This window comes from Streptococcus ictaluri 707-05, assembly GCF_000188015.2.
Taxonomy (GTDB): domain Bacteria; phylum Bacillota; class Bacilli; order Lactobacillales; family Streptococcaceae; genus Streptococcus; species Streptococcus ictaluri.
This window is the reverse complement of the sequence record NZ_AEUX02000003.1, coordinates 1-57,671: the sequence shown is the minus strand read 5'-3', so window position 1 is coordinate 57,671 and position 57,671 is coordinate 1. Positions and strand designations below refer to the sequence as shown.

Annotated in this window: 50 protein-coding genes, 3 tRNA genes, 2 pseudogenes and 1 other annotated feature (1 of these 56 running past the window's edge); of the genes and pseudogenes, 30 read left to right on the top strand and 25 right to left on the bottom strand. The window is 35.1% G+C overall.

Annotated features, from left to right (window positions below; translation table 11 throughout):
• A protein-coding gene (locus STRIC_RS02280) for an FAD-dependent oxidoreductase (RefSeq protein ID WP_008087690.1) crosses the window boundary here: on the bottom strand, window positions 1–1,366 show its 5' portion. Its footprint begins 29 nt before the window's first position; the window shows 1,366 of its 1,395 coding nt (coding positions 1–1,366); its start codon is at window positions 1,364–1,366; its stop codon lies beyond the left edge, outside the window.
• Window positions 1,367–1,653: 287 nt separating this feature from the next.
• On the opposite strand from STRIC_RS02280, the gene STRIC_RS02275 reads away from it, so the two are divergent.
• Window positions 1,654–2,046, top strand: coding sequence for a hypothetical protein (locus STRIC_RS02275; RefSeq protein WP_008087567.1), 393 nt, complete (start codon window positions 1,654–1,656; stop codon window positions 2,044–2,046).
• Window positions 2,047–2,436: 390 nt separating this feature from the next.
• On the opposite strand, the gene rpsD is transcribed toward STRIC_RS02275, so the two are convergent.
• From rpsD to STRIC_RS02240, 7 genes are all read right to left on the bottom strand, one after another.
• A complete protein-coding gene (gene rpsD, locus STRIC_RS02270) occupies window positions 2,437–3,048 on the bottom strand; it encodes a 30S ribosomal protein S4 (protein WP_008087755.1) in 612 nt (203 codons plus the stop codon).
• A 305-nt stretch (window positions 3,049–3,353) separates the two neighbouring features.
• Window positions 3,354–3,632 (bottom strand): Veg family protein, encoded by a 279-nt coding sequence (locus STRIC_RS02265; protein WP_008087623.1) that lies wholly within the window; start codon window positions 3,630–3,632, stop codon window positions 3,354–3,356.
• 17 nt (window positions 3,633–3,649) lie between these two features.
• Window positions 3,650–5,011 (bottom strand): replicative DNA helicase, encoded by a 1,362-nt coding sequence (gene dnaB / locus STRIC_RS02260; RefSeq protein WP_008087702.1) that lies wholly within the window; start codon window positions 5,009–5,011, stop codon window positions 3,650–3,652.
• A gap of 37 nt (window positions 5,012–5,048) precedes the next feature.
• Window positions 5,049–5,501 carry a 50S ribosomal protein L9 gene (rplI, locus tag STRIC_RS02255; protein WP_008087590.1) on the bottom strand — a complete coding sequence of 151 codons (453 nt, stop codon included), beginning with the start codon at window positions 5,499–5,501 and terminating at the stop codon, window positions 5,049–5,051.
• On the bottom strand, window positions 5,498–7,474 hold the full coding sequence (locus tag STRIC_RS02250) for a DHH family phosphoesterase (protein WP_008087775.1): 1,977 nt from the start codon (window positions 7,472–7,474) through the stop codon (window positions 5,498–5,500). The genes rplI and STRIC_RS02250 overlap by 4 nt, the downstream gene beginning before the upstream one ends.
• A gap of 89 nt (window positions 7,475–7,563) precedes the next feature.
• Window positions 7,564–9,462, bottom strand: a complete 1,899-nt coding sequence (gene mnmG, locus STRIC_RS02245) for a tRNA uridine-5-carboxymethylaminomethyl(34) synthesis enzyme MnmG (RefSeq protein WP_008087725.1) — start codon at window positions 9,460–9,462, stop codon at window positions 7,564–7,566.
• Window positions 9,463–9,505: 43 nt separating this feature from the next.
• Window positions 9,506–9,973: an NUDIX hydrolase gene (locus STRIC_RS02240; protein WP_008087550.1), complete on the bottom strand. Its 468-nt coding sequence runs from the start codon at window positions 9,971–9,973 to the stop codon at window positions 9,506–9,508.
• Between the two features lie 344 nt (window positions 9,974–10,317).
• Between STRIC_RS02240 and STRIC_RS02235 the strand changes: the two genes are divergently transcribed.
• Window positions 10,318–11,181, top strand: coding sequence for an IS982 family transposase (locus STRIC_RS02235; protein WP_008087694.1), 864 nt, complete (start codon window positions 10,318–10,320; stop codon window positions 11,179–11,181).
• Between the two features lie 70 nt (window positions 11,182–11,251).
• Here the strand turns inward: STRIC_RS02235 and mnmA are convergent, their stop codons facing one another.
• The gene (mnmA, locus tag STRIC_RS02230; RefSeq protein WP_008087770.1) at window positions 11,252–12,373 is read right to left on the bottom strand and encodes a tRNA 2-thiouridine(34) synthase MnmA; all 1,122 of its coding nucleotides are present in this window, start codon (window positions 12,371–12,373) and stop codon (window positions 11,252–11,254) included.
• Window positions 12,374–12,582: 209 nt separating this feature from the next.
• Here mnmA and sdaAB point away from each other — a divergent pair, with 209 nt between their 5' ends.
• From sdaAB to STRIC_RS02215, 3 genes and pseudogenes are all read left to right on the top strand, one after another.
• Window positions 12,583–13,254, top strand: a complete 672-nt coding sequence (sdaAB, locus tag STRIC_RS02225; RefSeq protein WP_008087698.1) for an L-serine ammonia-lyase, iron-sulfur-dependent subunit beta — start codon at window positions 12,583–12,585, stop codon at window positions 13,252–13,254.
• A gap of 10 nt (window positions 13,255–13,264) precedes the next feature.
• A pseudogene (gene sdaAA / locus STRIC_RS02220) lies at window positions 13,265–14,139 on the top strand (L-serine ammonia-lyase, iron-sulfur-dependent, subunit alpha).
• Window positions 14,140–14,164: 25 nt separating this feature from the next.
• Window positions 14,165–14,803, top strand: coding sequence for an HAD hydrolase-like protein (locus tag STRIC_RS02215; RefSeq protein ID WP_008087748.1), 639 nt, complete (start codon window positions 14,165–14,167; stop codon window positions 14,801–14,803).
• Between the two features lie 68 nt (window positions 14,804–14,871).
• Here the strand turns inward: STRIC_RS02215 and STRIC_RS02210 are convergent, their stop codons facing one another.
• From STRIC_RS02210 to yfmF, 8 genes are all read right to left on the bottom strand, one after another.
• Entirely contained in the window at window positions 14,872–15,486 is a 615-nt protein-coding gene (locus STRIC_RS02210; protein ID WP_008087686.1) for a transglycosylase SLT domain-containing protein, read from the bottom strand.
• A 222-nt stretch (window positions 15,487–15,708) separates the two neighbouring features.
• Complete coding sequence (locus tag STRIC_RS02205) at window positions 15,709–16,518, bottom strand: energy-coupling factor transporter transmembrane component T family protein (RefSeq protein WP_008087596.1); 810 nt, start codon at window positions 16,516–16,518, stop codon at window positions 15,709–15,711.
• Window positions 16,511–17,353: an energy-coupling factor transporter ATPase gene (locus STRIC_RS02200; RefSeq protein ID WP_008087612.1), complete on the bottom strand. Its 843-nt coding sequence runs from the start codon at window positions 17,351–17,353 to the stop codon at window positions 16,511–16,513. Before STRIC_RS02200 ends, STRIC_RS02205 begins: the two co-directional genes overlap by 8 nt.
• On the bottom strand, window positions 17,329–18,171 hold the full coding sequence (locus STRIC_RS02195) for an energy-coupling factor ABC transporter ATP-binding protein (RefSeq protein WP_008087568.1): 843 nt from the start codon (window positions 18,169–18,171) through the stop codon (window positions 17,329–17,331). The genes STRIC_RS02200 and STRIC_RS02195 overlap by 25 nt, the downstream gene beginning before the upstream one ends.
• Complete coding sequence (pgsA, locus tag STRIC_RS02190) at window positions 18,171–18,713, bottom strand: CDP-diacylglycerol--glycerol-3-phosphate 3-phosphatidyltransferase (protein ID WP_008087606.1); 543 nt, start codon at window positions 18,711–18,713, stop codon at window positions 18,171–18,173. The genes STRIC_RS02195 and pgsA overlap by 1 nt, the downstream gene beginning before the upstream one ends.
• A gap of 12 nt (window positions 18,714–18,725) precedes the next feature.
• Window positions 18,726–19,733, bottom strand: a complete 1,008-nt coding sequence (locus STRIC_RS02185) for a helix-turn-helix domain-containing protein (RefSeq protein WP_008087594.1) — start codon at window positions 19,731–19,733, stop codon at window positions 18,726–18,728.
• Between the two features lie 49 nt (window positions 19,734–19,782).
• Window positions 19,783–21,066 (bottom strand): EF-P 5-aminopentanol modification-associated protein YfmH, encoded by a 1,284-nt coding sequence (gene yfmH / locus STRIC_RS02180; protein WP_008087684.1) that lies wholly within the window; start codon window positions 21,064–21,066, stop codon window positions 19,783–19,785.
• Entirely contained in the window at window positions 21,067–22,311 is a 1,245-nt protein-coding gene (gene yfmF / locus STRIC_RS02175) for an EF-P 5-aminopentanol modification-associated protein YfmF (protein WP_008087583.1), read from the bottom strand.
• 170 nt (window positions 22,312–22,481) lie between these two features.
• Between yfmF and yaaA the strand changes: the two genes are divergently transcribed.
• Window positions 22,482–22,871 carry a S4 domain-containing protein YaaA gene (gene yaaA / locus STRIC_RS02170; RefSeq protein ID WP_008087765.1) on the top strand — a complete coding sequence of 130 codons (390 nt, stop codon included), beginning with the start codon at window positions 22,482–22,484 and terminating at the stop codon, window positions 22,869–22,871.
• 1 nt (window position 22,872) lies between these two features.
• Complete coding sequence (gene recF / locus STRIC_RS02165; RefSeq protein WP_008087691.1) at window positions 22,873–23,967, top strand: DNA replication/repair protein RecF; 1,095 nt, start codon at window positions 22,873–22,875, stop codon at window positions 23,965–23,967.
• 49 nt (window positions 23,968–24,016) lie between these two features.
• On the opposite strand, the gene STRIC_RS02160 is transcribed toward recF, so the two are convergent.
• The 4 genes from STRIC_RS02160 to trpS form a co-directional block, all read right to left on the bottom strand.
• Complete coding sequence (locus STRIC_RS02160; RefSeq protein WP_040831848.1) at window positions 24,017–24,880, bottom strand: GRP family sugar transporter; 864 nt, start codon at window positions 24,878–24,880, stop codon at window positions 24,017–24,019.
• Between the two features lie 189 nt (window positions 24,881–25,069).
• On the bottom strand, window positions 25,070–26,551 hold the full coding sequence (gene guaB, locus STRIC_RS02155) for an IMP dehydrogenase (RefSeq protein WP_008087729.1): 1,482 nt from the start codon (window positions 26,549–26,551) through the stop codon (window positions 25,070–25,072).
• Between the two features lie 184 nt (window positions 26,552–26,735).
• The gene (locus STRIC_RS02150) at window positions 26,736–27,188 is read right to left on the bottom strand and encodes a helix-turn-helix transcriptional regulator (RefSeq protein WP_008087582.1); all 453 of its coding nucleotides are present in this window, start codon (window positions 27,186–27,188) and stop codon (window positions 26,736–26,738) included.
• Between the two features lie 119 nt (window positions 27,189–27,307).
• Window positions 27,308–28,330 (bottom strand): tryptophan--tRNA ligase, encoded by a 1,023-nt coding sequence (trpS, locus tag STRIC_RS02145; RefSeq protein ID WP_008087735.1) that lies wholly within the window; start codon window positions 28,328–28,330, stop codon window positions 27,308–27,310.
• Between the two features lie 52 nt (window positions 28,331–28,382).
• Window positions 28,383–28,623: a binding site (T-box leader), on the bottom strand.
• Window positions 28,624–28,746: 123 nt separating this feature from the next.
• Here trpS and STRIC_RS02140 point away from each other — a divergent pair.
• The 3 genes from STRIC_RS02140 (at window position 28,747) to STRIC_RS02130 (ending at window position 33,978) form a co-directional block, all read left to right on the top strand.
• Window positions 28,747–29,619 (top strand): YitT family protein, encoded by an 873-nt coding sequence (locus tag STRIC_RS02140; RefSeq protein WP_040831873.1) that lies wholly within the window; start codon window positions 28,747–28,749, stop codon window positions 29,617–29,619.
• Window positions 29,620–29,698: 79 nt separating this feature from the next.
• Window positions 29,699–31,318 (top strand): ATP-binding cassette domain-containing protein, encoded by a 1,620-nt coding sequence (locus tag STRIC_RS02135; RefSeq protein WP_008087618.1) that lies wholly within the window; start codon window positions 29,699–29,701, stop codon window positions 31,316–31,318.
• Between the two features lie 59 nt (window positions 31,319–31,377).
• Window positions 31,378–33,978, top strand: coding sequence for a YfhO family protein (locus tag STRIC_RS02130; RefSeq protein WP_008087718.1), 2,601 nt, complete (start codon window positions 31,378–31,380; stop codon window positions 33,976–33,978).
• Window positions 33,979–34,092: 114 nt separating this feature from the next.
• On the opposite strand, the gene STRIC_RS02125 is transcribed toward STRIC_RS02130, so the two are convergent.
• The 3 genes and pseudogenes from STRIC_RS02125 to STRIC_RS02115 form a co-directional block, all read right to left on the bottom strand.
• Window positions 34,093–34,165: transfer RNA gene (locus STRIC_RS02125), tRNA-Asn, on the bottom strand.
• A gap of 34 nt (window positions 34,166–34,199) precedes the next feature.
• Window positions 34,200–34,271 (bottom strand) — tRNA-Glu (locus tag STRIC_RS02120).
• Window positions 34,272–34,434: 163 nt separating this feature from the next.
• Window positions 34,435–35,456, bottom strand: a pseudogene (locus STRIC_RS02115) (IS30 family transposase).
• Window positions 35,457–35,737: 281 nt separating this feature from the next.
• Here STRIC_RS02115 and STRIC_RS02110 point away from each other — a divergent pair.
• Window positions 35,738–35,811: transfer RNA gene (locus STRIC_RS02110), tRNA-Arg, on the top strand.
• Between the two features lie 67 nt (window positions 35,812–35,878).
• Here STRIC_RS02110 and rlmH read toward each other — a convergent pair.
• Window positions 35,879–36,358, bottom strand: coding sequence for a 23S rRNA (pseudouridine(1915)-N(3))-methyltransferase RlmH (rlmH, locus tag STRIC_RS02105; RefSeq protein ID WP_008087630.1), 480 nt, complete (start codon window positions 36,356–36,358; stop codon window positions 35,879–35,881).
• Window positions 36,359–36,567: 209 nt separating this feature from the next.
• On the opposite strand from rlmH, the gene STRIC_RS02100 reads away from it, so the two are divergent.
• From STRIC_RS02100 to STRIC_RS02015, 19 genes are all read left to right on the top strand, one after another.
• On the top strand, window positions 36,568–37,785 hold the full coding sequence (locus tag STRIC_RS02100; protein ID WP_008087549.1) for a S1C family serine protease: 1,218 nt from the start codon (window positions 36,568–36,570) through the stop codon (window positions 37,783–37,785).
• Between the two features lie 74 nt (window positions 37,786–37,859).
• Window positions 37,860–38,633, top strand: coding sequence for a ParB/RepB/Spo0J family partition protein (locus tag STRIC_RS02095; protein ID WP_008087705.1), 774 nt, complete (start codon window positions 37,860–37,862; stop codon window positions 38,631–38,633).
• Window positions 38,634–38,866: 233 nt separating this feature from the next.
• The gene (gene dnaA, locus STRIC_RS02090; protein WP_008087544.1) at window positions 38,867–40,222 is read left to right on the top strand and encodes a chromosomal replication initiator protein DnaA; all 1,356 of its coding nucleotides are present in this window, start codon (window positions 38,867–38,869) and stop codon (window positions 40,220–40,222) included.
• 155 nt (window positions 40,223–40,377) lie between these two features.
• Window positions 40,378–41,514 (top strand): DNA polymerase III subunit beta, encoded by a 1,137-nt coding sequence (gene dnaN / locus STRIC_RS02085; protein WP_008087746.1) that lies wholly within the window; start codon window positions 40,378–40,380, stop codon window positions 41,512–41,514.
• Window positions 41,515–41,584: 70 nt separating this feature from the next.
• A complete protein-coding gene (locus STRIC_RS02080; RefSeq protein ID WP_008087800.1) occupies window positions 41,585–41,782 on the top strand; it encodes a DUF951 domain-containing protein in 198 nt (65 codons plus the stop codon).
• Between the two features lie 119 nt (window positions 41,783–41,901).
• Window positions 41,902–42,282 carry a helix-turn-helix domain-containing protein gene (locus tag STRIC_RS02075; protein WP_008087633.1) on the top strand — a complete coding sequence of 127 codons (381 nt, stop codon included), beginning with the start codon at window positions 41,902–41,904 and terminating at the stop codon, window positions 42,280–42,282.
• A gap of 92 nt (window positions 42,283–42,374) precedes the next feature.
• A complete protein-coding gene (gene ychF / locus STRIC_RS02070) occupies window positions 42,375–43,490 on the top strand; it encodes a redox-regulated ATPase YchF (protein WP_008087794.1) in 1,116 nt (371 codons plus the stop codon).
• Between the two features lie 75 nt (window positions 43,491–43,565).
• Window positions 43,566–44,135, top strand: coding sequence for an aminoacyl-tRNA hydrolase (gene pth / locus STRIC_RS02065; protein ID WP_008087708.1), 570 nt, complete (start codon window positions 43,566–43,568; stop codon window positions 44,133–44,135).
• Window positions 44,136–44,138: 3 nt separating this feature from the next.
• Window positions 44,139–47,639 carry a transcription-repair coupling factor gene (gene mfd, locus STRIC_RS02060; protein ID WP_008087713.1) on the top strand — a complete coding sequence of 1,167 codons (3,501 nt, stop codon included), beginning with the start codon at window positions 44,139–44,141 and terminating at the stop codon, window positions 47,637–47,639.
• Complete coding sequence (locus tag STRIC_RS02055; RefSeq protein WP_008087723.1) at window positions 47,602–49,113, top strand: oligosaccharide flippase family protein; 1,512 nt, start codon at window positions 47,602–47,604, stop codon at window positions 49,111–49,113. Before mfd ends, STRIC_RS02055 begins: the two co-directional genes overlap by 38 nt.
• A gap of 25 nt (window positions 49,114–49,138) precedes the next feature.
• The gene (locus STRIC_RS02050) at window positions 49,139–49,411 is read left to right on the top strand and encodes an RNA-binding S4 domain-containing protein (RefSeq protein ID WP_008087592.1); all 273 of its coding nucleotides are present in this window, start codon (window positions 49,139–49,141) and stop codon (window positions 49,409–49,411) included.
• Window positions 49,398–49,769, top strand: a complete 372-nt coding sequence (locus tag STRIC_RS02045) for an FtsB family cell division protein (RefSeq protein WP_008087696.1) — start codon at window positions 49,398–49,400, stop codon at window positions 49,767–49,769. Before STRIC_RS02050 ends, STRIC_RS02045 begins: the two co-directional genes overlap by 14 nt.
• 2 nt (window positions 49,770–49,771) lie before the next feature.
• Complete coding sequence (locus STRIC_RS12855; RefSeq protein WP_008087752.1) at window positions 49,772–49,906, top strand: SP_0009 family protein; 135 nt, start codon at window positions 49,772–49,774, stop codon at window positions 49,904–49,906.
• A complete protein-coding gene (locus tag STRIC_RS02040) occupies window positions 49,903–51,189 on the top strand; it encodes a serine hydrolase (protein WP_008087600.1) in 1,287 nt (428 codons plus the stop codon). Before STRIC_RS12855 ends, STRIC_RS02040 begins: the two co-directional genes overlap by 4 nt.
• A complete protein-coding gene (gene tilS / locus STRIC_RS02035) occupies window positions 51,186–52,469 on the top strand; it encodes a tRNA lysidine(34) synthetase TilS (RefSeq protein WP_008087751.1) in 1,284 nt (427 codons plus the stop codon). Before STRIC_RS02040 ends, tilS begins: the two co-directional genes overlap by 4 nt.
• A 4-nt stretch (window positions 52,470–52,473) precedes the next feature.
• A complete protein-coding gene (gene hpt / locus STRIC_RS02030) occupies window positions 52,474–53,016 on the top strand; it encodes a hypoxanthine phosphoribosyltransferase (protein ID WP_008087572.1) in 543 nt (180 codons plus the stop codon).
• Between the two features lie 21 nt (window positions 53,017–53,037).
• Window positions 53,038–55,023 (top strand): ATP-dependent zinc metalloprotease FtsH, encoded by a 1,986-nt coding sequence (gene ftsH, locus STRIC_RS02025; protein ID WP_040831842.1) that lies wholly within the window; start codon window positions 53,038–53,040, stop codon window positions 55,021–55,023.
• A gap of 107 nt (window positions 55,024–55,130) precedes the next feature.
• The gene (locus STRIC_RS02020; RefSeq protein WP_008087548.1) at window positions 55,131–56,534 is read left to right on the top strand and encodes an APC family permease; all 1,404 of its coding nucleotides are present in this window, start codon (window positions 55,131–55,133) and stop codon (window positions 56,532–56,534) included.
• Between the two features lie 172 nt (window positions 56,535–56,706).
• Window positions 56,707–57,671, top strand: a 965-nt coding sequence (locus STRIC_RS02015) for an IS30 family transposase (RefSeq protein WP_200857363.1), incomplete at its 3' end; no start/stop codon positions are given.

Sequence of the window (57,671 nt, the reverse complement as noted above, 5' to 3'; positions counted from 1 at the left end):
CTGCTTGACGACCAAAAATAATAATGTCTGCTACCGCATTTCCACCAATACGATTTTTACCATGTACACCACCGGTCAGTTCTCCTGCTGCATAAAGACCTGCAATAGGTGTTCCATCTTTTTTCAGTACTTGGGTCTCTGTATTGATTTTTAAACCTCCCATGGTATGATGAATACCTGGGGCAATCTTAATAGCGTAAAAAGGAGCTTGACTAAGATCATGTGTCATCCCTGTTGTTCTACCAAGAGCATCTGATTGGCTTGCTATAGCTTGATTCCAAGCTTCAAGACTTGCTTTCAAACTCTCTTCAGGAACTTTTATTTTCTGAGCTAAGGCTTCTATAGTATCTGCCTTAACAACTAATTTTTTCTCTTCATACTGATTAATAGCTGGTACGCGAGATTTAAGGGCTTGGTCGAAAATAACAAAAGCATGGTTAGGGTTTAACTTATTAATAGCAGCTGAAACTGTATCACGAGTTTCTAACTCATTAATAAAGCGTTGTCCTTTTTGATCAACTAGAATAGCTCCTTCACCACGAACAGCTTCTGTGATTAAATAAGCTGATTCTTGTTCTACGGTTGGATGGATTTGAATTTCTTGCATATCAACCGTATCAGCACCTTCATCTTCTGCTAGTAAAATACCATCACCTGTAGATAGAACAACTGCTTTTGAAGACACCTTCTTAGTCTCTCCAGCTATACTAACTTTAACCCCTGAAACACTTCCTTTATTTTCTAAGATATCAGTTACATCTGCATTAACAAAGATCGGAATCTTTCGTTCTTTGACGTTTGCATAGAGACCGTCCACTAAATAGCCCCCTACAGCAGATCCATCTGACGGACGATGTGTTCGATTAACACTCATTCCTCCTGTAGTTGTAATATTATTAAGTGTAATGCCCATAGTATCTAGCCAATCAATTGCTGAAGCTGAGTGGTCTACTAAATAATGAAGTAGTTCTTGATTATTAGTACCTTTACCACCTTTTAAACTCTCATCAAAGAATTTAGCATTACTATCTTCAATTCCTTGCTCCTTTTGGAACTTCGTTTCTGAAGCATTCATTCCTGCTGATGATTTGGCTGTGTTTCCACCAATAATTGGCATTTTTTCAAAAATAGCAACTTTAGCACCAGCATCTTTAGCTGAAACGGCTGCAGACATACCTGCTCCACCTGAACCAACGATAATCACGTCATATGATTTTGCTAGCTTAGAAGGGTCGGTATAGGTTTTTTCTGAAGCTCCTGAAACAACCTCTTCTTTAGAAGAAGTACTTGTCTTGGTTTTCTCAGGTTGATGGGTTGTTTTTCCACACGCCACTAATATCAGTAAGGCTACTGAAAGAGTAAGCATCCTAAAAAGTGTTTTTTTTCATAAATCCCCCTTGAAATAAAATTCTTTACACTAAATATTGTATATTATTTCACAAATTTTAACAATAGCTATTTCTTTTTTAAACGAAGAGATTAACTTACAACTACTTTTTGATATAAAATTTGGATGACGTGATACTGAGATGATTATTCTAGAGTATGCGACTAGTCCCTTTTTCTCTCATCCTTATAAATTTTTAAAAAAATTGTTTTTTGATTCTTTTAAAAAGCGTCTCGTGATATAATTCATTTAAAGAGGTATTAAAAATGAAAAAGAAAACAATTATTTTACTGTCATCACTCTTACTTTTAACCGCTTGTTCTAACCATCCCAAAAATACAGCTAAAACTGGACTTGATAAAAAAGATAAGTCAGAACAAATTAGTAAAAAAACTTCTAAGCATAAATCCCTACATTCAACAACTGAAAGCAGCTCAGAACCTAGCTCTCAAACCAGTAAAACACAGACAAGTTCTTCTGTAGAAAGTACACCATCAAAGGCTAATACTGAAACAAGTAATCAAGAAGAATATGAGACTGATCTCTTTCCAAGTGCTTATATTGCAAATGAGAACAAAAAATTGCGGGATGGTTTTTATATAGCACCTTCTAATAATACATCAATTATTTCACAATATACTGACATGAAAGAAACTTAACAAGTTGTTGTCAACAATGAAGATAGAGATGCCTTTTTAGTATGGATAAGACAAGTCGCACCATCTGGACATACCGAAAATGGACTTGTTTCAAATTATAACTACTGGACTTTAAATGTAAAAGATAAATAAAGAAAGACATCTTTAGTGTACTGATTTCCAAAAATTAGCCATAATAGTTAAAATAAAGGATTGAATTCTATATTGTATAGGACTCAATCCTTTTAGTGTTACTTTGATTTTTCTTATCTATACCAAATAGGAAGATTTACCTCACAACATCAATTGCTCCCATTAGACATTTTTTTAGAAAATAAGACCCATAGTCAACCTTTTAAGACAAAGCAAAAAGCCCACAATAGTAGGCTTTCAGCAAGTTTAATCTTAAAATTAAAGCATTTTGTTGTAGAATTCAACGACAAGTGCTTCGTTGATTTCTGGGTTGATTTCTTCACGTTCTGGAAGACGAGTCAATGAACCTTCAAGTTTTTCAGCGTCAAATGAAACGAAAGCTGGACGTCCAACGATTGCTTCAACTGCTTCAACGATAGCAGGTACTTTCATTGATTTTTCACGAACAGAGATAACTTGACCAACTTCAACGCGATAAGATGGAATATCAACGCGTTTTCCGCCAACAAGAATATGACCATGGTTAACGAATTGACGTGCTTGACGACGAGTAGTTGCAAGACCTAAACGGTAAACAACGTTGTCAAGACGACGCTCTAAAAGAACCATAAAGTTGAAACCAAGAGTTCCTTCTTTAACTTTTGTAGCTTGTACGAACAAGTTACGGAATTGTTTTTCACCAAGACCGTATGAGAAACGTAATTTTTGTTTCTCAGCAAGTTGCAAACCATATTCTGAAAGTTTGCTACGGTTGTTAGGACCGTGTTGACCAGGTACGTAGTTACGACGTGCCAATTCTTTACCTGTGCCTGTAAGTGACAAGCCAAGGCGACGTGATTGTTTCCATGATGGACCAGTATAACGTGACATCTATAATGTCCTCCTCTAAAAAAATAATGAGGAAATAACTGTTTGAAAAATCCTGATTCGTGCAGGGGGTCTTCGCCTAAACAGCTAAGGTTACTAAATTTAGAACCACCTGTTGACGAGCTTCATATTTTTCTGCTATTATTTCACACTAACTACATTATAGCATTAAAAGGAAAAACTTACAATAGTTTTTCCTTTTTTCCTGCCTATTATTTGATTTTCAATATCTGATATGGAAGATTGACAATTCTGTCAACTTTAATGTAAAGAAAAAACCTCTTATGAGGTTAAAATGTGACATATCCCTACTCTTGATCGAGGTAACGAATTAATGTTTTTTCCGTTAAAATATCAGAGTAAGTATAAGATTCTACGTAAGAATTGTTAATAGCTCCTGGGACATCTGAATTGTCATTATATTCAATGATAAACAAAGAGGTGTAAACTTCAATTAAACGTCCAATCTTATTCTTTTCACGTTTACGTCCATTCTCTAAGGTTAATTCAACCAATTGCCCTTCATGGGCTTTAATTTCCTCTTTGATTTTTTTCATTTTAGCAACATCAGCAAATGCATCACTCATTTTTTTCTCTCTCTTTCTTATCTCTCTTCAAACTGTGCAATCGTGGAGAACTTATTGTATTCTTTTTGGAACATTAATTTGACTGTCCCACGTGCTCCTGATCTGTTCTTTTCTAGAATCACTTCTATGGTATTATCTTCAACAGCATCTTCGGCTTCATCACCTTCTTTACGATAATAATCATCACGATATAAAAAGGCAACAATATCCGCATCTTGCTCAATAGACCCTGATTCACGAATATCAGATAAAACAGGTCTTTTGTCTTGCCTTTGCTCAACGCCACGAGAAAGCTGACTCAAAGCAATGACAGGAACTTTTAACTCTTTAGCTAAAATTTTCAATTGACGAGAAATATCAGATACTTCCTGTTGTCGATTTTCAGGTTTTGTTCCCGTTATAAGTTGAAGGTAGTCAATAACAATCAAACCTAAGCCATCTTCAACTTCTTGAGATAGTTTACGTGATCTTGCCCTAATTTCTGTAATCTTAATCCCTGGTGTATCATCTATATAAATTGGAGCCTCTGCCAGAGCCCCCTGGGCAATAGTGACATTATTCCAATCCTGATCTGTCAATTGACCTGTTCTCAAACTATGAGAATCAACCATTCCCTCAGCTGCAAGCATACGATCCACTAAACTTTCTGCTCCCATTTCTAAAGAGAAAATAGCAACAGCTTTTTTTTGTTTAGTGCCAACATTTTGAGCAATATTAAGCACAAAAGCTGTTTTTCCGACAGCTGGTCGAGCTGCCAATATAATTAGTTGATCAGGGTGTAAACCAGTTGTAATCTTATCTAAGTCTCTAAAACCTGTTGGTAATCCCGTAACGTCTGAGGTCTGCTTAGACCTTAATTCTAGGTTCTCATAATTAACTTTTAAAACATCTGATATTTTTCTAAAACCACTACGATTGCTGTGTTCGTTTATTTCGATAAGGGCTCTTTCTGCCCCTGCAATGATATCCTCAGAATCAGAAGCACCTTCATAAGCTAAGTTGACAGTATCTGTCAACCTAGCAATAATATCACGCAACATAGCTTTTTCAGCGACTATTTTAGCATAATACTCTGCATTGGCACTTGTTGGAACACTGTTAACCAATTCAACGATATAAGAAAGACCACCAATATTCTGGAGATCTCCCTGATCATCTAGGATAGTTCTAACTGTCGTTGCGTCAATAGCATCATTACGATCACTTAAAGTAATCATTGCTCTAAAGATAATCTTATGGGAATACTTATAAAAATCGTCAGGACTAATAAACTCTCTAACCGTAATGAGTTTATCTGGCGAGATAAAGATTGACCCTAAGACAGATTGCTCTGCCAGCAAATCTTGAGGTTGAACACGTAATTCAGATACTTCAGGCAACCTTAACCACCTCCAAATCTTATCTATGTTTCTTGTGTTAAGCTTCTGTCACACTGAGTTTAATCTCTGCTGTTACTTCTTTATGTAATTTGACAGGTACTTCAATAAGTCCAATAGCACGAATAGGATGATCTAAGACAATATGGCGCTTATCTATTTTCAAGTTAAATTGTTTTTGCAACTCTTCTGCAATTTTTTTAGCGGTGATTGAACCAAAAGTGCGCCCATCCGGTCCAACTTTTTCAGTAAATTGAACACGTGTTTTTTCTTGACTAAGCACTTCTTTCATAGCTTTTGCTTCAGCTAAGATTTCAGCTTGTGCTTTTTCTTCGGCCTTTTGTTTCCCTTTTAATTCTCCAATTGTTTGAGAAGTGGCTTCCTTAGCCAAATTTTTCTTAATTAAAAAATTTTGGGCATATCCTGTTGGAACCTCTTTAATCTCACCCTTTTTTCCTTTACCTTTGACATCTGCTAAAAATATAACTCTCATGCTTCTACCTCTCCTGCTTCTTTTATGGTATTTTCTATTGTTTCTAGTAATAATTGCTTGGCTTCAGTTAAAGTAATACCTTCCATCTGACAGGCCGCCAGATTAAAGTGACCTCCGCCACCCATTTTTTCCATAATGCGCTGTACATTAATCTTGCTGCGACTTCTAGCAGATACAGCAATTTTATGGCTTGGAGTCTCGACCAAAACAAAACTAGCCTCAACGCTTGCCATTGATAGAATCGTATCAGCTGCTTTACTGGCAATAACGTTGCTATATTGCTTATCGTCAATCCCGGTCGCAATCATAATAGTATCAATAAAGCGTTCTCCTCGAAGGACAATTTCATTGACTTGTCTGTATTCATCAAAATCTGTAGCAGAAATCATTTGAATTTCGACACTGTCACTGCCTTTTCCACGTAAATAGCTTGCTACATCGAAGGTCCTACTTGTCACGCGCGTTGAAAAATTCTTGGTATCTAACATGATACCCGCCATCAAAATGCTTGCTTGAATTTTATTTAAGCGTTTTTTCGCATTTTGGAATTGAATAAGTTCTGTCACCAATTCTGCTGCACTACTTGCCCCACTTTCAATAAAGGTTAAGACAGCATTATCTGGAAAATCATCATCTCTTCGATGGTGATCGACGACAATTACATCCTTAAAGAGGTCATAAAAGTCTTTTGATAACGTCAAAGAGACCTTAGAATGATCAACCATAACCAAAAGAGATCGAGGTGTAACAAGTCCCATAGCTTGTGAAACACTAATTAGGCGTGTTTTCCCATCTGCTTGGAGCCTTTCAATAGCACGTTCAATATCTGAACTCATCTCGTCAGGATTATAGACTGCAAAACTATTTTCAATAATATTACTTGAAAAAAATTGCATCCCAACAGCCGAACCCAGGGCATCCATATCGAGTTTACGGTGTCCTACAATAAAGACATTGTCAACCATTTTGATACGATCAGAAATTGCCGTCATCATAGCACGCGTACGTGTCCGTGAACGTTTTACTGTTGAAACTGAGCCTCCACCAAAATAAATAGGACTCTCATGATCGTTGTTTTCTCTAATGACAATTTGATCTCCTCCACGTACTAATGCAACATTAAGGTTTTCAAGTGCTACTTGTCCAATTTGATTATGATTATCCTCGCCATAAGAAATTCCCATGCTGAGTGTCAAAAGACGTTGGGTATCTTGAGCTTCCTTACGAAATTCGTCTAAAATAGAGAATTTATCATCCATCAACTCTTTCAATGTTTTATAGTCTGTGAAAAAGTAAAAACGATCCATATTGACACGACAATAAAAAATATTTTTTGATTCCATAAAGTTGGTAATAAAATTGGCAACAAAACTATTGATTTTTGAGATATCTGCATCCGAAAGATTATCTGTAATATCATCATAGTTGTCAATAGAAATAATCCCAACTACTGGTCTCAGGAAACTAGCGTCAATGGATTGACGATTCCCCACAAAGCTATCAAAAAAGTAAAAGATACCTGAAGGAACGTCGATATAAGATGTGTACTTATTTCCAAGAATTTCAAAGGTCTGTGAAATATCACCTTGACGCTTTTCTGATAAGATGTGATGGATCAATTCCTCTTGCAAGCGACCATCTTCATTGGTAAAAATAAGCTCAGCATAAGGATTATACCACTCAATGGCATTTGTCTCTTGTTCAAACTGAATCACACCTACTGGCATCTTATCAAGCAATGTTTTAAGATTATCCTCTGTTTGTTCATTTAGCAATTCAATATGATCTAAATCAGATAATTCATAAACTTCTTTTTGATACAAAAGCAAAGCGACGACAAATAATAATACTAGAAAAACAGCTAATAATATGAGCATTTTGGATTGCATGATTCTGATGCATAATGCTAACAATCCAAACAAAATCAACCCCATCATAATTAAATGAATGGTTTCAAAACGAAATCTTTTCATTCTCTAACCTCTTAAGCCCATATTATACCATAAAACAGCTCTGAAATACAGAGCTGTCAGGTTCTTTGAGATTACAATTCTATGACGACTTAGGGCCTACGACGCGCTTTCCCATTGCTTTCTATGTAAACCATTAAAATACTAATATCTGCGGGATTAACCCCTGAAATACGACTTGCCTGACCAATAGTCTCAGGATTGATTTTTTTGAACTTTTGTCTAGCTTCAGTTGCGATAGAATCAATAGCATCCCAATCAATATCAGCTGGTATCCGCTTTTCTTCCATGCGCTTCATTTTAGCCACTTGATCAAGCGCTTTTTTGATGTATCCCTCGTATTTGATTTCCGTTTCTAAAAGCTCCACAATTTTAGCATCTAAGTCCTCAGCTGCTGGACCTACAAAAGAAACAGCTTGATGATAGTCAAGCTCTGGTCGACGCATAAATTCTTTGGCAGTCATAGCATCGGTTAAAGGTTTAAAGCCTAGTTCTTGAATCCTTGCGTTAGTTTCTTTAATGGGCTTTAGTTTAATGCTATCAAGACGTTTTAATTCACTCTCGAATTGATTTTTTTTGATTTCAAAAGCTTGCCAGCGCTCATCATCCACTAACCCAATGTGACGACCGATTTCTGTTAATCGCATGTCAGCATTATCATGACGTAAAATCAAACGGTATTCCGCACGAGAAGTTAACAAACGATATGGCTCCAAGGTTCCCTTGGTTACCAAGTCATCAATCATTACGCCAATATAGGCATCACTACGTTTTAAAATCAGTTCAGGTTTTCCTTGGACTTTAAGAGCTGCATTGATTCCAGCTACAATACCTTGTCCAGCTGCTTCTTCATAGCCAGAAGTACCATTGGTTTGACCTGCTGTAAAAAGACCAGAGATTAATTTTGTTTCAAGTGTTGCTCTCAGTTGATGTGGTAACACAATATCGTACTCAATAGCATAGCCTGTACGCATCATTTCTGCTTGCTCAAGCCCTTTGATAGAGTGAAGCAAGTCTTTTTGCACATCCTCTGGAAGGCTTGTTGACAAACCTTGAACATAGACTTCCTCAGTATCACGACCTTCTGGTTCTAAGAATAACTGATGACGATCTTTATCTGAAAAACGCACAATTTTATCCTCTATAGAAGGACAATAGCGAGGGCCTACCCCTTTGACAATCCCTGAAAACATCGGAGCTCGGTGAAGATTTTGATTAATAATGTCATGACTCGTTTGATTGGTATAAGTCAACCAACAGGGAATCTGATCTTGTAAATAATCCTCATCTTTAGACATAAATGAAAAATGATTAGGTTTGGTATCCCCAGGATGAATGTCTGTCAAACTATAATCAATAGATGATGCTTTAACACGCGGTGGTGTCCCTGTTTTAAAGCGACCGATTTCTAGTCCTAGTTTCTTTAAATTATCTGCCAAAGTAACTGAAGCTAAACTATTATTTGGACCAGAAGAATATTTGAGTTCTCCTAAAATAATCTCCCCACGAAGAGCTGTACCTGTTGTGATAACCACGGCTTTAGCGGCAATTTTTTGACCAGTTGCTGTTAAAACACCAATTACCTTACCATTCTCTACCAAAATATCATCAACCATAGTTTGACGTAGGGTGAGGTTTTCTTGCTTTTCTACGGTATGCTTCATTTCTCTTGAATAGAGATTTTTATCAGCTTGAGCTCTTAGAGCCCTTACTGCAGGTCCTTTACCTGTATTGAGCATCTTCATTTGGATATAGGTTTTATCAATATTCTTACCCATTTCCCCACCAAGTGCATCAATTTCACGAACGACGATTCCTTTGGCAGTGCCTCCAATGGAAGGATTACAAGGCATAAAGGCAAGCATATCCAAATTAATAGTCGCTAATAAAGTCTTACAGCCCATACGACTTGTAGCTAAACTAGCCTCTACCCCAGCATGTCCTGCACCTATAACAATAACATCATAGGCTTCTGTAAATTCATGTGTCATTTTTATTTCCCTTTTATCAGTTTTAATACTTTCTATCATGGTTCTATGATTTGTCAATTTCACTGCTTTCTACATGTACAATATGCCCTGGCCAATTAATGATACCTTCTTTTAAAAATTCAGGAACTAACTTTATGGTTGACAATTGGTCGAGAGCTACCCATTCACAAATCTGTGTCTTATCATTTTCAGACATTTGTAAGTTCGGATCAGTCAAGGGTGTCACAAAATAGTGACATTCAATATTGTGCCAAAGTCTACCCTTTTTATAAAACTGATTTTCGACAACAAAAGCCAACGGTCCTACTTCTACAGAAATACCAATTTCCTCTAAGGTTTCACGTAAAACAGTTTCCCGAGTTGTTTCACCGACTAAACTGGCACCACCAATAGTATAATAATAGCCACTCTGGTCTTTGGTTAAGAAAATCTGATTATCTTTGATAATCAAGGCGCTGGCCCTAAGTCCAAAAGCACAGTCTTCTTCTATGACTCGAAAATCTCTAACCATCTTATCTCCTAAACCATGAATGATGCCTTATAGCTTTTTACTTTAAAATTGTGTCAAAATAAGTTGACACAGCTGTAAACCCAAAATGTTAGGTCCCCTTAGACTTAAACTTACCTGTCATTGTTTGTCCTAACCAGAGTCACTAAATGCTATTTCTGGAAATGTTTTTAACTGAATGTCATTATCAATAACTGCTAAAACCATCTATACTTCGCTTAGTGACACAAAGTACCCATAATAGAAAAATCCAACAAATACCCGTGGTGCTAGTTAATCTCAAAATACAATAAAAAGCCCAAAAGGACTATACTGTAAGTGCCTACACAAACAGGAGGTTAGTCCAAATGAGCCACTTACAGTATACAGCTAAATCCCATCACTTACAATGGAATATGCGTCAATTATCAAAAATTTGTTCTCAGTTTTATCAGGATTATTGTCCGGAAGACTTCAAACACCGTCGTAACGTCTGTCTGTCCAAAGTTTCAGACCAATCTCTTCTAGTTTTACTGCTATTACAAGCTGAACTAGGTATTAAATCACAACGTCACTTTTATAGGATTTGTCAGCTATTTCCCTGCGGTACATTACTAGAAAGAAGTCGCTTTAATAGGCGTGCAAGACAGTTGATTTGGCTGGTTCAAGTGATTCGTCAGGCAATGAACACTCAAATTTCTCCCAATACCATTGTTATTATAGACAGCTTTCCTTTGCCACTTTGTCAATCTATTCGTAACCACAGGGTCAGACTTTTCAATGGGATAGCTAATATTGGTTACACCGCCTCTAAACATATGTGGTTTTACGGTTTTAAGGTTCACATGCTAGTGACCTTATCAGGCTACATTCTGAATTATGTTGTCAGCCCAGCCTCTGTTCATGATATTAAGGCAGTTTACGAGTTGCTAGAAAGGTGTGAACAATCCCTCATTTTAGCAGACTTAGGTTACCTTAACCGTGAGCTGAAAGATGAGTTGAAGCAAAGTGGCTATCACCTCTGGACTCCCTTGCGTCAAAATATGGAAGGGGCTAAACAGCATAATCATTGGAAACTAATGGCTATGAGACGAACCATTGAGACTAGATTTTCAGAACTTTGTTCCCTTTTTGATATGGAACGAACACTGGCTAGGGGCATGATAGGGCTGCAATTGAGGATTGAACAAATCATACTAGCTTACAATTTGAGATATTTTGAAATTAACTAGCACCATGGGTAACAAATATTTTAAAATTGTCGAATACTTTCTTTTTTCTTAGACTTATGCTATTTCCTTTTTAAATATATTGACAGGCTTGTCCATCTTTATAAGCCATGTCAATCATGCCACCACCTAAACATTCATCACCATCATAGAAAACAACTGCTTGACCAGGAGTAATCGCTCGTTGAGCTTCTTCAAATATAACTTCTGCCTTATCGCCCTTGACATAAACTGTCACTTTAGAATCTGGTTGACGGTAACGAAACTTAGCTGTACACTCCAGTGTAAAGTTTTCTGGCATTTCCTTTGTAAAGTGTATGACAGAGGCGTCAAGACTAGTTGACATCAATGACTCATGGTAAAAGCCTTGTCCAACATATAGAATATTTTGAGACAAATCTTTTCCAACAACAAACCATGGTTGATTATCGCCACCATGTTGTCCCCCAATACCTAGTCCACCACGTTGCCCTATAGTGTAATACATCAAACCTGCATGTTCACCCATATCACGACCATCAATTGTCATCATACGACCCTTTTGTGCAGGTAAATATTGACTTAAAAAGTGTTTAAAATTCTTTTCTCCAATAAAACAGATTCCAGTTGAATCTTTCTTTTTAGCTGTTGCTAAACCAGCTCTCTCTGCAATAGCTCGAACTTCTGATTTTTGAAGATGTCCCAGGGGAAAGAGGTTTTTTTGTAACTGTTCTTGTGATAATTGACTTAAAAAATAAGTTTGATCTTTGCCATTATCAAGGCCTCGTAGCATATGTACAAGACCATCTTCGTCACGCTTTACTTGAGCGTAGTGCCCAGTAGCCACATAATCCGCTCCCAAAGTCATCGCATAATCAAGAAATGCTTTAAATTTGATTTCTTTATTACACATAACATCAGGATTTGGGGTACGTCCTGCACGGTATTCTGCTAAAAAATACTCAAAAACCCTATCCCAATACTCTTTTTCAAAATTCACTGAATAATAGGGAATCCCAATTTGATCAGCAACAGCCGCTACATCTTTATAGTCCTCAGTAGCTATACAGACTCCAAATTCATCCGTATCATACCAGTTTTTCATGAAGACGCCAATCACATCATAGCCTTGTTCTTTTAATAACAAAGCCGTTACTGATGAATCAACGCCACCACTCATACCGACAACAACACGAGTATTTGCCTCTTCTTTCATAACATGTCTCCCATCTTTCGTTTAACGTACGATTTGAAGGTCGTCGTTTTCAAAATGCGATTTGAAGGTCGATTTCGAAGCGTCTCAGACGCATAGACTATTATAACAGTATTGTTTGCTATTTCCAAGAATATCTATTAAGAAAAAAATCACATTTTATACCATGTTTTGTTATAATGAAAGGGATTAAAAAATACGGTGGAGAATCTATGAACACAAAAAAATTTCAATCAGTTTTTGACATTATTGGCCCTGTTATGATTGGACCTTCCAGTAGTCACACAGCTGGCGCAGTAAGAATTGGAAAAGTTGTCCATTCCATTTTTGGAGATATTCCTGATGAAGTCACCTTTCATCTCTATAATTCCTTTGCTAAAACCTACCAAGGACATGGGACTGATAAGGCACTTGTTGCAGGAATTTTAGGAATGGATACAGACAATCCTGATATTAAATCATCCCTTGAAATTGCCCATCAAAAAGGGGTTAAAATTTACTGGGAAATTTTAAAAGATAGTAATGCCCCCCACCCTAATACCGTTAAAATTGTTGTTAAAAAGAATGGTAAATCCATGAGTATCACAGGGGAATCAATCGGTGGTGGTAACATTCGAGTTACCGAGTTGAATGTTTTTTCGGTATCCTTATCTACCAATACACCAACTTTAATCATTGTTCACCAGGATATTCCTGGAATGATTGCAAAGGTGACAGATATCTTATCAGCTAGCAATATTAATATCGCTCAAATGAACGTAACAAGGGAATCTGCCGGCGAAAAAGCCATCATGATTATCGAAATTGATTCGCGTGAGTGTCAAGAAGCTGTCAAGAAAATTGCTACTATCCCTAATCTTTATAATGTCAACTTCTTTGACTAGAAAGGTAACTATGTTTTACACCATTGAAGAACTTGTTCAACAAGCTGAAGACCAATTTAACGGAAATGTAGCTGAATTAATGATTGCTACTGAAATAGAAATGACTGGCCGAAGTCGAGAAGATATTATAGCTATCATGTCTCGAAATTTACAAGTCATGAAAGAGTCAATTGTCACCGGATTGACATCCAGTAAATCTATTAGTGGACTAACTGGAGGAGATGCCTTAAAGATGGATCAATACATCAAAAAAGGGAAAAGTCTTTCAGATACTACTATTTTAACTGCTGTTAGAAATGCCATATCTGTCAATGAATTAAATGCTAAAATGGGTCTCGTTTGTGCGACTCCAACGGCAGGAAGTGCCGGATGTCTACCTGCTGTTCTAGCTACTGCTATCGATAAACTAGAGTTAACAGAAGCTGAACAACTTGACTTCCTATTTACAGCAGGAGCCTTTGGCTTGGTAATCGGGAACAATGCTTCCATATCAGGTGCTGAAGGAGGCTGTCAAGCAGAAGTAGGTTCCGCATCAGCAATGAGTGCAGCTGCTCTCTTGTTAAAGCTGCAGGAGGAACTGCCTTTCAAGCAAGTCAAGCCATTGCTTTTGTCATTAAAAATCTACTTGGATTAATCTGTGATCCTGTTGCAGGTTTAGTTGAAGTTCCTTGTGTTAAGCGAAATGCTTTAGGCGCTAGCTTTGCTATTGTTGCTGCTGATATGGCTTTAGCTGGCATCAAATCTCAAATTCCTGTAGATGAAGTTATTGATGCCATGTACCAAGTTGGATCTGCAATGCCGACTGCCTTTCGGGAAACAGCTGAAGGTGGGCTCGCAGCTACACCAACTGGACGCCAATACACTAAGGATATTTTTGGAGAATAAATCAGCATTTAATTAAGGAATAACAATGACATCACTTTTATTTGATTTAGATGGGACCTTGGTTGACTCAAGTATCGGAATCTTAAATGCTTTTAGATATACCTTTAAACAAATGGAGATAGATTGTCCTGATGATCTTATCCTATCAACCTATATTGGACCTCCTTTAGAGGTAACTTTCCAACATTTTTTTAAGAATTCCTCTCTAGTAGAAACTGCCATTAATCACTTTAGACAGTTTTATAAAGAAATAGGTGTTTCTCAAGTAACCCTTTATCCTGAAATCAAGCAACTATTAAAGGCATTGGAAGAAGCTAACTATGATTTATTCGTTACTACGAGTAAACACCAACCTATGGCTATCCAAATGCTAACAGAATTAGGCATTACTAGCTGTTTTAAAGGAATAATTGGTTCCACTAGTCAACGCTATCATAAAGTTGATGTCATACAGGCTTGTCTAAGCCAACATCATATTTCACCTTCGCAGGCTGCTATTATTGGTGACACAGCCTTTGACATTATTGGAGGTCAAGAAGCAGGAATTTTGACAGTGGGTGTCACTTGGGGTTTTGGAAATCAAGCAAGTTTAATAGAACACAATGCTCACGCCATCATCGATGAACCACTAAATTTATTACCTGTTTTAAATTCTTTATTTTAAAAAGACAAAGAAACCAAAAAAACATAGCAAATCAATTTGCTATGCTTGTTCATTATTCTGTTAAAAGTTTAGTAGCCCCAAGCTGATAACCCTTGAGAGTTATAAGCATTTAAAGCTGAGTTAATTTGATCTTGAACAGTAGCTGTTGATCCCCAACCTGGCATAGTTTGGAATAAACCAGAAGCACCTGATGGATTGGCAACATTTGGATTACCATTTGATTCTTGTGCAATGATAGCTTCCCATGTCGCTTGTGAAACCCCAGTTGCTGCTGCCATTTGAGCTGCTGCTTGACTACCTACTGCACCTGCAGTATTTCCATTAGATAGAACAACTCCATTGCTATAAGAAACAGGAGTTACTGTGTATTGTGTTGTCGCTGCTACTTCTTGAACCGCTGGAGCTGCTACTGGAGCTGCTGTCTCTTCCACAACTGGAGTTGCTGCTGGAGCTTCTTGAACTTTTTCTTCTTTAACAGGCTCTTTTTTAACTGATTCAGTTGGTTTCTTTTCTTTTGTTGACTTTTTAACTTCTTTAATGACTTTAGTTTCTGGTTTTTTTGCATAAGAATCTGTATTAACATCTTTACCTGAAAAAGCAAAAAGAATAGCTAATAAAGCAATCGCAAATGCTATAACCCCAAAACTAAAATAACGTTGTTTTAAATTTTCTTTTTTAAACATTAAAATATACCTCACTTTTCTCCGATATCCATAATAGCTTTTATTTATTACTTTGGTGTTGAGGCTATATTAAAAATATTACATAAATATTGATATTACAAGAATTTCTGAGCTTTTTTTCGTGAAAGAGCTATCATTTTACATGAATTTTTTCATTTAAAAACAAAAAAAGAAAACTAGAAAATCATTTTTTCTAGTTTTTAATAGGTCTTTAAAAATGTTTTAGATTAATTGATTGGGATTTTTTAAGAAGAAAAGAAGAATTCCTAGTAACAAAACGATGAAAACAGCAAGGGTATCTTGTCCTTTCCAATCTAAAAAGCGATACTTTGTTCTCCCTTCGCCTCCTTTATAGCCTCTTGCCTCCATAGCAATCGCCAAAGCATCGGCTCTTTTAAAACTAGATGCAAATAAAGGAATGAGAATTGGAATAATGGATTTAACTTTCTGAAAAAGATTTCCTTCTCCAAAATCAACCCCACGTGCCTTTTGAGCATTCATAATACGAGTGGTATCATCCATTAAAGTAGGGACAAAACGCAAGCTTAAGGATAACATTAAGCCAATTTCATGCGCAGGAACCTTAAATCTCACAAAAGGTTTCAAGAGGGATTCAACCGCATCTGATAAACTTAGAGGTGTCGTCGTCAATGTTAACAAGGTTGAAAAAAAGATAATCAATACAAAACGCATAAAAATCAACAAAGCTTGGCTCAGACCAAAATCAGTAATTTTAAAAATCCAAAATTGAATTAAAATTTGTCCACCTTGTGCAAAAAACATTTGAAAAAGCGTGGTAAAAAGTATAATGCCAATCATGGGCTTAACACCATTCAAAAAGAAGGACAATTTTATCTTTGATAAGATTACTACTAATAAAGTAAACACTAACATGATAAGATTGGTCACCAAATTATTAGCCCAAAAAATAATCACAATATAAATAATCATAGCTAGCAATTTACTTCTTGGGTCTAAGCGATGAATAATCGAATCTCCTGGAATATATCGACCAAGTATTAATTTATCCATGTCTTAATACCTCTCTAAGCTCATCTAAGGTCGTAGGTAAATAAGGTAAATCCAGTCCGCGTGTGACCAAAGATTGGGCAAATTTTGTAATTTTTGGAACACCTAATTGTTTAGCTTCTAGAAAAGTAACTTTTTGAAACACTGTTCGAGGTTTTCCTGATAAAATAACCTTTCCGGCCTCCAAAACATATACAAAGTCAGCATAATTAGCAACATCATCCATTAAATGTGTCACTAAAACAATAGTCATACCTGTTTGATGAAGAGTTTTAAAGAGGGTCATTAACTCTTTTCGGCCTTTAGGATCGAGTCCAGCAGTTGGTTCATCTAAGACTAAAATGTTTGGTTGCATCGCTAGAATCCCTGCAATAGCCACTCTTCGCATTTGCCCACCTGACAATTCAAAAGGATTTTTGTCAAATAATTCTTCCGAAAGTCCGACCAAAGCTATTTTTTCTCGTGCCAAAGCTTCCGCTTCTTCTTTAGATACCCCAAAATTCTGTGGACCAAAGGCGACATCTTTTAAAACGGTCTCTTCAAATAACTGACTCTCAGGAAACTGAAAAACCAAGCCGACATGCTTTCGAACCGACTTAATCTCTTTATTTTTAGATTGATTGGTAATGGTTTGATTTTCCACCGTTACCGTTCCACTTGTTGGAACATGCAATCCATTCAGCAATTGCATAATGGTTGATTTACCTGATCCAGTATGTCCAATAAAAGCAGTGTAGGAGCCATCTATAATATCAAGATTAATGTCAAAAAGGGTACGCCCTTCAAAAGGTGTCCCCACTTGATACGTATAGCTTACATCTTGGAAATTAATTGACATAGTTGATTTTCTAATTCCTTTTCTGTGAGATAGTTTCCCTCAATCGGGTAACCTTCTTCTTTAAGCATGTTTATAACAGAGGCGGTAAAGGGAATGTCTAAACCGAGATTAAGTAAGTCATCACCTCTTGCAAATAATTCTTCTGGTGATAAGGCTGATTCAATCTGACCATTTTTCATCACCAGAACTCTATCACTTAGAGCAACTTCATCCAAATCATGAGTAATAGAAATAACAGTTATTTGATATTTCTTTCGAATAGACTGAATAGTCCTAATAAGTTCTAAACGCCCCTTAGGATCTAACATGCTAGTTGCTTCATCTAAGATGATAATCATTGGTCGCATGGCAACAGCACCCGCAATAGCCACTCTTTGCTTTTGTCCACCAGATAAGCGAGACGGTTCTCTTTCTTTAAAGTTTTCCATATTAACCAATCGAAGAGCCTCTTCCACTCTAATTGTCATTTCTTGATATGGAACACCCTTATTTTCTAATCCAAAAGCAACATCATCTTCTACAGTTGCTCCCACAAATTGATTGTCAGGATTTTGAAAAACCATCCCAATTTTATGTCGAATATCCCAAACATTTTGTTCGGTCAACAGATCTCCATCAACATAAATTTCACCAGATCCCGCTTCTAATAGACCATCTATTAAGCGTACTGTTGTTGATTTTCCAGAGCCGTTGTGACCAATAATGGACAACCATTCTCCTTGTTTCACATGAAACGAAATATTATTTAGAGTATAATTTTCTTGTTCTTGACTATATTTAAAACTTACCTGTTTAACTTCGATAATATGTGATGTCATTACTTAAACGTATCCTTAAATAAGAAACTAGCCCCCTTAAAATAATCATAACCAGAATAAATAGTGAAAAATAGGGCAATATAGAGAAAAATAGTTCCCAAAACGGTCAAGTGACTTAATAGAAAAATAACAGACAGCATTTGTGTGACTGTTTTAATTTTTCCAGGCATTGCTGCCGCTAAAACTTCCCCACCAGTCTCAACTAGTAATAAGCGAAGTCCAGTGACAGCTAATTCTCTACAAATAATAATAGCTGAAATCCAAGCAGGTGCCAAATCCAAACCTACTAACATAATGAAAGCACTCATCACAAGCATCTTATCTGCTAGCGGATCAGCAAATTTCCCAAAATTAGTTACCACATGCCATTTTCTAGCAAGATAGCCATCTAAATAATCCGTAAAACTAGCAACCGCAAAAATAATTGCTGCAAAAATATGCCACCCTACTGAAGTTGAAACTGATGTCACAAGCAAAAATAGAGGAATCATCATAATACGGATGAGGGTTAGTAAATTGGGAATATTTTCTTTTTTTGTCATTTTAATACCTTATTATTGCATTCTAAGTGTGATGTAACTAATATCAGTACTTGTTAACGCTGATAAATCAAGAGCCTGTCCATCAATAGTAACTGATACCCCTCTCGTTACCCCTAAAGTCAAGAGAGATTCAACGACTTCTGCTGGAAGAGTAGCCGTATAGCTTGGATTGTCACGTGTTAAGGTGATACCAGCTTCGCCAATTTCCGAATTTGTCAAAGAAATCCAACTACTATCAGCTTCTGTCAAAGCAACGGTCACATCTACAGTTTCTTTAGATTTAGTCACAGTAGCAATCAAGTAATTTTCTGCTCCCTCCACACTAATTTGAGTCTGAGGTTGATTAGCACTAGAATCACTTGTCTCATCAGCAGCTTGAGATGAGCTCACTAAAGAACTTTCCTTTTCCTTAGCCATTTGATTTTTTTCAATCTGTTTCCAAACCGCAAAGAAAATGACTCCCACCAAAAGTAAAGCTAATAAACCTAATAGAGCGGCAGGAATTAGTGATTTTTTATCATCATCATTCTTACCATAACGACTTAATCTTGAACCTTTATGTGATTGAGGTACCAAACGATCATCTGACTTGAACTGCTTAGAAGGTAAAACTTTGGAAGATTTCGGGCTATCTATTCCAACTGTTTTGACAGGTATAACAAGCGTTTCTGCTTTATTACTTGCTGTGACCTCTTGAGTTGAAGAGGATTGTTCTTGTAGTCTTCTTTGGCTTAACTTTTCTTCGACAATTTGAGTAACGGTTGGGGTATCACTAACCCTTTTATAACTCATTTGAAGCTGATAAAGTTTTTTGACATTTTCAAATGGTAAACCAACAATATCTGCATATTGCTTTAAAAAACCATCTAATTTTTCTTCTGGAATAATCTTAAACTGATCCAATTCCATTGCTAACAGATAGTGAGAAGAAATTCCCGTTTTGGATTCAATATCATCTAATGTAATGTTTTTTCCTAGACGTGATTCTCTTAATAATTCACCCAGACTCTTTTCACTCATACAGGTACCTCAAAAATATTATAATAAAACTATTATAGCAGATTTTAAACTATTTTGGAAAGACCGTGAAATCAGAAACCTCAACCGTTTTAAAAAAGGCTTTGCCGATAATCAGAATATATTCTAAGGTCAATTTTTCTAAAATAGCTGGTATATCAAAATAAGTCTCATGTGATGATAAATAAAGATTAAATTGACTAGTCAATTGCTCAATTGAATCTAAACTTTGAACGAAGTCTCCATACATTTCTTTTTTTAACAGTAAAAGATGTTCAGTTGAAATATCATTTGACTTAGGAAATAGTTCAAGTTTTTTTCGTATCAAATTAGACATGGCAATGGGTTGATTGGTATCAAGTGAAATCAAAATAAATTGAAATTGTTCTTGGATTTCAATTTCTAAATCAAAAGAATCATCAATCTTCCCTTCCTCATACCACTCATGATAAGTTTCAGAAGTCCAGCCAAACAACATAGACAATAAAAGTCTAAGAGCTAACCGACACGTTAGAAGTGAGTAATCCTCACTCAATAGTTTTCCACGAAATCCTACTACCAATTTCGAAGTTGACACATCCATGTCAATGGAACTTGACTTAACAACAGGGTGATAGACTAAAGGTGCTACTTGAATAGCCATCTTTTTTCGAGGATTCAGTTGGCTTTGATAGGTTTTTACTGCTGTAAACACAGTGTCAACGTCCATATCACCAATCATTAATAAGCTCATATTAAAGGGACGGTAAAAGTAATTATGACTCTTTTTCAAGACATGGCTTGTTATTTCTTGGATAGACTCTTTTGTACCTGCAATATCACTAGCTAAACTTGTATGAGGAAAAAGATTACGTAAAATTCCACTATAAGCTTGATAATCTGCATCATCCTGATACATATCAATTTCTTGGGCTATAATACTTTTTTCACGATTAACAGACTCTTCTGTGAAGTTAGGAGTTAATACAAATTCTTGAAGCAGCTCCAAACTTTTTTCCCATTCCCTTGCTGTTGAAAAAAAGTAACTTGTTTTATCAAATGTTGTAAAAGCATTTGTTTCTGCGCCTAATTCAGTAAACTTATTAGCTGAATCTTCCCCATTTTCATCTTCAAATAATTTATGTTCTAAAAAATGAGCTATTCCTTCTGGTGCTACTATTTTTTTACCGTCAACTGTAAAGTTATTGTCAATAGATCCGTAATTAACTGTAAACATAGCAGTCTTTTCACAGTAATGAGTTTTTTTAATAATATATAATTGTAACCCGTTGTCTAACTGCCCATAATAAAGTTCTTCCCCTATTTGCGAAAACTCTTTCTTAATTAATTTTGTCATTTACTTTCCTTCCAAAACATATAAGGTTTGCAACTTTAATAAATTAGCAATTTTCACAATGTCAGCTTTACTAACTTTGTCAACCTCGTCAATCCAAGTTGACAAAGAGTAGTTGGGGTCAATATAAAAATTGGTATAAGACATTTCAATTAAGGTTTTACTATAGTCTTCTGATAACAGAACATTATTTTTTAACATTCGTTTAGTCTTTTTAATTAGACTACTTGAAAAACCACCCATTTTGATGTCATTTAATTCCTTAATAATTAGTTGCAGTGCTTTTGTTTTATGTTGGCCATCAATTCCTGCGTAAATTTCAAACAAACCAGTGTAAACATCAAAGCGACTACCAATGTGATAAGCTAGCCCTGCTTCTTCACGAACTTTGGTAAATAATCTAGAGTGTGTAAAAGAAACTAGTAAACCGTTCAAAAGAATCAAAGCAAAGTGTTCTTTTTGCCCAAAAATAATTGGAAAATGATAAGCTAATTCTAAAATAGTTTGATTAACACTTCTTTCTTCAATCGACTCTTTCACAATATTAACTGGATTTTGAATATAGAAAAAGTCCAATTTCTTTTTACGATTTTCAAAGGGGAATTGATGTAATAATTGAACAATACGGTAATCATCAAAATCACCTAAAGCAAAAATATCAATTTGATCTTCCTTCAGCATCCGATGAAATTCTTGATAACTCGTATAAGCTGTCTCTTTATCAATTAAGTCCGCAGTACCATATTTTGATACCTGTAAAGCATCATTGACATAAAATAATTCTTTCGTTTTTAAAGCACTATAATAAAAAGAATCCTCTTTGTCTGATTCAATATAATTGATTAAATTATTTTTTTCGATTTCAAATACCTTGGGTTGATATTGAGCCACAGAAATCAGAGGTGAAAAGAGCATTGCTTTTAAAAATTGGATGATTTCACCCAAAATTTTTTCGCCATTAAACGTATACTTATCTTGAACAAAGGTTATATCAATATCAACGATATGCACCAAACCTTTAGTTGACACATTAGTTGACAAGCTCGCTCCATATAATTGTGCTAATTTTTCTCTAAATAACTTTGCTGTTGGGTGCTCCTCATTAGCAGTGGCCAACATTTGAGCAACTAAGCTCCTTTTAGCTACTGTTTTTTGTGTTAAATCTCCTGAAAAACGAAGTGTAATCTGGTTTGTTTTAAATTTTTGTGTTTTTATCAGATGAAGTTGTACTCCCTGAACAATTTTCATAATGTTTCCTTAATAAATAGTGTAATCTCTATGATTATACCATTTTTATTCTGCTTAGTAGAATGATAAGTGTGTCCTCCCTAAGAACTCCTATAATTGTGTTAGGTTAGGGATTATTATTTACCCTTCTTTTATGCTATAATGACTTGAATGATAAATTGGAGAACATTATGGAATATAAATTATTTACTGAATTCATCACTTTACAGGCACTCTTAAAAGAAGTCGGAATTATCCAAAGTGGAGGTGCTATTAAAGGATTTTTAGCAGAAACTCAAGTCCTTTTTAATGGCCAAGAAGAACAAAGACGTGGTAAAAAAATCAGAATTGGAGACACGATTACTATTCCATCACATGATTTAGTCATCACTTTAATTGAACCTAGTCAAGCAGAACAAGAAGCTCATACTCAGGCTTTAGCTGAAAAAGAGCGTGTGGCAAGATTGGTTAAACAAATGAATCAGGAAAATAAAAAGAAAGCCTCTGCTGGTCCTTCTCGAAAATCCATGTCTAAGACTAAAAAGAAATCTTCTCAGCCTGTTCGCTTCCCGGGGACATAGCATGTGGATTAAAGCATTAACCCTTCATCACTATCGCAACTATCAAGACATCTCAGCCAGTTTTTCACCAGGTTTAAATGTTTTCATTGGAAACAATGCTCAAGGAAAGACCAATTTCCTTGAAGCGATTTATTTTCTTTCTCTTACTAGAAGTCATCGGACACGAACCGATAAAGAACTGATTCACTTTAATGAAGAACAATTTTCCCTTTCTGGAACAATTGAACGTGTTAGTGGTCGTCTTGACTTGGATATTATCCTTTCTCCTAAAGGACGAATTACCAAAATCAATGCTCTGAAACAAGCCAAACTATCCGATTATATTGGAAAACTGATGGTTGTCTTGTTTGCTCCTGAGGACCTCCAACTTATTAAAGGAGCACCTAGTCTTCGTCGGAAATTTATTGACATTGATTTAGGACAGATCAAACCTGTCTATCTCTCTGATTTATCTCACTATAATCATGTGCTTAAACAGCGTAATAGTTATTTAAAAAGCGCTCAACAAATTGATGCTGATTTCTTAGCCGTTTTAGATTACCAATTGGCTAGCTATGGTAGCCGTGTGATGGAACATCGTATGGATTTTATCGCTTCTCTAGAACAAGAAGCCAGTAAACACCATTATGCCATATCTAATGGCTTAGAAAATCTCTCTTTAGTTTATCAATCCTCGGTCACCTTTGATTGTAAATCTGATATTGAAACTAACTTTCTCAAGCAATTAGAAAAGAATCATCAAAAAGATTTTTTTAGAAAGTCTACCAGTATTGGGCCTCATCGGGATGATCTTGACTTTTACATTAATGGGATGAATGCCAATTTTGCGAGTCAAGGACAACACCGTAGTCTTATTTTATCGCTTAAGATGGCTGAAGTCAGTCTGATGAAGCGATTAACAGGTGATAATCCCATCTTGTTATTAGATGATGTTATGAGTGAACTAGATAATACACGTCAGACTAAGTTGCTTGAAACAGTCATTAATGAGAATGTACAAACCTTTATCACGACAACAAGTCTAGATCATCTATCACAATTACCTGATTCATTGAAAATTTTTAACATAAAAAAAGGAACTGTGAGAACTGATTAGTATAAAAAGCACTTAAGTCAATAGCTTAAGTGCTTTTTATACTCTATACTTACGATTTAACGATACCAAGCAAAATGGCACCTAGAATAAAGCAGATAATCCCCAAAATAACCCATCGCATTTCTTTTTTGGTTTTAGTTTCACCTAGGAATAAAATGCCTCCAATAATAGAAATAATGGCGCCTAATTGAGAAAAACTAAAAGCAATAGCTAAACCTGCCTTAGAGGCTGCCAGTAACATAAAAATGTTTCCGATTCCCCAAAGTAAACCTACCAAACCATTTTTGATAACATATTGATCAAAAGAAACTTTAAAAGACATAAACATAGTAGCGCCTAAAACCATCCCTACTGCCATTGGTAGAATGACTGATAGAACATCAAATTTCATGATGTTGTTAAAAAGAACGGCATACATGACGTAACCAATAGTAGAGTAAGTTAATGCTCTAAAACCTTTAGAAAAATTATGTAATTGATTTTTTTCTGTATTGTTATCATCTTGCTTACTGGAAAAGTAAAAACCAATAATTAAGAGTAAAAGGGCAATGGTACCAACAATAAATTGAACAGGTTTTGTCCATTCATGAAAGACGAAAACTCCGATCAAGCTTCCTAGTACTAACTGAGAACCACTAGATAAGGGATTGGCAACAGAAACACCCATGTATTGCATCGCATGGAATTGTCCCGTTTGTCCAATTGACCAAATAATACCACCTGAAATACCAAAGACCCATAATCTCATTGACATCTCAGGTCTAACGATTAACCATACCACAAAAGCAAATAACAAGGCCCCTAAAGTCATCCCAAAGGTTTGTTGTGAAGGTCTCCCTCCAATTTTATTACTAACAAATCCAATACTACCCCATGCAAACATAGGCACCAGTGCATATAATATTACTTCCAAAACAATCTCCCCTTTTATATTAAAATCGCACTTTTGAACTATTTTTAAAGTGCTTTCATTCGAATGTTTATTATAGCTCATTTAAGTCTAAAACACAATATAGTGTCACTAAAAGCTCTGATAATTTATCACAAAAATAAAGGGCAAGAAGTTACCTTCTTGCCCTTTTATTTAGAGAAATAGTTACGTTTAATGTACAGAATAATTTGGTGCTTCATTTGTAATTTGAACATCATGAGGATGGCTTTCAATCAATCCAGCTCCAGACATTTCTACAAACTGTGCATTATCATGAAGTTCTTGAATATCACCAGCTCCGACATAGCCCATACCAGAGCGAATACCACCTAGCATTTGGAAGACGATATCTGAAGCAGCCCCTTTGTATGCCACACGTCCTTCAATTCCTTCTGGAACTAATTTATTTGCTTCATTGACAGACCCTTGGAAATAACGGTCACTTGAGCCTTTCTTCATAGCAGCAATGGAACCCATTCCACGATAAGTTTTAAATTTACGACCTTGATAAATTTCTGTCTCACCTGGAGCTTCATCAGTTCCAGCAAACATTGAGCCAAGCATAACAGCATTTCCACCTGCTGCAAGAGCTTTTACAATATCACCCGAGTACTTGATTCCCCCATCAGCGATGATGGTTTTACCATATTCACGCGCCACCGCTGCTGCATCATAGATAGCTGTTACTTGAGGAACCCCAACACCAACAACCACACGAGTTGTACAAATTGATCCTGGTCCAATACCAACCTTCACTACATCGACACCTGCGTCATAAAGAGCGCGAGCTCCTTCAGCAGTAGCAATATTTCCTGCAATCAAGGTACGATTTGGGAAGTGAGCACGAATTTCAGCAATCTTACGAAGAACACCAGCCGAGTGACCATGTGCTGTGTCAATAACAATAGCATCAGCACCAGCTTCAAATAAGGCTTCTGCACGCTCAAAGGTATCTGAAGTGACACCTACAGCAGCTGCAACCAACAAACGACCAAATTCATCTTTGGCAGCATGAGGAAATTCAATCACTTTTTCAATATCTTTAATTGTAATTAAACCAGAAAGACGACCATTATCATCTACTAAAGGTAATTTTTCAATACGATGCTCATGCAAGATGCGCTCTGCTGTTTCAAGATCTGTTCCAACTTCAGCAGTTACTAATTTTTCACTAGTCATGTGCTCTGAGATTGGTGCATTGTAATCTGTAATGAAACGCATGTCACGATTGGTGATGATACCAACCAATTTACGATTAGCTAAAGTTTCAACAATTGGAACACCACTAATACGATAACGTTGCATCAATTCTTCTGCTTCAGAAACCTTATGCTCAGGTGTTAAGAAGAAAGGATCAATGATAACACCATTTTCAGAACGTTTAACTTTACGTACTTCCTCAGCCTGATCAGTAATTGACATATTTTTATGAACAACCCCTAAACCACCTGCACGCGCAATAGCAATAGCCATCTTGCTATCTGTGACAGTGTCCATTGCAGCAGTGATAATAGGAATATTTAGTGTCAAATTTTTGGCCAGTTTTGTTTTCAAACTAACTTCATTTGGAAGTACGTGACTTTCTGCCGGAATAAGTAAGACATCGTCAAAGGTGTAGCCTTTTTTCAAAAATTTAGTGTCCCAATTTGACATTAACATAATCCTCTTTTCATTGTTTTTAGGGAATAATAGCCCAGTCTATTTTTTATTGTTACTATCATAACACGCTAAAATCATTTGTCAACAAATTATGACTCTTTTTCTCCCATATGGTATAAGTGTGGTGACTAAAAGCTATTTAAAAATCCCAAACCAGGTAAACTGGCTTGAGATATTCTTAAGGTATCTGAATGGGATGCAATAAATCTACAATTCCTTTAAGGCCTAAAACTAAAAAGGCAATTAGACTTCCTGTAAAGGAAATAGTTGACGCTTGAGCAAAGAAATGTTCAAGACTCGGACGACCTAAAAGTCCTATCACAAAGAAAATTAAACCAAGTAAAAATAAATAAAAACCTAGTCGTAAGATTCGCAATTTCATAGCAACTCGTTTGTTTTGGCTACCATCTCTAATTAATTTTTTCGTCATAGTATCTCCCCCTAAAATTAACTGATCTAAGGAAATACTGTAAGTTTTAGAAATAAGAATAAGCATCTCTATATCTGGTAAGTGACGATCATTTTCCCAGTTAGAAATAGCTTGCCGGCTAATAGTAAGCTGCTTTGCCATTTCTTCTTGTGTGATCCCCTCTCTTTCTCTTAAAGATTTGATTTCTCTACTAAAAGACATGTATACTCCTTTCTTAGTTTTACTTTACAGGGAATAACGATTGATGTAAAGACAGGCTTGCTGACATATACTTGTTTTTTTATGATAGGATTACTGTCCATTTTATTTTGACATGTCAATTAAAAATAATTGATTCCCATCGCAGACTTGACTTCTGATAGAGTCTGAGCAGCAACTGCTTGTGCTTTTTGGCTACCTACTTCTAACATACGGAAAACTTCTCCCATATCTTTGGCATATTCTAATCGTCTTTCTCGAATTGGAGCTAACTCACGTTCTAAAATCTCCAATAAGTAACGTTTTGTTTTAACATCACCAAGACCACCTTTTTGATAATGCTCTTTCATAGCCTCGATATCAGCTCTATCTTCTTGCCTACCAAAAATATCCAAATAATGGAAAACCATGTTACCTTCAATTTGCCCTGGATCTTCTACTCGAATATGATTTGGATCAGTATACATACTCATTACTTTTTTACGAACAGTATCTGCATCGTCTGATAAATAAATACCATTTCCCAATGATTTGGACATTTTAGCATTTCCATCCAAGCCTGGAAGTCGTCCTGCTTTCTCATTTTCAGGGTAGAGTCCTTGAGGTTCCACAAGACAATCTGTTTGGTAAGTATGATTAAAACTACGGACAATTTCACGTGTTTGTTCAATCATTGGTTTTTGATCAGTTCCAACTGGAACAAGATTTGCCTTAAATGCCGTAATATCTGCTGCTTGGGAAATAGGATAAACTAAGAATCCTGCTGGAATACTTTCTCCAAACCCTTTTTGAGCAATTTCTGTTTTAACAGTTGGATTACGTTCTAGACGTGCTAATGAAACAAGATTCATATAATACATGGTCAATTCAGCAAGTTCAGGAATTTGACTTTGAATGAATAGTGTTGATTTCTTTGGATCAAGTCCTACTGACAAATAATCTAAAGCTACATTTCCTATAGATTCACGAATCATTTCAGATTCCTTAGCATGATCTGTCAAAGCTTGTTGATCAGCTAAAAAAACAAACATCTGATGGCGTTCTTCATTTTGTAACAGAACACGGTTTTTTAAAGAACCGACATAGTGACCTAAATGTAATTTTCCTGTAGGTCTATCTCCGGTTAAAATAATAGGTTTTGTCATCTATCTCTCCTTTTGTAAATTTAGTTGCTAATAAAAAACCTCACGCATCCAGCGTGAGGGCGTGATTACAATAAATACGCGGTACCACCTCAATTGATAGAACTGTTTTTCCATCATCTCATCATCTTCTTAATTCTTTAGAAGTTGCACGATAAGGGGTGCCAGACCTGAAAGTTATGCGTTCCTTTCAATATAACCATTAGCCCAATTCATTTTCTTTGTTATTAGCTTTCACCAACCGCTAACTCTCTAGAAACAAACTAAAAATTACTCATCTAATTTAAAAATATTCTATGAAATTCTAGACAGTTTGTCAAGTTAAGTCAGTTTTTAGAAATAATACTTGACTCTATGACTTCTTTTGAGAGATAATAAGTCTACTATTTTAATGCTTACTAAAGGAGATAACTAAAATGATGAAAAAAAGGGTAATGGATATTCTACTGGTAACCATCGGTTCTTTTATTACAGCCATTGGTTTTAACACCATGTTTGTAGATAATCACATTGCTTCTGGTGGTATGGTAGGGATATCTGTAGTTGTTAAAGCTCTATTTGGTATCAGTCCTTCCCTTTTTTTAATGTTAAGTAATATTCCTTTATTGATTCTATGTTACTTTTTCCTTGGCAAACAAAATTTTGTAAGAACCCTATATGGCTCTTGGATCTACCCTATTGCTATTCGGTTAACTAATCAATTTCCAACTATTACACATAATCAATTTTTAGCAGCTATTTTTGGAGGCATTATCTGTGGTATTGGATTAGGGATGGTTTTTTGGGGAAATTCTTCAACTGGTGGTACCGGTATTCTGACGCAAGTCTTACATAAATATTCGCCACTTTCTTTAGGAGTAGCTATGACTATCGTTGATGGAATAAGTGTTCTTATGGGACTGATCGCTCTTTCAGCAGATGATGTCATGTATTCTACAATCGGGCTTTTAGTAATCGGCTATGTGATTAGTGTTATGGAAAACGGATTTGATTCATCAAAGAATGTTATGATTATTTCCAAAGACTATCAAGCAATCAAAGCTTATATCACTGGTGTGATGGATCGGGGTGTAACAAAAATTCCTATTCGTGGAGGCTACACAACATCTGACAAAGTCATGTTAATGGCCATTGTTTCTACTTATGAACTTCCTGCTTTACAAGAAAAAATTCTAGAAATTGATGATACTGCTTTTATTGTTGTTATGCCTGCTGCACAAGTTATGGGGCGTGGATTTAGCTTGACCAAACAATACAAAAGAGAAGACAAAGATGTTTTATTACCAATGTAATAGCCTAGCCCCTTTCTGATTGAAAAAAGGGGCTTTTTTAGGTACAATGAAGCTTAGAGAAATAATATGAGGTGAAAAATTGCTAACAGTTTCTGATGTATCGCTACGTTTTAGCGACCGAAAACTTTTTGATGAGGTTAATATCAAATTTACAGCCGGTAATACCTATGGACTTATTGGAGCCAATGGTGCTGGAAAATCAACATTTCTAAAAATCTTAGCAGGAGATATTGAACCAACAACTGGTCCTATCTCTTTAGGACCAAATGAACGCCTTTCTGTCCTTCGTCAGAATCACTTTGACTATGAAGAAGAACGCGCTATTGATGTTGTTATCATGGGAAATGAGCAACTCTATAGCATTATGAAAGAAAAAGATGCTATCTATATGAAAGAAGATTTTTCAGAAGAAGATGGTGTACGTGCTGCTGAACTTGAAGGTACCTTTGCTGAATTAGGTGGTTGGGAAGCTGAAAGCGAAGCATCTCAACTCTTACAAAACTTAAATATTTCAGAAGACTTACACTATCAAAGCATGAGTGAGTTAGCCAATGGAGACAAGGTTAAAGTTCTCCTTGCCAAAGCACTTTTTGGTAAGCCAGATGTCCTTCTTCTGGATGAGCCTACCAATGGACTTGATATTCAATCTATTTCCTGGTTAGAAGATTTTTTAATTGATTTTGAAAATACTGTTATTGTCGTATCCCATGACCGTCACTTCTTAAACAAAGTTTGTACCCACATGGCTGACTTAGACTTTGGAAAAATCAAATTATTTGTAGGTAACTATGATTTTTGGAAACAATCCTCTGAACTAGCTGCTCGTCTTCAATCTGATCGAAATGCTAAAGCAGAAGAAAAAATCAAAGAATTACAAGAATTCGTAGCTCGCTTTTCTGCCAATGCTTCCAAATCTAAACAAGCAACATCACGTAAAAAAATGCTTGATAAAATCGAATTGGAAGAAATTATTCCTTCTAGTCGTAAATACCCTTTTATCAATTTTAAGGCTGAACGAGAAATGGGGAATGACTTCCTTTCTGTTGAAAACTTATCTGTTTCTATTGATGGCGAAAAAATCATTGATAATATCAGCTTTATTCTTCGTCCAGGTGACAAAGCAGCTATCATTGGACAAAATGATATTCAAACGACTGCTTTGATGCGTGCTCTAGCAGATGACATTGACTATGAAGGGACAATCAAATGGGGCGTTACAACAAGTCGCTCTTATTTACCAAAAGACAATAGCAAAGATTTTGCGACAAGTGAATCTATCCTAGAATGGGTACGTCAATTTGCTGCTAAAGGGGAAGATGATGATACCTTCTTACGTGGTTTCTTAGGTCGTATGCTCTTTTCTGGAGACGAAGTTAAGAAATCCGTTAATGTTCTTTCCGGTGGTGAAAAGGTTCGCGTCATGTTATCTAAATTGATGTTGTTGAAATCAAATGTTTTGATTCTTGATGACCCTACTAACCACTTGGATTTGGAATCTATTTCCAGTCTGAATGATGGTATTAAAGATTTCAAAGAATCTGTTATCTTTGCCAGTCATGACCATGAATTTATTCAAACAATTGCTAACCACATCGTTGTGATTTCTAAAAATGGTGTCATTGATCGTATTGATGAAACTTACGATGAATTCCTTGAAAATGAAGAAGTCCAAGCTCGAGTAGCACAACTTTGGAATTAAAAATACTAGGGCGATTTCGCTCTAGTATTTTTTCAATCAAAAGAAAGTCAAATTTACTTATGAAAAGAAGGAAAACGAAATCCTTATGTTATTATCTGGCTAGTTTTTTTCTACCAATACTTATTTTATGGCTGTGCCTTTTACCATTTGGAATTTCTTATCAAGGAAGTAATACCATTTTAGCTAGTGATGGCTTTCATCAATATGTGATTTTTGCTCAAACTTTAAGAAATATTTTACATGGTACAGATAGTCTCTTTTACACTTTCACGAGTGGTTTAGGGTTAAATTTTTGGGCATTAATAAGTTATTATTTAGGAAGTCCTTTGTCTCCTTTAGTTTACTTCTTTGATTTACAGTCTATGCCCGATGCCATCTACCTCTTAACCCTTCTGAAGTTTGGTCTAATGGGTCTATCCTCATATTTTTCCTTTGGTCGCATTTACCCTAAAATTAAAGCTTATCTTACCCTTTCTCTATCCATTTCTTATAGCCTAATGAGCTTTGTCACTAGTCAATTAGAACTAAATAGTTGGCTAGATGTCTTTATCATTTTGCCATTAATACTGCTGGGGATTCATCTTTTACTCAAAGAAGGAAAAACAGCGCTTTACTACTTTTCCTTAAGTTCCCTTTTTATCCTTAACTACTATTTTGGATACATGGTTGCTATCTTTTTACTCCTTTATTGTCTTATCAATCTTCTTGAAATAAAATCGTGGAAAAAGCGTTTAGTCCCCTTTTTTATGTTTGTCATAATTTCCCTATTGTCTGCTTTAACCAGTTCTTTTATGCTTATTCCTACCTATTTAGATCTATCAAGTTATGGTGAAAGCTTTACACACTTTGACCAAATCTTGACAGATAAATCTTGGTACTTTGATTTATTAGCAAAATTATCAGTAGGAGCTTATGATACCACTAAATTCGATGCCATACCTATGATTTATACCGGTATCCTTCCTCTTTATTTGAGTTGTCTTTTCTTCACTCTAAAATCAGTTTCATGGCAAATCAAATTAGCTTATGGCTTATTACTTAGTTTTATTATCAGTAGCTTTTATCTTCAACCATTAGATCTACTCTGGCAAGGCATGCATGCCCCAAATATGTTTTTACATCGCTATAGTTGGACTTTTTCTATTATCATCTTAACTTTAGCGGCTAAAGTCTTAAATCAAGAAAAATACTTTAAGAAAAAACAACTTTTATTGTCTTTTACACTACTTTGTCTTTTACTAAGCCTCCCCTACTTATTTATCCAAAAATATCAATTTCTGCAAATAGGACTCTTTTTTTTAAGCCTTCTATTCTTAACAGTTTATACTCTTTTATTCTTACTAAATCAAGAAAAGCAAAGCTTTACAAAGATGTTAAAGATGTTTACACTATTATTTACTTGCCTTGAGCTAGGAATTAATAGTTCTTATCAATTAAGTGGTATTAACAAGGAATGGGTATTTCCAAGTAGAGAAGGTTATGCAAGACATTTAAAAGAAATTGACAGTCTTGTCAAAGGAGTTTCTAAAAAAGATAAACCATTCTTTCGAATGGAACGTCAAATACCTCAAACCGGTAATGATAGCATGAAATTTAATTACAGAGGTGTCTCTCAATTTTCATCAGTAAGAAACCGCAAGTCCAGTTCTCTATTAAATCGCTTGGGATATCGTTCTGATGGCACAAACTTAAATCTAAGGTACCAAAATAATACCCTTCTCATGGATAGCCTCTTAAGTGTTAAGTACAATCTAAGTCAGCAAAAACTTAATAAATTTGGTTTTCATCAGATTAAAAAAAATAAACAAACCTATCTCTATCAAAATACTTATGATTTACCATTAGGTATCTTGACAAATACGATTTACAAAGATGTCAACTTAAGTGTCAATACACTTGACAATCAAACACGTTTTTTAAACCAATTAAGTGGACAAGAATACACCTATTTTAAATTAGAGCCATCACGACTTACTTCTAATGCACAGTTATTTAACCAGCAAGTGTCAAGTAAAGCAATTCATAGCAATGTTCCAACTATCATTAGTTATCAAGTAGTAGTTCCTAACAATAAACAACTTTACGTTAGCTTACCAAATATCCAATTCACAAATCCCAATAGTAAAAATATTACTATTCGAGTTAATAATCACGCCTACCATTATACGACAGATAATGCTTTTAGCTTTTTTGATCTAGGCTATTTTCAAAAGCAAAGTACTGTTTCAGTCGACTTTATCTTTCCAAATAATAAACAGATCACGGTGAATCAACCTCATTTTTATAGCCTAGATATCAATTCTTTAACAACTGCTATTCATGATATTAAAGCTAAAAAAGTAGAAACTGTGGTTCAAAAAAATAAAATCATTAGTCACTATCACTCTAAAACAAAAGCTTCTCTACTTTTTACAATTCCATATGATAAAGGTTGGAAAGCCAAATTGGGTAAAAAGTCAGTTCCTATCCAAAGAGCACAGGATGGCTTTATAAAAGTTGCTGTCCCTAAAGGAGAAGGAGTCCTTACATTGACTTTTATTCCACAAGGATTCATTCTAGGCATCTCGATATCATTTCTAAGCCTTCTTATCTATCTTTTACTAGTAAAACGGTACTGTGAAGTTTTAAGCATTAAAAATGTTGTCAGAGAGCTTATTTAACCCTACTAAAAGATGCATCAGATAAATATCTGATGCATCTTTTCTTATATTTATAATTTTAACAGGCTATCACAGTTCAAAAAAATCCTAAGTAAAACTCAGGAAATATCTTATCACCGGCAGTAGGACTCGAACCTACGACATCATGATTAACAGTCATGCGCTACTACCAACTGAGCTATGCCGGAAAAATAAAAAAATTGTCTTCTCGACAATTCTGATAGTCCGTACGGGATTCGAACCCGTGTTACCGCCGTGAAAAGGCGGTGTCTTAACCCCTTGACCAACGGACCAGAAGTTTTGGAGAAGTTCTCCTTAACACTCTTATTATTATAGCAGACTAATTTTATTTGTCTATACTTTTTTCGAAAAAATTTGAATTTTTTTCAATATTTTTTGATACGCAAGTTGTCAAGTCAAGTGCAACCAGTTCATAGATAACTAGAGTTCCAGATGTTAAGCTGTTCGGGATAGCTCAAACAGGAATTTTGAGGATTGATATTGAAGAAGTCGTCTTGGGCGCTCATTGATGGCAGTAATATAATTGTCAAGTTCTTCAGAGGTTAGTGGATTAAGTGAGACTCCTTTAGGGACATATTCTCTGAGGAGGCCATTGAAGTTCTCGTTTTTTCCTCTCTCATGTGAAGAATAGGGATGTGCAAAGTAAACTTCAACAGCTTCTAAGTTTGAGAGTAAACTAAACTCAGAACCATTATCCGCTGTGATGGATGCAATAGGATACTGACTGATGAGATGCGTGACAGCACGGTTAATGGTTTGGGACTGCTTGTCTTCTAGCTTAACTCCTAGTGCATAGCGTGTCTGGCGCTCTACCAAAGTCAACATAACAGCTTCACCTTGGTTTTCTTGCCGAGAACCAAATCAATCTCCCAATGCCCAAATTCAGAACGATCATTAATATATTCTGGACGTTCTTCGATAGATTTACCTAAAGTCTTCTTATTCGTCTTCATGACTTTCTTAGAACGTTTTCTGATACTAACCATCTTAGGCAAATCGATTGGTTTAATAGCTAATACCCCCTCTTTGATATAACGATAAATCATTTTGGTAGAGGGGACGACTTCTTCAGGATGGTTCACTTTGTAAGTCTGAACAAAACTATCCACACTATGGAGACGAATGTTAGCCGTCAAGGCAGATTCTAATTGTTCAATGAATCTAGCGGAGCAGTCATTCAACTTGAGATAAGAACTCTTTTGACGATTGGTTTCATAGACACGTTGCCCACTATCAGCGAAATAGGCGTTGAAGAAGGTTTGTTTTCCATTCTTATCCTTTACCTGTTCTACTGAACCACGTTTTATTTCTCGGCAGATTGTAGAACGGTGACGACCCAAGAGTCGAGCAATCTCAGCGGGTTTCTTTCCCATTTTAAGATAAGCAGCAATTTCACCCCGTTCTGTGGCTGAAAGATGAGAATAGGATGATTTTCTGGTAGAATTAATGTTGGACATGTTCATCTGCTTTCCATACTGAATTGGGGAATTCTAGTATATCAGACGAACATGTCTTTTTTGTTGCACTTCATTTTACAACGCGGGTTAATTTTTGATATTACTTAATTAAAGCATGCTCTATCTTATTTTTAGATGAAAAATGTTCTTCCCAGAAAATCTATAATAACATTTTTAACTCATTTTGTTTTCATACTAATATTTTTTTTAGATAGTATTAGTATTTTTCCTTACAGCCCATTGACAGAAGCCCCTATTTTTTGTTAAAATGATGAAGTTGAGGTCTCATAGCTCAGCTGGATAGAGCATTCGCCTTCTAAGCGAACGGTCGCAGGTTCGAATCCTGCTGAGATCATCATCTACAAAAATAAGTGCATCTTTATTTAGAGCACTTCTTTTTTTGTTTCACATGAAACAAAAACTTATTTATGATAAGGGCTACCTTGTTGTATCATAAAAGCACGATAAATTTGTTCAACTAAGACTAAACGCATTAATTGATGTGGTAAAGTCAAAAGACCAAAACTCATCAACAGATTAGCTCTCTTTTTTATTTTAGGGGCTAATCCCAGACTACCACCAATAATAAAAGTAATATCAGAGTAACCATTAACGGTGGTATCTGTTATTAGCTGACTAAATTTTTCTGAGGGAAACTGTTTTCCTTCAATTGCCAAAGCAATAACAAAATCACGTTGACCAATTTTCTTTTCAATGCGATCGGCTTCTTTTTCCATAATCAGTTGATTTTCAGCATTGCTTGCTTTATCGGGAGTTTTTTCATCTACTAGTTCAATCATTTCAAATTGACAAAATCGTGAAAGACGTTTTTGATACTCTGAAAGACCATCTTTTAAATAATGCTCTTTTAATTTTCCAACACATATAACTTTTATTTTCATGCCTTTATTGTATCATAGAAAAGATTCTTTTCACAGTTTATCCACATGTTAACTTCTGTATAATCGTTAAAAATACTCTGATATCAAGCATTTTCTGATAGCTATCTGAAAGTTTTCCACAAGCTGTGGATTACTTTTCTTTTTACATCTTTTAAGGTATAATTAAGCAAAGTTTTATAAGCTAATAAAAAACATTTGGAGGTGGTCATGTGTCAACACTTAAACAATTTTTAAAGTCATTGTGGGTATTGTTAATTGGCTTTATTGGAGGAATTTTAGCCTTTTTTGTAATGACCAATACCAATCAAACAGAATTGGTTAAATCTGGTTCCGAAAAATCAGCAATTACGAGTAAAGTCCATTACAATAACACTACTAATACAACTAAAGCCGTCAAAGTCGTGCAAAATGCTGTTGTCTCTGTTATCAATTATAAAAAAGATAACTCAGCAGCACTTACTAATCCTTATAGCGAACTTTTTGGTGAGCAAAGCCCTTCTCAAGAAAAAGATAATGACTATAGCATCTTTAGTGAAGGTTCCGGAGTTATTTATAAAAAAGAAGGCAAATATGCCTATCTAGTAACTAATAACCATGTTATTGATGGTGCTGAAAGAATTGAAATTCTTATGGCCGATGGTACAAAAGTAGTTGGTGAATTAGTCGGATCGGATACTTATTCTGATTTAGCTGTTGTCAAGATTTCATCTGACAAGATTAAAACAACCGCAGAATTTGCGGATTCAACAAAAATTAATATCGGGGAAGTAGCCATTGCTATTGGTAGCCCGCTTGGTACAGAGTATGCTAATTCAGTTACTGAAGGTATTGTTTCCAGTTTAAGTAGAACTGTAACCTTGAGAAATGAAAATGGCGAAACAGTCTCAACAAATGCCATTCAAACAGATGCTGCTATCAATCCAGGAAATTCTGGTGGACCATTGATTAACATTGAAGGACAAGTCATTGGTATCAATTCTAGTAAAATTTCATCCACACCAGCAGGTGGTAATGGTACTGTAGAAGGTATTGGATTTGCTATTCCGTCAAGTGATGTGGTTAAAATCATTGAACAACTTGAAGCAAGCGGAGAAGTTGTACGTCCCGCTTTAGGAATTTCAATGGTAAACCTAAATGACTTATCTACCAATGCTTTGAGTCAAATAAATATTCCAACTAGTGTCACAAATGGGATTGTTGTTGCTTCTGTTCAAGAAGGCATGCCAGCTAATGGAAAATTACAACAATATGATGTTATTACAGAAATTAATGGTAAAAATGTCGCTTCTATCAGTGATTTACAAAGTATCTTATATGGACAAAATATCAATGATACTATCAAGATAAGCTTCTATAGAGGAACTAGTAAGAAAAAAGTTGACATTAAGCTATCCAAGACAACCAAAGATCTGACTAAAAAAGAGTAATACATTTACTTGACAATGTTTGTCAAATACCTTTACAATATTGTAAAGGTATTTTTTCATGACGAAAGGTAACTATGAAAGAAGTATTAATACACATTCCAATTGAAGATATAGTAGCTAATCCTTATCAACCAAGACTTCAATTTAATCAAAAAGAATTGGATGATTTAGCCAATTCAATCAAAATGAACGGGCTCATTCAACCAATCATTGTTAGAAAATCAAAAATTTTTGGCTATGAGTTAGTTGCTGGAGAAAGACGGTTTAAAGCATCGAAAATAGCTGGTTTAAAACAGTTACCTGCTATCGTTAAAGAAATGTCCAATTTAGAGAGCATGCAGCAAGCTATCGTGGAAAACCTTCAACGCTCAGATTTAAATGCTATTGAAGAAGCAAAAGCTTATCAACTTTTAATTGAAGAAAATAAACTAACACATGAAGAAGTCGCTAAATATATGGGGAAGTCACGTCCCTACATTAGCAATACCTTGAGATTACTACAATTGCCAGTTCATATGATTATTGCTGTCGAAAAGGGGCAAATCAGTGCAGGTCATGCACGAACTTTACTAGCTCTATCAGATTCCAAAACACAAGAATATTGGTTCAAGAAAATTATAGAAGATGGACTTAGTGTCCGACAATTAGAAGATATTGTCAAATCTGGGACTAATAAAAAAACACATTCTAAACCAAAAGATATTTTTTGTGACCATTTAGAAAAAAAGATTTCAAAATCTTTAGGATTGCCCTCAAGTTTACAATTGAAAAAAGATGGTAGTGGCCATGTGCAGTTAGTTTTTTCCAATGAAGAAGAATTAAACAGAATTATCAACAAGCTTATTTAGCTTGTTGATAGTCTGTTTTTTTAGTTTTCTTTTTCCACAGCCAAAAATAGACAAAAACCTTGATTTTATCTTTAATATTTTACTTTCCACAGCTTGTGGAAAACTCCAGTTAACAATGTGTATAGGATTTCCACAGCTTGTGGGTAACTATAAACTTTTCTTTGAGCTTTGTGGAAAACCATCGTTTTTTATGATAGAATAGTCCTAGAATTATCCACAAGAAGGAACCTAATATGACTGAAAATGAACACATTTTTTGGAATAGGGTTTTAGAGTTAGCTCAAAGCCAATTAAAACAGGCAACTTATGAATTTTTTGTCCATGATGCTCGCTTACTAAAAGTGGACAATCATGTGGCAACTATTTATTTAGATCGTATGAAAGAACTCTTTTGGGAAAAAAATCTCAAAGATGTCATTTTAACTGCAGGATTTGAAGTCTATAATGCTCAAATTTCTGTAGAATATGTTTTTGAAGACGATTTAGCCATCGAGCCACAACAAAATACCTCTTATTCTAATCAAAATCAAGCAAGTTTCACCCAATTACCAGCAGTTAAATCTGATCTTAATGCTAAATATAGCTTTGAAAACTTTATCCAAGGAGATGAAAACCGATGGGCAGTAGCAGCTTCTATAGCAGTTGCTAATACTCCGGGAACAACTTATAACCCACTTTTTATTTGGGGTGGCCCTGGATTAGGTAAAACCCATCTATTAAATGCTATTGGTAACTCCGTTTTAAAAGAGGATCCAAATGCCCGTATCAAATATATTACAGCTGAAAATTTCATTAATGAATTCGTTGTGCACATCAGACTTGATACCATGGATGAATTAAAAGAAAAGTTCCGTAATTTAGATCTTCTATTAATTGATGACATTCAGTCTTTAGCGAAAAAAACGCTCTCTGGTACTCAAGAAGAGTTCTTTAATACCTTCAATGCACTTCATAATAATAACAAACAGATTGTTCTCACGAGTGACCGCACTCCAGACCATTTAAACGATTTAGAAGATCGTTTAGTGACCCGCTTTAAATGGGGGTTAACAGTTAATATTACCCCGCCAGACTTTGAAACGCGTGTAGCTATTTTAACCAATAAAATTCAAGATTATCATTTTACTTTTCCTCAGGATACAATTGAGTATTTAGCAGGTCAATTTGATTCAAATGTTCGAGATTTAGAAGGAGCTTTGAAAGATATCAGTCTAGTAGCTAATTTTAAACAAATTGATACTATTACGGTTGACATCGCTGCTGAAGCCATTAGAGCTCGCAGACAAGATGGACCTAAAATGACTATTATTCCGATTGAAGATATCCAATCTCAAGTCGGTAAATTTTATGATGTTACCGTAAAAGAAATTAAAGCTACTAAGAGAACTCAAGATATCGTCTTAGCAAGACAAGTAGCCATGTTTTTAGCGCGTGAAATGACAGATAACAGTCTTCCTAAAATCGGAAAAGAGTTTGGAGGACGAGATCACTCAACTGTACTTCATGCTTACAACAAAATCAAAAACATGATTAGCCAAGATGAGAGTCTGCGCATCGAAATTGAAACCATCAAAAATAAAATCAAATAAGCTTTGTGGATAAATTCTCCATTTTAGTAAAAGTTATCCACAAGTTGTGAACAGTCCCTTTGCTTAGAGATGACTCTATCTAAGAGACTTATCCACTATTTACACAAGACCTACTACTACTACTATATATAATACTTATAAATAAAGGAGTTTTCATGATTCAATTTTCCATAAATCGTACCCTTTTTATCCAAGCCTTAAACGCTACTAAAAGAGCTATTAGCAGTAAAAATGCTATTCCTATTTTATCCACAATCAAAATCGAAGTTAGTACAACAGATATTACCTTAACTGGTTCTAATGGACAAATTTCAATTGCTAACACTATTCCTGTTAGCAATGATAATGCTGGCTTACTAATTACTTCAACAGGTGCCGTTTTATTAGAAGCTAATTTCTTTATTAATATCATTTCAAGTCTTCCAGACCATACGTTAGAATTTAAAGAAATTGAGCAACATCAAGTTGTATTGACAAGTGGAAAATCAGAAATCACTCTAAAAGGAAAAGACGTTGACCAATACCCACGTCTCCAAGAAGTTTCTACGACTAATCCTCTCGTTTTAGAAACTAAATTATTAAAATCGATTATTGCTAAAACAGCATTTGCAGCTAGTTTGCAAGAAAGTCGTCCTATCTTGACAGGTGTGCATATGGTTTTGAGTCAACATAAAGATTTTAAAGCTGTTGCAACAGACTCACATCGAATGAGTCAACGTTTGATCACACTTGATAAAAATTCAAACGACTTTGATGTGGTGATTCCAAGTAAGTCATTGAGAGAATTTGCATCAGTCTTTACAGATGATATTGAAACCGTAGAAGTCTTTTTCTCACCAAGTCAAATGCTATTTAGAAGCGAGCATATTTCTTTCTACACGCGCTTACTAGAAGGCAATTACCCAGATACGGATCGTCTATTGATGACAGAATTTGAAACGGAAGTGGTCTTTAATACCCAATCGTTACGTCATGCTATGGAACGTGCTTTCTTGATTTCAAATGCTACTCAAAATGGGACGGTAAAATTAGAAATTGAGGGAAATCATATCTCTGCCCATGTAAATTCCCCAGAAGTAGGGAAAGTTAATGAAGACTTAGATGTTGTGAGTCAAACAGGTAGCGATTTAACCATCAGTTTCAATCCAACTTATTTAATCGAATCCTTAAAAGCTATTAAGAGTGAAACCGTCAAAATTAATTTCTTATCTCCGGTTAGACCTTTCACTTTAACACCAGGAGATGATGAAGAAAGTTTTATCCAATTAATTACGCCTGTACGTACTAACTAAAAAAAGCTTCCCATCTGGGAGCTTTTTTTGTTATCATAAGACATAGCAACTAAGATAAGTGAGGAAAGTTATGTACCAATTGGGATCACTAGTTGAAATGAAAAAACCGCATGCCTGTACAGTAAAAGCAACAGGAAAAAAAGCCAATGAGTGGAAAATTATCAGATTGGGAGCCGATATTAAGATTCAATGCACCAATTGTGATCATATTGTTATGATGAACCGATTTGATTTTGAACGAAAATTAAAAAAAGTGTTGCAACTTTAAAAAGCTTGTTTAAATAACTATATACTGATAGTTTGCTAGCTCTGGTTGCTGCAAAAAGTGCTATATTTTTATGAAAATACTTATTATGATAGAGTTATTAAAAGAAAGGAACATTTATTATGAATAAGTTTTCAGAGCAGTTAAAACATTTACGACTTGAAAAAAATTTTTCACAAGATTATTTAGCAGAGCAACTTTTTATTTCAAGACAAGCCATTTCCAAGTGGGAAAATAATGAAGCATGTCCAGATATGACAAATTTGATCAAACTGGCTACTATTTTTGAGGTCAGTTTGGACCAGTTAATATTAGGTAAAAAACCAGAAAAAACTGTGGAACGGATTATTGAGAATAAACCTTATGATATAAAAGCAGTTATCAGAAATTTTTGGTTAATTTTCGGAAATATTTTAATAGCATTTTTTGTTTTATATTCGATTTTCCTTTTTCTTGATTTTTTAGGAATAGCACCCCAAAATTTAAGGCAATTATTTTACTAATTCATGATTTAGTCTGTCATTTGACAGGCTTTTTCTCATACTTTTATGCTATAATAGTCTTGATTGAAAATTTGAACGGAGACTTAGTAAATATGGCATTAACAGCAGGAATTGTTGGTTTACCAAATGTCGGTAAATCGACCTTATTTAACGCTATTACAAAAGCAGGCGCAGAAGCTGCTAACTATCCTTTTGCGACTATCGATCCTAATGTGGGGATGGTTGAAGTACCAGATGAGCGACTTGACAAATTAACAGAGCTTATTACGCCTAAAAAGACAGTTCCAACTACATTTGAATTTACTGATATTGCTGGTATTGTAAAAGGTGCTTCAAAAGGTGAAGGTCTAGGTAATAAATTCTTAGCTAACATCCGTGAAGTGGACGCTATTGTTCACGTTGTTCGGGCTTTTGATGATGAAAATGTCATGCGTGAACAAGGCCGTGATGATGCTTTTGTGGATCCGATGGCAGATATTGATACCATTAATTTAGAATTGATTTTAGCAGACTTAGATTCTATCAATAAACGTTATGCTCGAGTTGAAAAAATGGCTCGTACCCAAAAAGACAAAGACTCAGTAGCAGAGTTTAATGTTCTTCAAAAAATCAAACCAGTACTTGAAGATGGTAAATCAGCTCGTACTATTGATTTCACCGACGAAGAAGCAAAAGTCGTTAAAGGGCTGTTCTTGTTAACAACTAAGCCAGTACTTTATGTAGCAAATGTTGATGAAGATAAAGTTGTTGATCCAGATGATATTGATTATGTCAAACAAATTCGTCACTTTGCAGCTACTGAAAATGCTGAAGTAGTGGTTATCTCAGCGCGTGCAGAAGAAGAAATTTCAGAGCTTGACGATGAGGATAAAGAAGAATTTTTGGAAGCTATTGGGCTTACTGAATCAGGCGTTGATAAATTGACCAGAGCAGCTTATCATATCTTAGGACTAGGCACTTATTTTACAGCAGGTGAAAAAGAAGTCCGTGCTTGGACATTTAAACGTGGGATTAAGGCGCCTCAAGCGGCTGGTATCATTCACTCAGATTTTGAACGAGGCTTTATTCGTGCTGTCACCATGTCTTATGATGATTTAATCACATATGGATCTGAAAAAGCTGTTAAAGAAGCAGGAAGATTACGTGAAGAAGGAAAAGAGTATATCGTTCAAGATGGCGATATCATGGAGTTCCGCTTTAACGTTTAAGAAAGAGAAAAATAACAGAATTAGGTTGGAATAAGTTATTCCAACCCTTTTGCTATTAGAATAGAAAGGGTAAAAATGGTTAAAATGATAGTGGGACTAGGTAATCCTGGTTCAAAATATAATCACACCAAACATAACGTTGGCTTTATGGCAATTGACAGAATTGTCAATGATATTGACATCAAGTTTACAGAAGATAAAAATTTCAAAGCTTTAGTTGGTTCGACTTTCATTAATCATGAAAAGGTCTATTTTGTAAAACCAACAACTTTTATGAATAATAGTGGCATTGCAGTTAAAGCATTAAGTATTTATTTTAATATCGCTATTGAAGATTTGATTGTGATTTACGATGATTTGGATATGGAAGTTGGAAAGATACGTTTCCGACAAAAAGGTTCAGCAGGGGGACATAATGGAATTAAATCCATTATTACTCATTTAGGAAGCCAAGAGTTTGACCGCATTAAAATTGGTATTGGAAGACCACCCAAAGGCATGGCTGTTATCAATCACGTTTTAGGTCAATTTAACACTGAAGACAGTATTACCATCTCATTGATACTTGACAAGGTTGTCAAGGCTGTCAATTTCTATTTACAAGAAGATGATTTTGAAAAAACAATGCAGAAATTTAATGGATAAGATATGAATCATTTAGAATTATTTAGTCAAAATAAGATCATTCAAAATTGGCAGGCAGGACTAAGTACATTAGGCAGACAACTAGTGATGGGACTTTCAGGGTCAAGCAAAGCAATGGCTATCGCATCAGCTTATTTAACCCAAGAAGAAAAAATAGTCGTTGTAACTTCCAGTCAAAACGAGATGGAAAAATTAGCTTCAGACTTATCTGTCTTGCTAGGCGAAGAATACGTTTATCAATTTTTTGCAGATGATGTTGCAGCAGCAGAATTTATTTTTTCATCACTTGATAAGGCTCTTTCACGAGTAGAAGCTCTTAGTTTTTTAAGTCAACAAGAAACGAAAGGTATTTTATTAGTCTCTTTAGCTGGCCTTAGAACGATCCTGCCACAGCCAGATTTTTTTAAAAAGAGTCAGTTTCAACTGACTATCGGACAAGAAGAAGATATTACTCAAATCACTAAAAAACTTCATCGTTTAGGCTATCAAAAAGTATCTCAGGTTATAGCTCCAGGCGAATTTAGTCATAGAGGAGATATTTTAGATATTTATGAAATAAGAGAAGAAACTCCTTTTCGAATCGAATTTTTTGGTGATGAGATTGATGGGATTAGAAGTTTTGATACGGATGATCAAAAATCTCTAAAGCAAATGGATAGCATTAAAATAGGACCAGCAACTGACCTGATTTTCAGTCAAGAGGATTTAGAACGAGGGTTAAAAAATTTAGAGAAAGCTATGTTATCTGCACCTTCTGAAACAAGGACCTATTTAGAAGAAGTAAAAGCGGTTACTACTGACGGTTTCAAACACAAAGATATTGGAAAGTTTAAAGCCCTTTTTTATGATAACAATTGGACCCTTATGGATTATATCCCTAAGGGAACTCCTCTCTTTTTAGATGACTTTCAGAAAATTGTGGATCGTAATGCCAAATTTGACTTGGAAATAGCTCATCTGTTGACAGATGATTTACAACAATGTAAAGCTATTGCAAGTCAAACTTATTTTGCAGATAATTATCGCCAATTTCGCAATTATAAACCGGCAACCTTTTTCTCAAATTTTCATAAAGGTCTAGGTAATATTAAATTTGATCGTTTACATAGCTTGACTCAATATGCGATGCAAGAATTTTTCAATCAATTTCCTTTGTTAATTGATGAAATTAACCGTTATCAAAAATCAAAAGCCACAGTTTTGGTTCAAGTAGAGTCTCAGCAAGCTTATGAACGATTACTCAAATCCTTTGATGATTATCAGTTTCAACTTCCCCTTGTTTCAGCTGACGCTATTCAAAAAGGAAAAGCACAAATCATTATTGATCACCTTTCCACTGGTTTTTATTTTGCAGATGAAAAAGTAGCTTTCATTACAGAACATGAAATCTATCATAAGACGATAAAAAGACGAGTTCGCCGTTCTAACATTAGTAATGCCGAACGCTTGAAAGATTATAACGAACTGTCTAAAGGGGATTATGTCGTCCATAATGTCCATGGGATTGGACGCTTTTTAGGTATTGAGACAATCCAAATTCAAGGTATTCATAGAGACTATGTCACTATTCAATATCAAAATTCAGACCGCATTTCTTTACCTGTTGAACAAATTGAACAGCTTTCTAAATATGTTTCGGCTGATGGTAAAGAGCCTAAAATTAACAAATTAAATGACGGTAGATTCCAAAAGACCAAACAAAAAGTCAGTAAACAAGTCGAAGATATAGCAGATGATTTATTAAAGTTGTATGCTGAGAGAAGTCAGCAAAAAGGGTTTCAATTTTCAAAAGATGATGACTTACAAGAGTCTTTTGATAATGACTTCGCTTTTGCAGAAACTGATGATCAAATCAGATCGATTAAAGAAATTAAAACGGACATGGAAAGCAGTCAACCGATGGACCGTTTATTGGTTGGTGATGTTGGTTTTGGTAAGACAGAGGTGGCAATGAGAGCAGCTTTTAAAGCTGTTAATGACCATAAGCAAGTTGCTATTTTAGTCCCTACAACAGTTTTGGCACAACAGCACTACGATAATTTTAAAATCAGATTTGAAAACTATCCCGTTGAGATAGCTGTTTTAAGCCGTTTCCAAAGTAAAAAAGAACAAACACAAACCCTTGAAAAACTAAAAAAAGGACAAGTTGATATTATTATAGGGACACACCGTCTTCTCTCTAAAGATGTTATTTTTTCAGATTTAGGTTTAATCGTAATTGATGAAGAACAACGCTTTGGGGTTAAACATAAAGAAAAATTAAAAGAGTTGAAAACCAAAGTAGACGTCCTGACCTTAACTGCTACCCCAATTCCTCGAACCTTACACATGTCTATGTTAGGGATTCGTGATTTATCCGTTATTGAAACGCCTCCGACAAATCGCTATCCTGTGCAAACTTATGTTTTAGAAAATAATCCAGGCCTTATTAGGGAAGCTATTATTAGGGAAATGGACCGAAATGGTCAAGTTTTCTACGTTTACAATAAAGTTGACACGATTGACAAGAAATTATCAGAACTACAAGAATTAGTTCCGGAAGCCTCTATTGGTTTTGTTCATGGTCAAATGAGTGAAATTCAACTAGAAAATACATTAATTGACTTTATTAATGGGGCATACGACGTCTTAGTAGCGACAACAATTATTGAAACGGGAGTCGATATTTCAAATGTTAATACCTTGTTTGTTGAGAATGCCGATCATATGGGATTGTCAACTCTCTATCAACTTCGAGGAAGAGTTGGACGAAGCAATCGAATCGCCTATGCTTATCTTATGTACAGACCAGACAAGGTGCTTTCGGAAGTTTCTGAAAAACGTTTGGAAGCTATAAAAGGCTTTACAGAGCTTGGATCTGGTTTTAAAATTGCCATGAGAGACTTATCTATTCGTGGGGCAGGAAATATTCTGGGAGCTTCTCAAAGTGGTTTCATTGATTCGGTAGGTTTTGAAATGTACTCACAATTACTAGAACAAGCCATTGCGGCTAAACAAGGTAAAACAAGTGTGCGTAAAAAAGGAAATGCGGAGATTAATTTACAAATTGATGCTTACTTGCCAGCAGAATATTTAAAAGATGAACGTCAAAAAATTGAGATTTATAAACGAATTCGTGAAATTGATAGCAAGGATGCTTATCTTGAATTACAAGAAGAAATCATGGATCGCTTTGGAGAATATCCAGATCAAGTAGCTTACTTATTAGAGATAGGACTACTTAAGTATTATATAGATAATGCCTTTGTGGAAATACTTGAAAAGAAAACGAATCAACTTCTTGTGCGATTTGAAAAAGCCTCGTTACAATATTATTTAACTCAAGATTATTTTGAAGCTTTATCAAAAACGAGTTTAAAAGCGAAAATTAGCGAAAATAAAGGTAAAATTGATATTATCTTTGATATCAGAAATAAAAAGATTTACGATATCTTAGAAGAATTGATAACGTTTGGAGAAGCACTTAGTGAGATTAAATCTAGAAAAGTTACCAGATCAAACTAAAAAATCAAGTCTGCTTATAACCATTAGTGGTTTAGTATCAAAATTTTTAGCAGCTATTTATCGTATTCCCTATCAAAATCTAGTTGGTGACAGGGGTTTTTACGCCTATCAGCAAATCTACCCTTTTTTAGCTATTATTTCAGCTTTAAGTTTAACTGCTCTTCCTAATGTGATTGCGAGCATTGCACAAAGAAAGAAGCCTGATCAATTAAAGACTTTGTTTGCTTTACAATTAATACTGAGTGTCTTATTTGCTACTGGCCTTTTTATTTGGCATAGACAGCTTGCATTTTGGATTGGAACACCTAAATTAGCACCTGCTATTATCTTGACAGGATGTACTTTGTTAACAGTTCCTTTTATTTCTTTTTATCGAGGCCTTTCTCAAGCAAAACTTGATATGGCACCTACCGCTATTAGTCAAGTTATGGAACAGATCATCCGAATTGTTATTATCATTGTTGCTGCTTTATGCTGTTTCTATTATGATTGGACCATTTATCTTATGGCCAATGTAGCGGCCAGCGGTAATTTAATTGCTAGCTTAATCGTTTTAATTTATCTGAAACAGCGTAGTGATTATTCCTTGATATCTTTTCTAAAAGGGCATTTAGTTTTTAAGGAGATGAAAAATATAGGATTATCTGTTTTTATCTTTACTTTTTATGCTATTTACCTTTTAATTTTTCAATTAATCGATTCCTTTTTTGTTAAAAATAGCCTTGTTTCTTCTGGCTATTCAGAAATCCTAGCTGAGGTTACCAAAGGGCTATATGATAGAGGTCAGCCTTTAATTCAATTTGGATTGATTTTTACTACTGCTTTATTTACTAGTTATTTACCACGTTTGACGCAATTGCATCATCATGATAAAAAAGACTACCAAAAAGAAAGTCAATTCTTTTTTGAATTTATATGTTATTTTAATTTAACCTTGACTGCTGGTTATGTCACTATCTTGCATTTGATGAATCAGTTATTATTTGAAGATAATCAAGCATGGTTGCCACTAGCTTTGTATTTAGGTGTTATCTTTTTGTCTAGTGTTATCCAATTTTGTCACCAAAAATGTTTTATTGAAAATCTTCGCCGGAAGTCGTTTTATATCTTAAGTATTGGGATTTTAGTGAAGTTAGTCTTAACACCTATATTAACTTACTATTATGGAATTCTTGGGAGTTCGTTATCAACACTTCTACCACTTGTTTTTGTGCTATGTCTTTATGTCTTTTTGGCACAAATAAACTTAACAACTGTCATTAATGTTAAATACTTTTTGGCTTTGTTGGTGATGATTTTGGTGATGCATGTGATAATGCCTTATTTACCTGTCAAAACACGTTTACAAACTTTAGCTAGTTTACTTATAGTGGCTGTGAGTGGACTTTTAGTCTTCTTATTGTTATGCCGTAAATTCCTTGTTTTCCATCAGAAATTATGGTCTTTCCTACCATTTATAAAGGAAAAATGGTAAAATGAAAGGGATTGTGGGGTAATATATGAGATTAGATAAATTTTTGAAAGTATCACGAATTATAAAACGTCGCCCTGTTGCTAAAGAAGTTGCAGATAAAGGACGTATCAAAGTGAATGGAGTACTCGCTAAGAGTTCAACTGATTTAAAATTAAATGACACCATCGAAATTCGTTTTGGAAATAAACTATTAACGGTCCGTGTACTGGAAATGAAAGATAGTACGAAAAAAGAAGATGCTTTAAAAATGTACGATATCATCAGTGAGACAAGGATTGAAAGTCATGAAGAAGTCTAGCGTTGTTCAATTAAATAACCACTACATTAACGAAGAAAATCTCAAAAAACGTTTTGAAGAAGAAGAAATTCAAAAGAGAAATCGTTTTATGGGATGGATTTTGGTGAGTATGATGTTTCTATTTATCTTGCCGACTTATAATTTGGTTAAAAGTTATGTTGGTTTTGAAAAACAAAACGAACAAGTTGTTAAATTGCAAAAAGAATACGATAGCTTAAACAAAAGTACCAAAGCGGAAAAAGAATTAGCCAAACGGTTAAAAAACGAAGAATTTGTTAAAAAATATGCACGTGCTAAATATTATTTATCACGAGAAGGAGAAGTGATTTATCCAGTTCCTGGATTACTACCAAAATAATAATGGATAATCTTATTGAAAAAATCGAAACCTTTTTATCTTTTTCAGATATCAAGTTAGCAGAACTTGAAAAAAAGAATCAAGAGTTAGTTGAAAAAAAGAGCGATAAAACACTTGCTAGAAAGGAATTGTCATGAAAAAGTTATTAACAGTGATGTTAATGACCTTTTTCTTGACACCTTTAACAGTTATCAGTACTGAAAAATCAATGGCGTTTTCAAATACTACACTTTATCAATTACGTCAAGATGTGGTTACAGCTAATACTTATTATCACTCCTTACCAATTAACCCAAACTTGTTTCAAGAAACAGAAGTTTATACAGATCCTGAATTAACTGTAGTTCAAAAAAGACTAGAGCCTAATAAAGAGCTTAAACTTAAATCCCTTTTGATTAATGCCCATCAGATTCCTGTTTTTGAATTAACTGATGGGACTTATCTAGAAGCTAGTCGACATATTGTTTTTGAAGATGTAATGATTAGTGAATCAAAGACGAATATGACAGCTTGGGCGCAAAAAAAAATGACAGTATATCAAGAGCCTTACGTCTTGGGAGTGAAAGAAGCTAATGTTTCATTTGACTTTGGACAAAAGCTATCTGTTCAAAAAACAGCTCAAACCCAACATGGCACTTATCTGTATGTCGATGGAAAAGGTTGGATCAATGATTTAGAAGTTTCGATGACAGATAATCGAATGCTTAAAGTTCAAGAAATGTTGACTCAAAAATACCAAAAAGAGAATTACTCTATTTTTGTGAAACAATTGAATACCCAAGCTAGTGCGGGAATAAACGCAGATAAACGCATGTATGCTGCAAGTATTTCCAAATTAGCAACTCTTTATCATGTCCAAAAGCAATTAAATCAAGGGAAAATAAGAAAAGATAAAGCTTTGAAATACCTTGATAAAGTTAATCATTTTTATGGGGATTATGACCCATCAGGAAGTGGTAAAATTAGTAAAACAGCTAATAAAGAAGAATATAGTGTTGAGACGCTATTAAAGGCTGTTGCTCAACAGTCAGATAATGTAGCTACTAATATTTTAGGTTATTATATCTGTCACCAATATGACCAATCTTTCATGAACGAAGTAAGGGCTTTAACAGGAAGTAATTGGGATATGGAGGAACGTATACTCTCTTCACGAGCTGCTGCTAATATGATGGAAGCAATTTATTATCAAAATGGAGAGATTATTTCTTACTTATCTGACACCGAATTTGATAATCAACGTATTTCTAAAAATATAACTGTTCCTGTAGCACATAAAATTGGAGATGCCTACGATTTTAAACATGATGTTGCTATTGTATACGTAGATACACCATTTATTATCTCTATTATGACCGATCAAGCTTCCTATGATGACATTACTAATATCGCTGATGATGTCTATACTATTTTAAAATGACCTATCAAGAAATTTATCGTTTGATTCAATCTAAAGCTTATTTTTCAAAGCATCAAAAAGTGCTGATTGCCGTATCGGGTGGAGTAGATTCAATGAATTTACTGCACTTTTTGCATACCTTTCAAAAAGAATTAGGGATTGAAATTGGGATTGCTCATGTCAATCATAAACAAAGACAAGCATCAGAAGAAGAAGAAACTTATTTAAAAGAATGGGCTAGAAAAGAAGATATTCCTTTTCACGTAGCTTATTTCAATGGAGAATTCTCAGAAGAAAAGGCGCGTGTTTTTCGTTATCAGTTCTTTAAGCAAATCATGTTTAAAGAAAATTATACCGCTTTAGTCACAGCTCATCATGCAGATGATCAGGCAGAAACTATCCTTATGAGACTCATAAGAGGAAGTCGTTTGAGACATTTAGTCGGTATCAGAGATCGTCAGCCATTTGGTAACGGAGAACTTATTCGTCCTTTTCTGACATTGACTAAGGCTGATTTGCCAATACCTTATCATTTTGAAGATCATTCTAACTATAGTTTATCCTATTTTAGGAATCGTGTTCGTCATCAGTACATAGAAACACTAAAAAAAGAAAATCCTAATATCACACAGGCTTTGCAAGAATTATCTTTTGAAAGCGAGTACCTCTTTCAAGCTTTTAGAGAATTAACTCGGGATGTAGAGGTGACTAATCGTTGTGAATTCTTGAACCAAACAGAAGCAGTCCAATATTTTTTATTACAAGATTACCTTGATAAAATTCCTGAATTAACACTCAAAAAAGCGCAATTTAAAGAGTTATTAAGATTAATTAAAGAGAAAAAACAAGGCACAATCTATCTAAAAAACCAGTATTCACTGATACTGGAGGAAGATGTCTTTCAAATCACTAAAATCATTCCTAAGACGGAGTTTAAATTACCATCTCAAATGCTAGAATATGATAGTGTGCTTATATATCAGCAATACTCCTTTGCTTTTAAAAAGGAGCAGTTAAAAAAGAGTACTGATATAGAAATACCTTTATACAGTTTATCATCAATTCAATTACGAGGACGTCAAGCTGGAGATAGTATTGATTTTGGGAAGTTTTCAAAAAAATTAAGACGTCTCTTTATTGATGAAAAATTCACTGCTAAGCAACGTCAAAATGCTATTATAGGACAACAAGATAATCGCATTATTTTTGTCATTGTAGGTGATAAAACATATTTGAGAAAAGCTTCTAAACATGATATAATGTTGGCTAAACTGTATATTGATAAATTAGAAAAAAGGTGACAGCATGCTCGAGCAAGATATTAAAAAAGTTCTTTATACCGAAGAGGACATTATTCAAAAAACAAAAGAACTTGGCGAACAATTAACTAAAGATTACCAGGGGAAAAATCCTTTGATGGTAGGTGTTTTAAAAGGTTCTGTTCCATTTATGGCAGAATTAATGAAACATATTGATACGCACGTAGAAATTGACTTTATGGTTGTTTCTAGCTATCATGGTGGTACAATAAGTAGTGGTGAGGTCAAAATTTTAAAAGATGTTGATACCAATATTGAAGGTCGAGACATTATTTTTGTTGAAGATATCATCGATACGGGTCGTACCTTAAAATATTTACGAGACATGTTCAAATATCGTAAAGCAAAATCAATTAAAATTGCGACTCTTTTTGATAAACCAGAAGGACGTGTGGTAGAGATTGATGCGGATTATGTCTGTTATGATGTTCCAAATGAATTTATTGTTGGATTTGGTTTGGACTACGCAGAAAATTATAGAAACTTACCATATGTAGGAGTCTTAAAGGAAGAAGTCTATTCAAAATAGAAAAAGGTCAATTATTACTATATGAAAAATAATAAAAATAATGGTTTTGTAAAAAATTCCTTCATATATATATTAATGATTGTTGTAGTCATAACAGGATTTCAATATTATTTAAAAGGAACTAGTACACAAAGCCAACAGATTAGTTATTCAAAATTAATCAAACAGTTAAAAGCTGGTGATATTAAAACGCTTAGTTATCAACCAAGTGGCAGTATCATTGAAGTAAAAGGTAAGTACGAAAAACCTCAAAAGGTTTCGGTTGAACCAGGTTTATCTTTTTTAGGAAATGGTACTTCGACAAAAGTAACAGAATTCACGTCTTTGGTTTTGCCGACTGATTCTATTTTGAAAGAAATGACAGGGGCAGCGGATAAGACAGATACTGAAATTAATGTCAAACAAGAAAGTTCAAGTGGTACTTGGATCACTTTCTTAATGAGTTTCTTGCCAATTATCATTTTTGCTGCTTTCATGATGATGATGATGAATCAAGGCGGCGGCGGTGCTAGAGGTGCCATGAGTTTTGGTAAAAACAAAGCGAAATCACAGTCTAAAAGCGATGTCAAATTTCGCTTTACAGATGTTGCTGGCGCTGAAGAAGAAAAGCAAGAGCTTGTTGAAGTTGTTGATTTTCTTAAAAATCCTAAAAAATATAAAGCACTCGGTGCCAGAATCCCAGCTGGGGTCTTGTTAGAGGGTCCTCCGGGAACTGGTAAAACACTGCTTGCTAAAGCTGTTGCTGGTGAAGCCGGCGTTCCTTTCTTTAGTATTTCTGGTTCAGACTTCGTTGAAATGTTTGTCGGTGTCGGGGCTAGTCGTGTTCGCTCTCTTTTCGAAGATGCTAAAAAAGCTGAACGTGCAATCATCTTTATCGATGAAATTGATGCTGTTGGTCGTCGTCGCGGCGCAGGTATGGGCGGTGGTAATGACGAGCGTGAACAAACCTTGAACCAACTCCTCATTGAAATGGATGGTTTCGAAGGCAATGAAAATATTATCGTTATTGCAGCAACCAATCGTAGCGATGTGCTTGATCCAGCCCTTTTAAGACCAGGTCGTTTTGACCGTAAGATTTTAGTTGGACGTCCAGATGTCAAAGGTCGTGAAGCCATCTTACGTGTCCATGCCAAAAACAAGCCATTAGCTGAAGATGTTAACTTAAAAGTTGTTGCTCAGCAGACGCCAGGTTTTGTTGGTGCCGATCTTGAAAACGTCTTAAATGAGGCAGCTTTAGTTGCGGCTCGTCGCAATAAAGATAAAATTGATGCTAGTGATATTGACGAAGCAGAGGACCGTGTTATTGCGGGACCATCTAAGAAAGATAGACAAGTTAACAAAAAAGAACGTGAAATGGTTGCTTATCATGAAGCAGGACATACAATTGTTGGTTTAGTCTTATCAAATGCTCGAGTTGTTCATAAAGTAACAATTGTTCCTCGTGGACGTGCAGGAGGCTATATGATTGCACTTCCAAAAGAAGATCAAATGCTTCTTTCTAAGGACGATTTAAAAGAACAATTAGCAGGACTTATGGGTGGACGTGTTGCCGAAGAAATTATTTTCAATGCTCAGACAACGGGAGCATCAAATGACTTTGAACAAGCAACACAAATGGCTCGTGCTATGGTTACTGAATATGGGATGAGTGAAAAACTTGGACCGGTTCAATATGAAGGCAATCATGCTATGATGCCAGGACAATTGTCTCCAGAAAAATCTTATTCTGCTCAGACGGCACAGTTAATCGATGATGAAGTTCGTGACTTATTAAATCAAGCACGTAATCAAGCGGCAGACATTATTAAAGAACATCGAGAAACTCATAAATTAATTGCTGAAGCCTTACTTAAATATGAAACATTGGATGCAGCTCAAATCAAGTCTATTTATGAGACTGGTAAAATGCCTAATGATCCAGATGCAGAAGAAAAAGAAATTCATGCTTTATCTTATGATGAAATCAAAGATAAAATGTCAGAAACAAAAAAAACTGATCAAGTTTAACTGTTCGAATGAGAGTCAGGGTATCCTGACTCTTTTTTAATGAAATTTACAATGTTTCTAAAAAATGATACACTATTGGAATAAAACCATTGAATTAGGAAAAAACAATGAAAATATTTCGTAAAAAAAGCAAAAATGACACAAGAACTGAAATGAATAGACATTTGAAAGTCAGTGATCTTGTTTTCTTAGGACTCGGCTCCATGGTTGGAACTGGTATCTTTACTATCACAGGAATTGGTGCCGCTAATTATGCAGGACCTGCTTTAACAATATCTATTGTTATATCAGCTATAGCAATTGCTATACTTGCCTTATTTTATGCAGAGTTTGCTTCTCGGATTCCATCTAATGGAGGAGCATATAGTTATGTTTACGCTACTTTAGGTGAATTTCCTGCATGGATAGTAGGTTGGTACATTATTATGGAGTTCCTAACTGCTATATCTAGTGTTGCTGTAGGATGGGGAAGTTATCTAAAAGGCATGCTTGCAAACTATGGAATAACACTTCCTGCTGCATTGAATGGAACTTATAATGCTAAAGAAGGTACCTATATTGACTTATTACCTGTCTTAGTTATGTTTTTTGTGACTGCCATTGTGTTAATGAATTCAAAGGCAGCTTTGAGATTTAATAGTTTTTTAGTGATTTTGAAATTCTCTGGACTTGCGCTTTTTATTATAGTAGGAATTTTCTTTATTGATGGTCAAAATTGGTCCAATTTTGCTCCTTATGGACTTGGACAAATTTATGGTGGTCAAACTGGTATCTTTGCGGGAGCATCAGTCATGTTTTTTGCCTTTTTAGGTTTTGAATCCATTTCCATGACAGTTGATGAGGTCAAAGATCCTCAAAAAACAGTTCCAAGAGGCATAGTGTTATCGTTAACTATAGTGACGATTTTATATATCGTTGTCACAATGATACTTACTGGTATTGTACATTACACGAAGTTAAACGTTCCAGATGCTGTAGCTTTTGCTTTAAGAAGTGTAGGATTAACTTGGGCAGCTGATTACGTTTCTATTGTAGCCATTTTAACTTTGATTACTGTCTGTATTTCAATGACATATGCTCTTGCTAGAATTGTATATAGTATCAGTCGTGATGGATTACTTCCAAAATCTCTTTATCAAATTACAGCAATCTCTAAAGTTCCTAAAAATGCGACTTTAGTTGTTGGCTTATTATCAATGATATTTGCTGGCCTATTTCCTTTAGCAAGCCTAGCAGAGTTCGTTAATATCACAACACTTGCCTATTTGATTATTATGTCTTTTGCCATTATACGTCTGCGCAAAAGTCAAGGAGCTCCTAAACAAGGTGAATTTAAAACTCCCTTTGTTCCCTTTCTACCAATTCTAGCCATTATTATTTGTGCATCTTTCATGAGTCAATATATGCCTTTTACTTGGCTAGCATTTGCGATCAGTACTTTAATAGGTACACTAATTTATGTATTATATGGTTATAAGCATTCTAAAGAGCATTTTAATAAAGAACTTTGATGACATCAAAGTTCTTTATTTTATAGCAATTTCCATTTTTGAGTTACAAACAGTAATATAACTTAAATCTATTTGTAAAAAACAACCCACGTTGTAAAATGAAGTGCAACAAAAAAGACATGTTCGTCTGATATACTAGAATTCCCCAATTCAGTATGGAAAGCAGATGAACATGTCCAACATTAATTCTACCAGAAAATCATCCTATTCTCATCTTTCAGCCACAGAACGGGGTGAAATTGCTGCTTATCTTAAAATGGGAAAGAAACCCGCTGAGATTGCTCGACTCTTGGGTCGTCACCGTTCTACAATCTGCCGAGAAATAAAACGTGGTTCAGTAGAACAGGTAAAGGATAAGAATGGAAAACAAACCTTCTTCAACGCCTATTTCGCTGATAGTGGGCAACGTGTCTATGAAACCAATCGTCAAAAGAGTTCTTATCTCAAGTTGAATGACTGCTCCGCTAGGTTCATTGAACAATTAGAATCTGCCTTGACGGCTAACATTCGTCTCCATAGTGTGGATAGTTTTGTTCAGACTTACAAAGTGAACCATCCTGAAGAAGTCGTCCCCTCTACCAAAACGATTTATCGTTATATCAAAGAGGGGGTATTAGCTATTAAACCAATCGATTTGCCTAAGATGGTTAGTATCAGAAAACGTTCTAAGAAAGTCATGAAGACGAATAAGAAGACTTTAGGTAAATCTATCGAAGAACGTCCAGAATATATTAATGATCGTTCTGAATTTGGGCATTGGGAGATTGATTTGGTTCTCGGCAAGAAAACCAAAGGTGAAGCTGTTATGTTGACTTTGGTAGAGCGCCAGACACGCTATGCACTAGGAGTTAAGCTAGAAGACAAGCAGTCCCAAACCATTAACCGTGCTGTCACGCATCTCATCAGTCAGTATCCTATTGCATCCATCACAGCGGATAATGGTTCTGAGTTTAGTTTACTCTCAAACTTAGAAGCTGTTGAAGTTTACTTTGCACATCCCTATTCTTCACATGAGAGAGGAAAAAACGAGAACTTCAATGGCCTCCTCAGAGAATATGTCCCTAAAGGAGTCTCACTTAATCCACTAACCTCTGAAGAACTTGACAATTATATTACTGCCATCAATGAGCGCCCAAG

What these genes read in the sequence shown, in the direction of transcription:
- STRIC_RS02275 (WP_008087567.1), top strand. Translation starts at nt 1,654, where the DNA reads ATGAAAAAGAAAACAATTATTTTACTGTCATCACTCTTACTTTTAACC.
- rpsD (WP_008087755.1), bottom strand. Translation starts at nt 3,048, where the DNA reads ATGTCACGTTATACTGGTCCATCATGGAAACAATCACGTCGCCTTGGC.
- STRIC_RS02265 (WP_008087623.1), bottom strand. Translation starts at nt 3,632, where the DNA reads ATGAGTGATGCATTTGCTGATGTTGCTAAAATGAAAAAAATCAAAGAG.
- rplI (WP_008087590.1), bottom strand. Translation starts at nt 5,501, where the DNA reads ATGAGAGTTATATTTTTAGCAGATGTCAAAGGTAAAGGAAAAAAGGGT.
- STRIC_RS02250 (WP_008087775.1), bottom strand. Translation starts at nt 7,474, where the DNA reads ATGAAAAGATTTCGTTTTGAAACCATTCATTTAATTATGATGGGGTTG.
- mnmG (WP_008087725.1), bottom strand. Translation starts at nt 9,462, where the DNA reads ATGACACATGAATTTACAGAAGCCTATGATGTTATTGTTATAGGTGCA.
- STRIC_RS02240 (WP_008087550.1), bottom strand. Translation starts at nt 9,973, where the DNA reads ATGGTTAGAGATTTTCGAGTCATAGAAGAAGACTGTGCTTTTGGACTT.
- STRIC_RS02235 (WP_008087694.1), top strand. Translation starts at nt 10,318, where the DNA reads ATGAGCCACTTACAGTATACAGCTAAATCCCATCACTTACAATGGAAT.
- mnmA (WP_008087770.1), bottom strand. Translation starts at nt 12,373, where the DNA reads ATGAAAGAAGAGGCAAATACTCGTGTTGTTGTCGGTATGAGTGGTGGC.
- sdaAB (WP_008087698.1), top strand. Translation starts at nt 12,583, where the DNA reads ATGAACACAAAAAAATTTCAATCAGTTTTTGACATTATTGGCCCTGTT.
- STRIC_RS02215 (WP_008087748.1), top strand. Translation starts at nt 14,165, where the DNA reads ATGACATCACTTTTATTTGATTTAGATGGGACCTTGGTTGACTCAAGT.
- STRIC_RS02210 (WP_008087686.1), bottom strand. Translation starts at nt 15,486, where the DNA reads ATGTTTAAAAAAGAAAATTTAAAACAACGTTATTTTAGTTTTGGGGTT.
- STRIC_RS02205 (WP_008087596.1), bottom strand. Translation starts at nt 16,518, where the DNA reads ATGGATAAATTAATACTTGGTCGATATATTCCAGGAGATTCGATTATT.
- STRIC_RS02200 (WP_008087612.1), bottom strand. Translation starts at nt 17,353, where the DNA reads ATGTCAATTAATTTCCAAGATGTAAGCTATACGTATCAAGTGGGGACA.
- STRIC_RS02195 (WP_008087568.1), bottom strand. Translation starts at nt 18,171, where the DNA reads ATGACATCACATATTATCGAAGTTAAACAGGTAAGTTTTAAATATAGT.
- pgsA (WP_008087606.1), bottom strand. Translation starts at nt 18,713, where the DNA reads ATGACAAAAAAAGAAAATATTCCCAATTTACTAACCCTCATCCGTATT.
- STRIC_RS02185 (WP_008087594.1), bottom strand. Translation starts at nt 19,733, where the DNA reads ATGAGTGAAAAGAGTCTGGGTGAATTATTAAGAGAATCACGTCTAGGA.
- yfmH (WP_008087684.1), bottom strand. Translation starts at nt 21,066, where the DNA reads ATGACAAAATTAATTAAGAAAGAGTTTTCGCAAATAGGGGAAGAACTT.
- yfmF (WP_008087583.1), bottom strand. Translation starts at nt 22,311, where the DNA reads ATGAAAATTGTTCAGGGAGTACAACTTCATCTGATAAAAACACAAAAA.
- yaaA (WP_008087765.1), top strand. Translation starts at nt 22,482, where the DNA reads ATGGAATATAAATTATTTACTGAATTCATCACTTTACAGGCACTCTTA.
- recF (WP_008087691.1), top strand. Translation starts at nt 22,873, where the DNA reads ATGTGGATTAAAGCATTAACCCTTCATCACTATCGCAACTATCAAGAC.
- guaB (WP_008087729.1), bottom strand. Translation starts at nt 26,551, where the DNA reads ATGTCAAATTGGGACACTAAATTTTTGAAAAAAGGCTACACCTTTGAC.
- STRIC_RS02150 (WP_008087582.1), bottom strand. Translation starts at nt 27,188, where the DNA reads ATGTCTTTTAGTAGAGAAATCAAATCTTTAAGAGAAAGAGAGGGGATC.
- trpS (WP_008087735.1), bottom strand. Translation starts at nt 28,330, where the DNA reads ATGACAAAACCTATTATTTTAACCGGAGATAGACCTACAGGAAAATTA.
- STRIC_RS02140 (WP_040831873.1), top strand. Translation starts at nt 28,747, where the DNA reads ATGAAAAAAAGGGTAATGGATATTCTACTGGTAACCATCGGTTCTTTT.
- STRIC_RS02130 (WP_008087718.1), top strand. Translation starts at nt 31,378, where the DNA reads ATGAAAAGAAGGAAAACGAAATCCTTATGTTATTATCTGGCTAGTTTT.
- rlmH (WP_008087630.1), bottom strand. Translation starts at nt 36,358, where the DNA reads ATGAAAATAAAAGTTATATGTGTTGGAAAATTAAAAGAGCATTATTTA.
- STRIC_RS02095 (WP_008087705.1), top strand. Translation starts at nt 37,860, where the DNA reads ATGAAAGAAGTATTAATACACATTCCAATTGAAGATATAGTAGCTAAT.
- dnaA (WP_008087544.1), top strand. Translation starts at nt 38,867, where the DNA reads ATGACTGAAAATGAACACATTTTTTGGAATAGGGTTTTAGAGTTAGCT.
- dnaN (WP_008087746.1), top strand. Translation starts at nt 40,378, where the DNA reads ATGATTCAATTTTCCATAAATCGTACCCTTTTTATCCAAGCCTTAAAC.
- STRIC_RS02080 (WP_008087800.1), top strand. Translation starts at nt 41,585, where the DNA reads ATGTACCAATTGGGATCACTAGTTGAAATGAAAAAACCGCATGCCTGT.
- STRIC_RS02075 (WP_008087633.1), top strand. Translation starts at nt 41,902, where the DNA reads ATGAATAAGTTTTCAGAGCAGTTAAAACATTTACGACTTGAAAAAAAT.
- ychF (WP_008087794.1), top strand. Translation starts at nt 42,375, where the DNA reads ATGGCATTAACAGCAGGAATTGTTGGTTTACCAAATGTCGGTAAATCG.
- pth (WP_008087708.1), top strand. Translation starts at nt 43,566, where the DNA reads ATGGTTAAAATGATAGTGGGACTAGGTAATCCTGGTTCAAAATATAAT.
- mfd (WP_008087713.1), top strand. Translation starts at nt 44,139, where the DNA reads ATGAATCATTTAGAATTATTTAGTCAAAATAAGATCATTCAAAATTGG.
- STRIC_RS02050 (WP_008087592.1), top strand. Translation starts at nt 49,139, where the DNA reads ATGAGATTAGATAAATTTTTGAAAGTATCACGAATTATAAAACGTCGC.
- STRIC_RS02045 (WP_008087696.1), top strand. Translation starts at nt 49,398, where the DNA reads ATGAAGAAGTCTAGCGTTGTTCAATTAAATAACCACTACATTAACGAA.
- STRIC_RS12855 (WP_008087752.1), top strand. Translation starts at nt 49,772, where the DNA reads ATGGATAATCTTATTGAAAAAATCGAAACCTTTTTATCTTTTTCAGAT.
- STRIC_RS02040 (WP_008087600.1), top strand. Translation starts at nt 49,903, where the DNA reads ATGAAAAAGTTATTAACAGTGATGTTAATGACCTTTTTCTTGACACCT.
- tilS (WP_008087751.1), top strand. Translation starts at nt 51,186, where the DNA reads ATGACCTATCAAGAAATTTATCGTTTGATTCAATCTAAAGCTTATTTT.
- hpt (WP_008087572.1), top strand. Translation starts at nt 52,474, where the DNA reads ATGCTCGAGCAAGATATTAAAAAAGTTCTTTATACCGAAGAGGACATT.
- ftsH (WP_040831842.1), top strand. Translation starts at nt 53,038, where the DNA reads ATGAAAAATAATAAAAATAATGGTTTTGTAAAAAATTCCTTCATATAT.
- STRIC_RS02020 (WP_008087548.1), top strand. Translation starts at nt 55,131, where the DNA reads ATGAAAATATTTCGTAAAAAAAGCAAAAATGACACAAGAACTGAAATG.